Annotated in this window: 50 protein-coding genes (2 of these 50 cut by a window edge); 21 read left to right on the forward strand and 29 right to left on the reverse strand. The window is 58.4% G+C overall.

What is annotated here, in order from left to right; translation table 11 throughout:
* Positions 1 to 1006, reverse strand: the beginning of a protein-coding gene (gene leuS, locus HMPREF1487_RS12955; RefSeq protein ID WP_010797107.1) for a leucine--tRNA ligase. The gene continues 1601 nt to the left of window position 1, outside the view; the window shows 1006 of its 2607 coding nt (coding positions 1-1006); its start codon is at positions 1004 to 1006; the stop codon falls past the left edge of the window.
* 193 nt (positions 1007 to 1199) lie between these two features.
* Between leuS and HMPREF1487_RS26320 the strand changes: the two genes are divergently transcribed.
* Positions 1200 to 1550: a hypothetical protein gene (locus HMPREF1487_RS26320; RefSeq protein ID WP_010797108.1), complete on the forward strand. Its 351-nt coding sequence runs from the start codon at positions 1200 to 1202 to the stop codon at positions 1548 to 1550.
* A complete protein-coding gene (locus HMPREF1487_RS12965; RefSeq protein WP_010797109.1) occupies positions 1544 to 2305 on the forward strand; it encodes a YdcF family protein in 762 nt (253 codons plus the stop codon). Before HMPREF1487_RS26320 ends, HMPREF1487_RS12965 begins: the two co-directional genes overlap by 7 nt.
* 40 nt (positions 2306 to 2345) lie before the next feature.
* On the opposite strand, the gene lnt is transcribed toward HMPREF1487_RS12965, so the two are convergent.
* The 5 genes from lnt to miaB form a co-directional block, all read right to left on the reverse strand.
* Positions 2346 to 3875, reverse strand: coding sequence for an apolipoprotein N-acyltransferase (gene lnt / locus HMPREF1487_RS12970; protein ID WP_010797110.1), 1530 nt, complete (start codon positions 3873 to 3875; stop codon positions 2346 to 2348).
* A gap of 129 nt (positions 3876 to 4004) precedes the next feature.
* Positions 4005 to 4844, reverse strand: a complete 840-nt coding sequence (locus HMPREF1487_RS12975) for an HlyC/CorC family transporter (protein WP_019364055.1) — start codon at positions 4842 to 4844, stop codon at positions 4005 to 4007.
* Between the two features lies 1 nt (position 4845).
* On the reverse strand, positions 4846 to 5310 hold the full coding sequence (gene ybeY / locus HMPREF1487_RS12980) for an rRNA maturation RNase YbeY (protein ID WP_010797112.1): 465 nt from the start codon (positions 5308 to 5310) through the stop codon (positions 4846 to 4848).
* Positions 5300 to 6307: a PhoH family protein gene (locus HMPREF1487_RS12985; RefSeq protein WP_010797113.1), complete on the reverse strand. Its 1008-nt coding sequence runs from the start codon at positions 6305 to 6307 to the stop codon at positions 5300 to 5302. Before HMPREF1487_RS12985 ends, ybeY begins: the two co-directional genes overlap by 11 nt.
* Before the next feature lie 88 nt (positions 6308 to 6395).
* Entirely contained in the window at positions 6396 to 7769 is a 1374-nt protein-coding gene (gene miaB / locus HMPREF1487_RS12990; protein ID WP_010797114.1) for a tRNA (N6-isopentenyl adenosine(37)-C2)-methylthiotransferase MiaB, read from the reverse strand.
* Between the two features lie 125 nt (positions 7770 to 7894).
* Between miaB and HMPREF1487_RS12995 the strand changes: the two genes are divergently transcribed.
* Positions 7895 to 8215: a DUF1820 family protein gene (locus HMPREF1487_RS12995; RefSeq protein WP_010797115.1), complete on the forward strand. Its 321-nt coding sequence runs from the start codon at positions 7895 to 7897 to the stop codon at positions 8213 to 8215.
* A gap of 48 nt (positions 8216 to 8263) precedes the next feature.
* On the opposite strand, the gene HMPREF1487_RS13000 is transcribed toward HMPREF1487_RS12995, so the two are convergent.
* The 4 genes from HMPREF1487_RS13000 to HMPREF1487_RS13015 form a co-directional block, all read right to left on the reverse strand.
* A complete protein-coding gene (locus tag HMPREF1487_RS13000) occupies positions 8264 to 8806 on the reverse strand; it encodes a tetratricopeptide repeat protein (RefSeq protein WP_010797116.1) in 543 nt (180 codons plus the stop codon).
* A 224-nt stretch (positions 8807 to 9030) separates the two neighbouring features.
* Complete coding sequence (gene hemL / locus HMPREF1487_RS13005) at positions 9031 to 10317, reverse strand: glutamate-1-semialdehyde 2,1-aminomutase (RefSeq protein ID WP_010797117.1); 1287 nt, start codon at positions 10315 to 10317, stop codon at positions 9031 to 9033.
* A gap of 10 nt (positions 10318 to 10327) precedes the next feature.
* Positions 10328 to 10963 carry a thiamine phosphate synthase gene (thiE, locus tag HMPREF1487_RS13010; protein WP_010797118.1) on the reverse strand — a complete coding sequence of 212 codons (636 nt, stop codon included), beginning with the start codon at positions 10961 to 10963 and terminating at the stop codon, positions 10328 to 10330.
* Positions 10960 to 11757 (reverse strand): hydroxymethylpyrimidine/phosphomethylpyrimidine kinase, encoded by a 798-nt coding sequence (locus tag HMPREF1487_RS13015; protein WP_026003714.1) that lies wholly within the window; start codon positions 11755 to 11757, stop codon positions 10960 to 10962. The genes thiE and HMPREF1487_RS13015 overlap by 4 nt, the downstream gene beginning before the upstream one ends.
* 173 nt (positions 11758 to 11930) lie before the next feature.
* Here HMPREF1487_RS13015 and HMPREF1487_RS13020 point away from each other — a divergent pair, with 173 nt between their 5' ends.
* From HMPREF1487_RS13020 to amn, 4 genes are all read left to right on the forward strand, one after another.
* Positions 11931 to 14330, forward strand: a complete 2400-nt coding sequence (locus tag HMPREF1487_RS13020; RefSeq protein WP_037030756.1) for a hybrid sensor histidine kinase/response regulator — start codon at positions 11931 to 11933, stop codon at positions 14328 to 14330.
* 43 nt (positions 14331 to 14373) lie between these two features.
* Positions 14374 to 16107 (forward strand): ABC transporter ATP-binding protein, encoded by a 1734-nt coding sequence (locus HMPREF1487_RS13025; protein ID WP_010797121.1) that lies wholly within the window; start codon positions 14374 to 14376, stop codon positions 16105 to 16107.
* Positions 16100 to 17878, forward strand: coding sequence for an ABC transporter ATP-binding protein (locus HMPREF1487_RS13030; RefSeq protein WP_010797122.1), 1779 nt, complete (start codon positions 16100 to 16102; stop codon positions 17876 to 17878). Before HMPREF1487_RS13025 ends, HMPREF1487_RS13030 begins: the two co-directional genes overlap by 8 nt.
* Positions 17879 to 17964: 86 nt before the next feature.
* A complete protein-coding gene (gene amn / locus HMPREF1487_RS13035; protein ID WP_010797123.1) occupies positions 17965 to 19440 on the forward strand; it encodes an AMP nucleosidase in 1476 nt (491 codons plus the stop codon).
* A gap of 42 nt (positions 19441 to 19482) precedes the next feature.
* On the opposite strand, the gene nhaD is transcribed toward amn, so the two are convergent.
* From nhaD to HMPREF1487_RS13055, 4 genes are all read right to left on the reverse strand, one after another.
* The gene (gene nhaD / locus HMPREF1487_RS13040; RefSeq protein ID WP_010797124.1) at positions 19483 to 20850 is read right to left on the reverse strand and encodes a sodium:proton antiporter NhaD; all 1368 of its coding nucleotides are present in this window, start codon (positions 20848 to 20850) and stop codon (positions 19483 to 19485) included.
* 136 nt (positions 20851 to 20986) lie between these two features.
* A complete protein-coding gene (locus tag HMPREF1487_RS13045; protein WP_051370185.1) occupies positions 20987 to 22825 on the reverse strand; it encodes an ABC transporter ATP-binding protein in 1839 nt (612 codons plus the stop codon).
* Between the two features lie 79 nt (positions 22826 to 22904).
* Complete coding sequence (locus tag HMPREF1487_RS13050; RefSeq protein WP_010797126.1) at positions 22905 to 23999, reverse strand: glycerol dehydrogenase; 1095 nt, start codon at positions 23997 to 23999, stop codon at positions 22905 to 22907.
* A gap of 140 nt (positions 24000 to 24139) precedes the next feature.
* Positions 24140 to 25189, reverse strand: a complete 1050-nt coding sequence (locus HMPREF1487_RS13055) for an MBL fold metallo-hydrolase (RefSeq protein WP_010797127.1) — start codon at positions 25187 to 25189, stop codon at positions 24140 to 24142.
* 120 nt (positions 25190 to 25309) lie between these two features.
* Here HMPREF1487_RS13055 and HMPREF1487_RS13060 point away from each other — a divergent pair, with 120 nt between their 5' ends.
* Positions 25310 to 25921, forward strand: a complete 612-nt coding sequence (locus HMPREF1487_RS13060) for a pseudouridine synthase (protein WP_010797128.1) — start codon at positions 25310 to 25312, stop codon at positions 25919 to 25921.
* Positions 25922 to 25947: 26 nt separating this feature from the next.
* Here HMPREF1487_RS13060 and HMPREF1487_RS13065 read toward each other — a convergent pair whose 3' ends face one another.
* From HMPREF1487_RS13065 to HMPREF1487_RS13085, 5 genes are all read right to left on the reverse strand, one after another.
* Positions 25948 to 26340: a globin gene (locus HMPREF1487_RS13065; protein WP_010797129.1), complete on the reverse strand. Its 393-nt coding sequence runs from the start codon at positions 26338 to 26340 to the stop codon at positions 25948 to 25950.
* Positions 26341 to 26508: 168 nt separating this feature from the next.
* A complete protein-coding gene (locus tag HMPREF1487_RS13070) occupies positions 26509 to 27771 on the reverse strand; it encodes a cytochrome c (RefSeq protein WP_010797130.1) in 1263 nt (420 codons plus the stop codon).
* Positions 27772 to 27780: 9 nt separating this feature from the next.
* Entirely contained in the window at positions 27781 to 29982 is a 2202-nt protein-coding gene (locus tag HMPREF1487_RS13075) for a xanthine dehydrogenase family protein molybdopterin-binding subunit (protein ID WP_010797131.1), read from the reverse strand.
* A 14-nt stretch (positions 29983 to 29996) separates the two neighbouring features.
* Positions 29997 to 30452: a (2Fe-2S)-binding protein gene (locus HMPREF1487_RS13080; RefSeq protein WP_010797132.1), complete on the reverse strand. Its 456-nt coding sequence runs from the start codon at positions 30450 to 30452 to the stop codon at positions 29997 to 29999.
* 257 nt (positions 30453 to 30709) lie between these two features.
* The gene (locus tag HMPREF1487_RS13085; RefSeq protein WP_010797133.1) at positions 30710 to 31189 is read right to left on the reverse strand and encodes an Lrp/AsnC family transcriptional regulator; all 480 of its coding nucleotides are present in this window, start codon (positions 31187 to 31189) and stop codon (positions 30710 to 30712) included.
* Positions 31190 to 31637: 448 nt separating this feature from the next.
* Here HMPREF1487_RS13085 and HMPREF1487_RS26325 point away from each other — a divergent pair, with 448 nt between their 5' ends.
* Positions 31638 to 32741: a DUF6515 family protein gene (locus HMPREF1487_RS26325; protein WP_010797134.1), complete on the forward strand. Its 1104-nt coding sequence runs from the start codon at positions 31638 to 31640 to the stop codon at positions 32739 to 32741.
* A gap of 48 nt (positions 32742 to 32789) precedes the next feature.
* On the opposite strand, the gene HMPREF1487_RS13095 is transcribed toward HMPREF1487_RS26325, so the two are convergent.
* Together HMPREF1487_RS13095 and HMPREF1487_RS13100 are read right to left on the reverse strand one after the other, a co-directional pair.
* Positions 32790 to 33701, reverse strand: a complete 912-nt coding sequence (locus HMPREF1487_RS13095; protein ID WP_010797135.1) for a cation diffusion facilitator family transporter — start codon at positions 33699 to 33701, stop codon at positions 32790 to 32792.
* Between the two features lie 6 nt (positions 33702 to 33707).
* Entirely contained in the window at positions 33708 to 34127 is a 420-nt protein-coding gene (locus tag HMPREF1487_RS13100) for a hypothetical protein (protein ID WP_010797136.1), read from the reverse strand.
* A 115-nt stretch (positions 34128 to 34242) separates the two neighbouring features.
* On the opposite strand from HMPREF1487_RS13100, the gene hrpB reads away from it, so the two are divergent.
* Positions 34243 to 36753, forward strand: a complete 2511-nt coding sequence (hrpB, locus tag HMPREF1487_RS13105) for an ATP-dependent helicase HrpB (protein ID WP_010797137.1) — start codon at positions 34243 to 34245, stop codon at positions 36751 to 36753.
* 17 nt (positions 36754 to 36770) lie between these two features.
* Here the strand turns inward: hrpB and HMPREF1487_RS13110 are convergent, their stop codons facing one another.
* From HMPREF1487_RS13110 to HMPREF1487_RS13130, 5 genes are all read right to left on the reverse strand, one after another.
* Entirely contained in the window at positions 36771 to 37850 is a 1080-nt protein-coding gene (locus HMPREF1487_RS13110) for an AbrB family transcriptional regulator (RefSeq protein ID WP_010797138.1), read from the reverse strand.
* A gap of 352 nt (positions 37851 to 38202) precedes the next feature.
* The gene (gene betT / locus HMPREF1487_RS13115) at positions 38203 to 40200 is read right to left on the reverse strand and encodes a choline BCCT transporter BetT (RefSeq protein WP_010797139.1); all 1998 of its coding nucleotides are present in this window, start codon (positions 40198 to 40200) and stop codon (positions 38203 to 38205) included.
* A gap of 285 nt (positions 40201 to 40485) precedes the next feature.
* Entirely contained in the window at positions 40486 to 42306 is a 1821-nt protein-coding gene (locus HMPREF1487_RS13120; protein WP_010797140.1) for a glycoside hydrolase family 15 protein, read from the reverse strand.
* Positions 42299 to 43102 carry an SDR family oxidoreductase gene (locus HMPREF1487_RS13125; protein WP_010797141.1) on the reverse strand — a complete coding sequence of 268 codons (804 nt, stop codon included), beginning with the start codon at positions 43100 to 43102 and terminating at the stop codon, positions 42299 to 42301. The genes HMPREF1487_RS13120 and HMPREF1487_RS13125 overlap by 8 nt, the downstream gene beginning before the upstream one ends.
* A 114-nt stretch (positions 43103 to 43216) precedes the next feature.
* Positions 43217 to 44443, reverse strand: coding sequence for an MFS transporter (locus HMPREF1487_RS13130; protein ID WP_037030006.1), 1227 nt, complete (start codon positions 44441 to 44443; stop codon positions 43217 to 43219).
* Positions 44444 to 44786: 343 nt separating this feature from the next.
* On the opposite strand from HMPREF1487_RS13130, the gene HMPREF1487_RS13135 reads away from it, so the two are divergent.
* From HMPREF1487_RS13135 to glsB, 5 genes are all read left to right on the forward strand, one after another.
* Positions 44787 to 46226, forward strand: coding sequence for a cytochrome ubiquinol oxidase subunit I (locus tag HMPREF1487_RS13135; RefSeq protein WP_010797143.1), 1440 nt, complete (start codon positions 44787 to 44789; stop codon positions 46224 to 46226).
* Positions 46227 to 46228: 2 nt separating this feature from the next.
* Positions 46229 to 47254 (forward strand): cytochrome d ubiquinol oxidase subunit II, encoded by a 1026-nt coding sequence (gene cydB / locus HMPREF1487_RS13140; protein ID WP_010797144.1) that lies wholly within the window; start codon positions 46229 to 46231, stop codon positions 47252 to 47254.
* Positions 47255 to 47256: 2 nt separating this feature from the next.
* Positions 47257 to 47415 (forward strand): DUF2474 domain-containing protein, encoded by a 159-nt coding sequence (locus HMPREF1487_RS26785; protein ID WP_010797145.1) that lies wholly within the window; start codon positions 47257 to 47259, stop codon positions 47413 to 47415.
* Between the two features lie 118 nt (positions 47416 to 47533).
* Positions 47534 to 48001 (forward strand): nuclear transport factor 2 family protein, encoded by a 468-nt coding sequence (locus HMPREF1487_RS13145; protein ID WP_010797146.1) that lies wholly within the window; start codon positions 47534 to 47536, stop codon positions 47999 to 48001.
* Between the two features lie 97 nt (positions 48002 to 48098).
* Positions 48099 to 49013: a glutaminase B gene (glsB, locus tag HMPREF1487_RS13150; RefSeq protein ID WP_371106380.1), complete on the forward strand. Its 915-nt coding sequence runs from the start codon at positions 48099 to 48101 to the stop codon at positions 49011 to 49013.
* Here glsB and cls read toward each other — a convergent pair.
* Both cls and HMPREF1487_RS13160 read right to left on the reverse strand, forming a co-directional pair.
* A complete protein-coding gene (cls, locus tag HMPREF1487_RS13155) occupies positions 49010 to 50449 on the reverse strand; it encodes a cardiolipin synthase (RefSeq protein ID WP_037030761.1) in 1440 nt (479 codons plus the stop codon). The genes glsB and cls overlap by 4 nt on opposite strands.
* A 184-nt stretch (positions 50450 to 50633) precedes the next feature.
* Positions 50634 to 51761 carry a methyltransferase gene (locus HMPREF1487_RS13160; protein WP_010797149.1) on the reverse strand — a complete coding sequence of 376 codons (1128 nt, stop codon included), beginning with the start codon at positions 51759 to 51761 and terminating at the stop codon, positions 50634 to 50636.
* A gap of 173 nt (positions 51762 to 51934) precedes the next feature.
* Between HMPREF1487_RS13160 and kduD the strand changes: the two genes are divergently transcribed.
* Together kduD and HMPREF1487_RS13170 are read left to right on the forward strand one after the other, a co-directional pair.
* A complete protein-coding gene (gene kduD, locus HMPREF1487_RS13165; RefSeq protein WP_010797150.1) occupies positions 51935 to 52696 on the forward strand; it encodes a 2-dehydro-3-deoxy-D-gluconate 5-dehydrogenase KduD in 762 nt (253 codons plus the stop codon).
* Positions 52697 to 52793: 97 nt separating this feature from the next.
* On the forward strand, positions 52794 to 53570 hold the full coding sequence (locus HMPREF1487_RS13170) for a ferredoxin--NADP reductase (RefSeq protein ID WP_010797151.1): 777 nt from the start codon (positions 52794 to 52796) through the stop codon (positions 53568 to 53570).
* A 44-nt stretch (positions 53571 to 53614) separates the two neighbouring features.
* Here the strand turns inward: HMPREF1487_RS13170 and mscL are convergent, their stop codons facing one another.
* Positions 53615 to 54061: a large-conductance mechanosensitive channel protein MscL gene (gene mscL, locus HMPREF1487_RS13175; protein ID WP_010797152.1), complete on the reverse strand. Its 447-nt coding sequence runs from the start codon at positions 54059 to 54061 to the stop codon at positions 53615 to 53617.
* Positions 54062 to 54264: 203 nt separating this feature from the next.
* On the opposite strand from mscL, the gene HMPREF1487_RS13180 reads away from it, so the two are divergent.
* The 4 genes from HMPREF1487_RS13180 to radA form a co-directional block, all read left to right on the forward strand.
* Complete coding sequence (locus HMPREF1487_RS13180; RefSeq protein WP_010797153.1) at positions 54265 to 54501, forward strand: HP1242/YdcH family protein; 237 nt, start codon at positions 54265 to 54267, stop codon at positions 54499 to 54501.
* Between the two features lie 169 nt (positions 54502 to 54670).
* On the forward strand, positions 54671 to 56212 hold the full coding sequence (locus HMPREF1487_RS13185; RefSeq protein ID WP_010797154.1) for a catalase: 1542 nt from the start codon (positions 54671 to 54673) through the stop codon (positions 56210 to 56212).
* Positions 56213 to 56420: 208 nt separating this feature from the next.
* On the forward strand, positions 56421 to 56996 hold the full coding sequence (locus tag HMPREF1487_RS13190) for an ankyrin repeat domain-containing protein (protein WP_208859636.1): 576 nt from the start codon (positions 56421 to 56423) through the stop codon (positions 56994 to 56996).
* Between the two features lie 99 nt (positions 56997 to 57095).
* Positions 57096 to 57671, forward strand: the start of a protein-coding gene (radA, locus tag HMPREF1487_RS13195; RefSeq protein WP_010797156.1) for a DNA repair protein RadA. The gene runs 786 nt beyond the window's last position; 576 of the gene's 1362 nt are visible here — the first part of the coding sequence; its start codon is at positions 57096 to 57098; the stop codon falls past the right edge of the window.

Raw genomic sequence — 57671 nt, forward strand, 5'->3', positions numbered from 1 at the left:
CGCCGTAATGCATCAGGACGTAGTTGGCGACCCATACCGGCAATTTTTCACCCGTTAACGGATGCTCGACGAACAAGGGCGTCGGCATGCCTTTCTTTTCCTGGGTGGCGATGTCGGCTTCTGCCACGCCGCCGCGCTTGCATTCGTCAATAAACGCCTGCAGCTCGGGATTGTTCTGCGCTGCCTGGGTAGCCAGCGGATGCTCGGCCGCGACAGCGACATAAGTGGCACCCATCAGGGTGTCGGCGCGCGTTGTGAAGACCTTGAGTGCGCCGGCATGACCAATGGAAGTCTGGTCATAGGGAAACTGAACTTCCATGCCGCGGGATTTACCAATCCAGTTGCGCTGCATGGTCTTGACCTGCTCGGGCCAGCCGGGCAGATCATCCAGAGACGCCAACAGTTCTTCCGCATAATCGGTGATGCGGAAGTAGTACATCGGAATCTCACGCTTTTCGATCAGCGCGCCGGAGCGCCAGCCGCGGCCGTCGATGACCTGCTCGTTGGCCAGTACGGTCTGATCGACCGGATCCCAGTTCACGGTGCCGTTCTTGCGGTAGATGATGCCTTTCTCGAACAGGCGGGTGAACAGCCACTGCTCCCAGCGATAGTAGTCGGGCTTGCACGTCGTGACTTCGCGCGACCAGTCGATGGCAAGGCCCAGGCTCTTGAGCTGGTTCTTCATGTATTCGATGTTTTCGTACGTCCACTTGGCAGGGGCGACGTTATTTTTCATCGCGGCGTTTTCCGCCGGCATACCGAAGGCATCCCAACCCATGGGTTGCAGGACATTCTTGCCCTGCATGCGGTGATAGCGGGCAATCACATCACCGATGGTGTAGTTGCGGACGTGCCCCATGTGCAGCTTGCCGCTTGGGTAGGGGAACATGGACAAGCAGTAGTACTTCTCCTTTCCCGGCTGCTCCGTCACAGAGAAGGCATTGTTCTGTTCCCACCAGGATTGGGCGGCGGCTTCTATCTCACGGGGTTGGTAATGTTCGTGCATGGCGTGATCTGCGGCTACGAAAAGCAATTAGATAAGCCGGTAAGCATACATGAACCGTCTCCACGCAAGGAACCTTTAGCCAGAAAGCGTTTTATTTCATAAAAGTGAAATTCGTCATTTTATCGGCTCGCGGTTTCGCCAATCGCGCACTACGCTTGGGTAACAGCAGGATAGGACTTTCCGGAGGCTATCTATGAGTCATGACACAGCGCAGCGCCTGGCGAGACTTCCGCTGGAGCGTTTGCAACGGCGTCTGGAGCGTGCTCTGGACGAGGCTGCCACGGCGGAGCGTTTGCACCGCAGGGCGCAGCAGGAAATAGAAATTTCCGGCCTTCATCAGGAGGATCTGGACATCATCAGGGAGTGGCTGGTCAGAAATGATCAATGGGTTCATGCCTGTCAGGAACTGATTTATCCGAGGCCTTCCCGTCTGGGAAAGTCGTCAGTGGCAGTGCGCTGCCTGCGTTGCGGGCTGCAAGTTAACGCTGGACAACAAATCGAGCGGTGCCCCCTGTGCCTGACGTCATGGATGTCTCGATGTTGATTCGCTACGTTTGCAAGCAGCTATTGATGCCGCCAGGCCTGTTTTTGCTGCTGTTATGGGCCGGTATTGTGCTTCGCAAGCGTTGGCCCCGAATTTCGGTTGCCTGCCTGATCATGGGCGCGGGTGGTTTCTGGCTGATCAGTCTGCCGATTGCGGTTGAATGGGAGGCGCGCCTGATCGAGCGTGATCCGCCTCTGGCTCAGGCTGATTGGTCGTCTCTGGCTCAGCAGGCAGATGCCATTGTTATCCTGGGTGCTTCCCGGGAGCGTAACGATCCGGCGTGGGAAGGCGATGTCTCCAGCGCGATGGGCATTGAGCGTGTTCGCTATGCGGCACGTATCGCCAAGGTCTCTCAGCTGCCGATTCTTATTTCTGGAGGCTCACCTTTGTCTTCGCCTCCCAGCGAAGCGGAATTGATGACCGAGGTCATGGAAAAAGACCTGGGCGTATCGGTGCGGTGGCAGGAGAAAGACAGCCGTACCACGTGGGAAAATGCGACGCTCAGCGCGGCTATTCTCAAACCAGCAGGTGTTAAGCGAATCGTGCTGGTTACCCAGGCGTTTCATATGGCGCGTGCCCGGTGGTGCTTCGAGCGCCAGGGGTTCGAGGTAATCGCTGCGCCAATGGGATTCATGAGCACGCCTAACGGCAAGCCGCTGGGAGGATGGATGCCCGAGGCCAAGGCAATTGCCCAAAGCATGATTCTGTTGAACGAAGCGATAGGGCTCATAGCCTATCCGCTGGCCTACCGTTGAAGTAGGGCAGGCCAGGCAGCTGGCCTGCCACTGTCTGTCCTTAGACAATAGGGCGGGAGCGCTCAAGGCCTCTACGAGCCAGCGCCCAAAGCACCAGCAAGCCACACAGAATGGCCAGCGGCCAGAGGCGCCAGGTCAGGTAAGGTGTGGCTCCCTTCATCGGCACGACCGACCCATGCAGTGTAGCCAGCTCAAATGACGGAATCTGGGTGGTGATGCGGCCAAAGGGATCAATCAGGGCCGTGACACCATTGTTGGTGCCCCGGATCATCCAGCGACCACTTTCCAATGCACGCATCCGGGCCATTTGCAGATGCTGCTGAGGACCGAATGATTTACCGAACCATGTGTCGTTACTTACCGTCAGCAGAAGATCGCTACGGGTGGCCATGTCTGCCACGAATTCCGGATAGACCACTTCATAGCAGATGAACGGGGCGATCTGGTATCCCTTGGCTGTTAATAACGGCTGCCCTTCTGGGCCCGGGACGAAATCGGACATCGGTAGGTTGAAGAAGGTGATCAGTCCGCGCAGCTGCTCCTGCAAGGGAACATACTCGCCAAACGGCACCAGCTTCTGTTTGTAATACGTGTTTGTATTGTCGCCATTGACCGTTAGCGCGTTATAAAAACGATCCTGGCCCTTGTCGTCACGCTCACGTACCGGAATGCCCGTGATAAGCGTTGCGCCGCGCTGGTTGGCGATAGCCGTAACGTCTTGTAAATAGCTGTCAGCATATTCCTTGAGCACTGGAATGGCATTTTCCGGCCAGACAATTAGGTCGGTCTTGCCTTCCCGAATAGTCATCTGGCGATACAGGGCCAGCGTATCCTGCACATGGCCCGGATCCCACTTGAGTTCCTGGGCAATATTGCCTTGCATGGCGGCTACCTTGAGCGGCTCGCCGGCTGGCTGAGTCCAGACTTGTCCTTTGAAGGCAATGGCGCCGAACCAGGGTGCAATCAGCAGGACGATACCTGCAACCAGGCTGACGGGTCTGCGAATCAGCCAGGGAATATTGACGAGCAGAGCGGCGATCAACGCCACGCTGAATGACAGAAGCCAGACACCTCCTACTGGAGCAAGGCTGGCCAGCGGGCCATCCATCTGGCTATAGCCTGCAAACAGCCAGGGAAAACCGGTCAGGAACCAGCTGCGGAACAGTTCCAGGCCAAACCAAAGCGCTGCAAAGGCCAGGGCGTCACTGGCTGGCGCATGATTGCGGCGCAAACAAAGCACCCATAACCAGGCTGGCAGCGCGAAAAACAGGGCAATACCGGCGCAGAACCCAAACGTGAGGCCCGCCGCCAATGGCATGGATGCCGCACCGTAGTCGTGGATGCTGACATATACCCAGCTCGTACCCGCCAGAAAGGCCCCCAGGCCATAGCACCAGCCTCGCAGAAAGGCCCATCCGGCGCGCAATTCGCGCAGCGAAAGATAGAAGAGGGCAATCGATACTATTTCCAGCGGCCAGAAGTTGAACGGCGCCAGTGCGAGGGGCGTTAGTGCGCCAGCAACCAGTGCCAGCAAATTGCCTTTCCAGCCGGGAGTAATCATCCAGCGCATCGGAAATCCTTGGTCTATGCAGCGGTGCGCAAGCTTAATGGATGCCAGGTGCTGCTAGCTACTAAGAGAGGTATATACGGGGCTATTCAGCGGCTTGCCTGCTCAGGCGAGCAGACAGGCCGCTGCAGTTTATCGCTCGGTGAGCGGAGTCATACGCAGCAGATGGATGCGACGACCGTCTGCGTTGAGTACACGAAAGCGGAAGTCGTCGATGACCACTTCCTCGTTTCGGCGAGGAAGATGACCGAAGGCGCTCATGACAAGGCCGCCCACCGTATCCACATCCTGATCGGGGTATTCCGTGTCGAAGAAATCATTGATGGCCTGGACAGGTGTCAGAGCCTTGACGATGAAGTCCCCGCTGGGTAGCGGTTTGATAAAGCTTTCTTCCTCAACATCGTGTTCATCTTCGATGTCACCTACAATCTGCTCAAGCACATCTTCAATGGTGACAAGACCTGCCACACCACCATACTCATCCACCACAATGGCCATATGGTTGTGCGTGGTACGAAACTCACGCAGAAGCACATTAAGCCGCTTGGATTCTGGAACAAAGGTGGCCGGGCGCAGAATAGTCTTAAGATCGAAGGCCTGGTCCCCGTGAATGATCAGGGGCAGCAGATCCTTGGCGAGCAGGACGCCGAGGATATCGTCAGGCGTCTCGCCAATGACCGGATAGCGGGAGTGAGCGGCCTCAATGACAGCAGGCAGGAACTCCTGCGGCGTCTGGTGGGCCTTGACGCTAATGATCTGTGAGCGCGGCACCATGATGTCGCGTACTTGCAGGTCGGCAACAGAGATAGCGCCCTCGACAATGGATAAGGCTTCACTGTCGAGCACCTTGTTTTCGTGAGCTTCACGGAGCAACTCCAGAAGTTCCTGGCGGCTCTTGGGCTCGTGGGCAAAAGCCTGGACAATCCGTTCCAGCCAGGACCTGTGCCCGTTACTCGATCGATCTTCGTTCATGTCAGTTTTGTTCGTCGCCATAGGGGTCGGGATGACCTAGTTCTGCCAGCAATTTTCGTTCCAGGCTTTCCATTTCTTCCGCTTCTTCGTCTTCGATATGGTCATAGCCAAGCAGGTGCAGGCAGCCATGAATAACCATATGAGCCCAATGGGCCTTGAGAAGCTTACCCTGCTCGGCAGCCTCACGCGCGATGACTGGTGCGCAGATGATGACGTCACCCAGCAGCGGAATATCCAGCAGCTCGTCGGGTACATCGGCCGGGAAGGTAAGTACGTTGGTGGCATAGTCCTTGTGCCGGTAGGTGCGATTGAGTTCGCGACCTTCCGGCTCATCCACCAGGCGGATGGTCAGTTCTGAATCAGCGGTGCGCTGGCGGAGGGCGACCTCACACCAGCGACGTAACTCAGGTTCCTCAGGTAGATCGGGCGCTTCGCTGGCGATTTGTACATCAAGCTCAATCGTCATTCGTGTTTTCCCGCGACTGACGTTTGTCAGTCTGCTGTTGTTCAAAGCGATCATAAGCTTCGACAATGCGCTGTACCAGAGGATGACGTACCACGTCCTTTGCCAGGAAGTGCGTAAATCCAATGCCCGGCACGTCTTTCAGGACGTTGATGACATGAGCCAGGCCTGAGCGCGTGCCGCGGGGCAGGTCGACCTGGGTGATATCGCCGGTGATGACGGCTGTAGAGCCGAAGCCGATACGTGTCAGGAACATTTTCATCTGCTCAACGGTAGTGTTCTGGCTCTCGTCAAGAATGATGAAGCTGTTGTTGAGTGTTCGACCCCGCATGTAAGCCAGTGGCGCCACTTCGATAACCTGCCGTTCGATCAGTTTGGCTACGGTCTCAAAGCCAAGCATCTCGTACAGGGCGTCATACAAAGGACGCAGATACGGGTCGATCTTCTGAGCCAGATCACCCGGTAGGAAGCCGAGCTTCTCGCCCGCTTCAACCGCGGGGCGAACCAGCAGGATACGGCGGATCTGCTCTCGTTCGAGAGCATCGACGGCACAGGCTACGGCGAGGTAGGTCTTGCCGGTGCCCGCCGGGCCAATGCCGAAGTTGATGTCATGATCGAGGATCGACTTGACATACCGCTGCTGATTGGCGCCGCGAGGACGAATCATGCCTTTACGGGTGCGCAGAGAAATATTCAGATCGCTCTGAGGCTCGGAAAGCCCTTCAAGACCGGATTCCTGCAGAAACAGGTGAACCATGTCAGGCGTCAGGTCATCTTCGGTCTTGGTCTCGCGATACAAACGTCGCAGCAGATTTTCAGCCGACTGGATACGCTCCGGCGGGCCGACCAGTTCGAACTGGTTGCCGCGGTTGCGGATTTCGATATCGAGCCGTTTTTCGATCTGCCGAAGGTTTTCGTCGAGCTGGCCGCAAAGCTTGGCAAAGCGTTGAGCATCAAACGGTTCGAGAGTAAAGCGCCGAGGTTCTTGAGGTGTATTCAAGGAAGGAGTAATCGCCCTATAGCTGATGATGTTTACTTGAAGAGTAATCGGTTGTGCGCACTTGGCAAAGTGCGCACTCTACCAATAGTCAGACAGTGACTATGGCACCGGAAGTTGCATGCGGCTGTGCAATTTCTGCCAGAAGGGTGCCTCGCAGGGAGTGGGGCAGTGCGTCATCAATATGAACCTGGACGAACTGGCCAATCAGCAGGGCATTGCTGGAGCGGAAATTGACGATGCGGTTGTTTTCCGTACGACCCTGGAGCATGCCTGGGTCCTTCTTGGAAAAGTCGCTGACCAGGATGGTCTGGACCGTGCCAATCATGCGACGACTGATCTCGAAGCCCTGCTGGTTGATGCGGGCTTGCAGGATCTGCAGACGCTGTTTCTTGACCTCTTCCGGGGTATCGTCCACCAGATCCGCTGCCGGTGTGCCGGGGCGTGCGCTGTAGACGAAGGAGTAGGAGAAGTCGAAGCCGACGTCCTCGATCAGCTTCATGGTCTGCTCGAAGTCTTTCTCGGTTTCGCCCGGAAAGCCAACAATGAAGTCAGAGCTGATGCAGATATCAGGAACCGCCGCCTTGAGTTTGCGAATACGTGATTTGTACTCGATGGCCATGTGGTTGCGCTTCATGGCTGCCAGGATTCGGTCAGAACCCGACTGCACCGGCAGATGCACGAATTTGGCCAGCTCCGGGATCTCGGCGTGTGCCTGGATCAGGGCGTCGGAAAACTCCAGCGGATGCGAGGTGGTGTAGCGAATCCGGTCGATACCATCAACGGCCGCCACCACGCGCAGCAGCTCGGCAAAGTCGGCGATCCGGCCATCATGGGTCAGGCCGCGATAGCCATTGACGTTCTGTCCGAGCAGAGTGACTTCGCGAACGCCGTTCTCGGCCAGGTGAATCACTTCGGCCAGGACGTCATCAAAGGGTCGACTGACCTCTTCACCACGGGTATAAGGCACAACGCAGAACGTGCAGTACTTGCTGCAGCCTTCCATGATCGAGACGAATGCGCTGGGACCATCGACACGAGGTTCGGGCAGGCGATCGAATTTCTCGATTTCCGGGAATGAAATGTCGACCTGTGGCGCGCGAGTAGCCCGGGCCGCGTCGATCATTTCAGGCAGGCGATGCAGTGTCTGAGGGCCGAACACCACGTCGACGTAGGGCGCACGATCACGAATCGCGGCGCCTTCCTGGCTGGCCACGCAGCCGCCCACGCCGATCACCAGCTCGGGGTTCTGTAACTTCAGTTCGCGCCAGCGGCCCAGTTGTGAAAAGACCTTTTCCTGAGCCTTTTCACGAATGGAGCAGGTATTGAGCAGGATCACATCGGCTTCGGCCGGATTTGCGGTCAGCTCCAGCGCCTGAAGCTCACCGAGGAGGTCGACCATGCGGGACGAGTCATACTCGTTCATCTGGCAGCCGTGAGTTTCGATGAAAAGCTTCTTGGTCATGCGCGCTTCGTCGGGGAAAAAATTGATGACCGCATATTATAAGGATGAGAGTCCTTGCTTCCTAGCACTGATCGTCTCCTCACTGCTATTATCCGTCCCCGTTTTCATTCCTGTTACCCATCATCATGAGCAAACCAGCGATCTATAAGGTGATTTTTCATAACCAGGGACAGGTTTACGAGATGTATGCCAAGCAGATCTATCAAAGTGATCTGTGGGGCTTTCTCGAAGTCGAAGAATTCGTCTTTGGCGAGCGTACGCAAGTCGTCGTAGACCCCAGTGAAGAAAAACTGAAGTCCCAGTTCGAAGGCGTTATCCGCAGCTTCGTTCCCTTGCACTCGGTCATCCGGATCGACGAAGTGGAGCGTCTTGGCCAGGCCAAGATCAGCGAAGCCAAGGGCGGAACGAACGTCATGCCATTTCCGGTACCAATGCCGGAGAAATAATGCCGCAAAACGCAGCCGTCATACCATGCGGCTGCGTCTACCGGTTTGTCAGGGAAGTGGCGCGAAAGGATTTCCGGTGCCTGCCGTCTGCAAATCCTGCAGGTAGTCTCTGAAAATCTGACCCAGCACCTGGGTTGCAATTTCCAGCTCATCCCTTCTCATCTGCTCAGCTACCAGATCCGCGGTGTCCATGGCGTCTTCCGAGCCGTTGATGGCGGCCATCTTGAGTACGATATAGGCCTGCACGGTATTGGCCTGAACACCTTCGCCACGGAAAAACATGGTGCCCAATCGGTACTGCGCATCAGCATGGCCCTTCAGCGAAGCCTGCTCGAACCAGATACGAGCCTGATTCAAATCCTTTGGGGTCTGTTTGCCATCGTAGTAAAAGCTGCCTAGCTCATATTGCGCCTGCGCATCACCGGCGCGGGCAGTCTGCTGGCACTTGGAGAGAGCTTGCGGAAGCTCTTCCGGGGCTGCATTGAGGTTGCAGCGGCTGGTGCTGGGAATGAGCAGGGAATTACCGCCCGCAAAGGCGAGCAGCGGGAACAGGAGCAAGCTGGTAATGATGAAACGGCCGGCGCGGTGCATGGAACGCCTCCAGGATCGAGGCAGGTTTTTCTGGAAACCCGACCGGCGAAACGCGCCGGCTCGCACATTATGAGTGAAGCCGATACCACCTTACAAAAAATTTACGCAGTTACGATGAACTTTTTTTGTAATTGCCTGATATCGGCTGTTTCAAACTGAGAGGCTCATTGCAAACGATGGTTCCGCTCCGTTTGCCTACAAGCGAAACCATCGATAGGCGGTACTCAGTTTTTCAGCGCGGCAAAAGCACGTTCGGCTGCCTTGAACGTGATGTCGAGTTCCGCTTCGCCATGTGCAATGGAGGTGAAGCCGGCTTCGAAAGCGCTGGGTGCGAGATAGACGCCACCTTCCAGCATCAGGTGGAAGAAGCGCTTGAAGCGCTCGACATCGCTGGCCATGACGTCATCGAAGGTCACGATGTCGTCTGCCGTGCTGAAATAAAGGCCGAACATGCCGCCTGCCTGGGTGGTAACGAACGGAACGCCTGCTGCCTGGGCACGTTCGCGCAACCCGATCAGCAGACGGGTTGTCAGGGCGGTCAGCTCGTCGTGGAAGCCGGGACGGCTGATGAGCTTAAGCGTCGTCAGGCCAGCTGCCATGGCGAGTGGGTTACCGGACAGCGTGCCGGCCTGATAGACCGGGCCAAGCGGTGCAATCTTTTCCATGATGGCGCGCTTACCGCCAAAGCACCCGACAGGCATGCCTCCACCCACGATCTTGCCAAACGTGGTGAGGTCCGGTGTGATTTCGTAATGAGCCTGGGCACCACCCAAGGCAACGCGGAAGCCAGTCATGACCTCGTCAAAAATCAGCACCACGCCATGTTCATCGCACAGGGTACGCAAGCCCTGCAGGAAGCCGGGGGCAGGCGGTACGCAGTTCATGTTGCCGGCCACGGGCTCGACAATGATACAGGCGATATCCGCACCTACTTTCTGCAGGGTTTCCTTGACGGCGTCCAGGTCGTTGTAGGGTAGGGTAAGGGTGTGCTGGGCAAACGCAGCGGGTACGCCAGGAGAGCTGGGAACGCCCAAGGTGAGGGCACCAGAGCCCGCTTTTACCAGAAGACTGTCCGAATGGCCGTGATAGCACCCTTCAAACTTGATGATGGTGTCGCGACCGGTATATCCACGTGCCAGGCGAATGGCACTCATGGTGGCTTCGGTGCCTGAGCTGACCATGCGCACCATTTCCATGGAGGGCACCAGCTGGCAGATCAGATTGGCCATTTCGGTTTCCATGGCAGTTGGTGCGCCATAGGACAAACCATGTTCAAGCTGGCGGCGCACAGCATCCAGTACGTCGGGATGACTATGCCCCAGAATCATCGGGCCCCAGGAGCCTACATAGTCAACGTAACGCTTGTCGTCTTCGTCGATGACATAGGCGCCTGCGGCATGCTTGAAGAAAAGGGGCGTGCCGCCCACGCTTTTGAAGGCGCGAACCGGGGAATTGACGCCACCTGGAATATGCTTCTGGGCATCGGCGAACAGTGTTTCGGAGCGTGACATGGCGAATTCTCTACGAAATGGGGTTGAACAGTGCACTGAATGCCCGGGCGCGGCGCTCTACCTCTTCGGCAGAGGGCGCGGAAAACAATGCATGAATGACGGCAATCAGACTGGCTCCACGCTCGATCAGTGAGGGGGCATTGTCGAGGGTAACGCCTCCAATGGCGCACACCGGCACGGTGAAGCGGCGTTGCGCCTCGATCAGCAGTTCAGGCGTGGCCGCCGGTGCGCCGGGTTTTGTGTTTGAGTTGAAGAAGCGACCAAAGGCGATGTAGCTGGCGCCTTCCAGGACAGCGCGTTCCGCCAGGGCCAGCTGGGCATGGCAAGTACCTCCCAGAATTGCCGCCTGACCTAACTGTTGGCGTGCTTCGGCGAGGGATCCATCTTCCTGCCCCAGATGCAGGCCCACACCCAATTGGAGTGCAAGCTCAAGGTCGTCATTGATGATGAGGTCTGCGCCGTGGCGTCTACACAGCTCGGACAGTGCCTGAGCTTCGTCCCGACGGCGGACCTGGTCGCTGGATTTGTCCCGATATTGAATCAAGCGGGCACCGCCCTTCAATGCGGCTTCCACATAGGGGAGAAGCTTGTCGTCGGCCAGGAGCTGGCTGTCAGTAATGGCGTACAGACCACGCAGTGGAGTCATGAGCAGAAGTCCAGTGGCAGGCGACGGGGAATATACTGGCCGCGGCCGGGACGCTCGGCATCACGCAGGGTGCGCCAGGTGTAGTCCAGGGCTGAGCGAACTGCGCTGGGCAGGGCTTCTCCCAAAGCCAGCCGCCCGGCCAGTGCGCTGGCCAGCGTGCAGCCCGAACCGTGATAGCTACCGGGAAGACGCTGGCAGATAAAGGTTTCCTGATGCCCGTCACGGGTGTACAGGCGATTGTGCACTTCCTGCTCGTCACCATGACCGCCTGTGATGAGCAAATGCTCGCAGTAGGGGAGAAGTTTGTCGGCACACGCGTCTGCCGTCCCTTCCGGCAGCTCGGCCAGGATGCGGGCCTCGGGGAGGTTAGGCGTGACAATCGTTGCGCGCGGCAACAGCCGCTCGCGGATGGCATAACCCACCTCATCCTTGCCAAGGGCTCCACCACCACCGGCGCGTAGCACCGGGTCGCACACCAGTGGCAACTGTGGATGATCCGCGAGGATATCCAGTACTGTTTCAACCATTTCGATAGAACCAAGCATGCCCAGCTTGACGGCTGCGACAGGAAGATCCGTCAGCACGGCGTTGGCCTGGGCCATCACCCAGGCACGGTCCAGTACACGAAAGTCGGACACGTTGATCGTATCCTGAACGGTCAGCGCGGTGACGGCGGGTGCCGCATGGCAGCCCTGGGCGATCAGGGCTTCGATGTCTGCCTGCAGACCAGCGCCGCCGCTGGGGTCATGACCGGAAAGGCAAAGGACGACGGGACGAGCGTTGTGTGTATTCATGGCAAAAAGCTTATCACTAAACAGGCTGAACAAAGGCTCCGGTCGGCAGTGTAGCTGCTGGGCCGGCCTGTGATAGAGTGCCGCACCTAACTCAATGCTTGAAGGGATGCGTCGCACGAGAGGGCAGTTTGTGCATGATGCTGCCTGCGGGCTTTTCTGGCGAAGCCTTTTATATGCGCAACTGGTTCTTTTTCATTCTGCTCGCATGGCCCTGGTGGGTACAGGCCGTTGAGTTTGATGAGTCGATCGAACGATTGTCCCTCGGGCAGTCGCTTGAGGTATTCGAGGATGTTCGTGGCACATCGACTATCGAAGACATCACATCACCGGCATTAAGTGGCAGCTTTATCCGGCATGGCGAAGATGTTTTTGGGGCCGGCTATTCACGCTCGGCCTACTGGATTCGCCTGGATCTTGCGTATCGACCCAAGACCGGCATTGGGCCCAAGAGCTGGCTGCTCGAACTCTCCTACCCACCACTCGACCGCTATGATATCTACACACCCGATGCGCAAGGTGTGTACCGATTGGCCCAGCGCATGGGGGATACACTGCCGTTCAGCAGCCGTCTGATTCGGCACAGCAGCTATCTGTATCCGCTGTCGTTTGCACCGGGAGAGACGAAGCGGCTGTATCTGCGGGTTGAAAGTCAGGGGTCCGTTCAGGCCCCGCTGGTGCTCTGGACCACCAGGGCGTTTATCGAGGCCGAGCCGGCACGTGTTTATCTGCTAGGTATCATCTACGGTGTTCTGCTGGTGATGATGCTCTATAACCTGCTTATTTTCCTCAGCGTTCGCGATCCCAGTTACCTGTATCACATCTTTTATGTCGGCTCGTTCGGCTGCTATCTGCTGTCGATCAACGGGACCGGCTCCGAGTACCTGTGGCCGGACAGTCCTCGCTGGGCCAACATCGCAACGCCATTCTTTGTCGGCATGGCAGGTATCTTTGGTAGCCAGTTCACCCGACATTTCCTGCAGACCCGCCAGTACAGTCGTCGAATCGACCTCTGCATGAAGGGCCTGATCCTGCTGGCCTGCCTGTGCGTCCTGACGTCACTGACCTGTGACTACGCGACGGCGATGCGGTTGGCCACGCTCCTGGCACTGATCTTTATCTTTGTCGTGTTCACGGCCGGTATCCGGGCCTGGTTCGACGGTATGCGTACCGCGCGTTACTTCATCATCGCATGGTCGATTTTCCTGCTTGGCGGGCTGGCCAATATTCTGATGGTAGCCGGTCTGTTGCCTTATAACTTCCTCACGGTCTATGCGAGCCAGATTGGCTCGGCGCTTGAGGTAGCCTTGCTTTCGTTGGCTCTGGCTGACCGGATCAATGCCATGCGCGAGGAACGGGCGCGGATTCTCGAAGAGTCTCGCCGTGCACTGGAGCGGTTGAATGAGGAGCTGGCCAACAGTAATCGCTTGAAGGATGAGTTTCTGGCTACCGTGACCCATGAGTTGCGAACGCCCATGAACGGCGTTATCGGCTCGCTGGAACTGATCCAGACGCAGCCCATGACGGTGGAGCTGGAGCAGTACCACCAGTCCGCCAGCGAGTCCGCGCGAGCAATGATGCGCATGGTGGATGACATCCTGACCCTCACCGAGCTGCGTGCCGGCAAGCAGGTAGCTCGGCGGGTGCCGTTCAGTCTGCATGGACTCTTTGACAGTTTACGCACGCGCTATACCTCGAGTGCCGAGGCCAAGCGTCTGGCGTTCCAGGTGGAAATCGACCCAGCATTGCCCGATACCCTGGAAGGTGACGCACCAAAGCTGGCCAGAGCCTTGGGGCATCTGATCGAAAACGCCATTAAGTTCACGCATGAAGGATCGGTAACGGTGCGCGTACAGGCGCATCCGGATGCGCAGGCAGATGCTTATCGCCAGCCGCTGTTGATTGAGGTGGTCGATACGGGGATTGGGTTTACGCCGGAGCAGAGCGAGCAGCTCTATCAGCGCTTCCATCAGCTCGATGGTTCCCTGACGCGCCGCTATGGCGGATTGGGAATTGGCCTGGCCCTGTGTCGCAAGCTGATCCATCTCCTGGGGGGAACGCTCAGCCATTCCTCGCAGGTGGGGACTGGAAGTCGCTTCCGCATGGCTATTACCTTGCCGCTACCGGGGCGTGTGGCGCTGCCGGCACCTGCGCGCCGCGCCTGTGTGCTGACGACACGGCAGCCCGCCAATTGCACGGTTCTGATCGTGGAGAGCAATGCTCATGACGAGATGATCCTGCGTGGCATGCTGCTCCGGCTGGGCTATCAGGTGCGGACTGCCGATTCCGGCTCTCAGGCACTTGAACTCCTGGATCAGGTAACGGTAGATGCCGTCCTGCTCGATTGCCAGATGCCGGTCATGGATGGGTTTGCCATCTGTCGGGCCATTCGGGCATTGCCCGATTGCAAGGAGTTGCCGGTGCTGGCGTTATCATCCCATCCACACCATGGTGATCGGGAGCGTTGCCTGGCGGCCGGGATGAGCGATTACCTGGCCAAGCCGGTCAGGCTGGGTGAACTGCAAACTCTTCTACAGGATTGGCTGCTCTGTCAGGCTCCGGTTCAGACGTCATAGAGGGCTATACTGGGCAGCTACTTATGTTCAGGTATTTCTTTACATGGCGCTTTGGACGTTACTGCGCGATTTTCTCTTTCGCCATCGACTGGCCTATTGCGGGGCAATCACCTGCCTGTTGGGCGTAGGCCTCTTGAATCTGACGCTGCCCTGGTGGGTAGGCAAAACCATTGATGCACTACGGGCCGGTGAGCTCGAGCGAACGGAGCTGCTAGGGCGTGTCGCCCTGCTGGCGGTGGTTGGTCTTGGGCTCTATGTGCTTCGTTATCACTGGCGGGTACGGTTGTTCGGAACCGCGTACAAGGTAGGCGTGGAGCTGCGCGATGCGTTTTACGCCAAGCTTACCCGACTAGATCCCGGCTTTTTTCAGGCGAGTCGTACGGGCGATCTACTGGCACGGGCTACCCAGGATATCGATGCAGTAGAGATGGCTGCCGGTGAGGGCGTGCTGTCCAGTTTTGACGGGGCCATGACCCTGGTGCTTGTACTGGCAGTCATGCTGGTCGGTATCGATGCGCCGTTGGCGCTCATGGCCCTGCTGCCGTTTCCGTTCATGGCCTGGGGGTTCTACCACGTGGCGAAGCGGGTTCAGCAACGCTTCGGGCAGACCTTGCAGCGCTTCTCAGACCTCAATGATCGCACTCAGGAGGCTTTGAGCGGGCTGCGTATGCTGCGACAGAACGCGCTGATCGAAGCGGAGCTGGATGATTTTGACGAGCGCGCCCGTGCGGCGGCCAAGGCTGACTACGCTGTTCAGCGAACCGAAGCCAAGTACGAGCCCATCATCTTCGTAGCGCTAAGCTGCGCCACGCTGCTGACATTGATCGTGGGCACCGGACGCTACATGCAGGGCGCCATTACGCTAGGACAGCTGACCAGCTTCAGCCTTTACCTTGTACAACTGATCTGGCCAATGTTTGCCATTGGCTGGTGCCTCAATATCCTCCAGCGCGGAGAGGCGGGAGGGCGTCGCCTGCGGGAGTTTTTTGCCTCTGTAGAAAGCATCCGAGACGAGGGGACACTGACGCCCGAGCCCGGATCGACGTTGAGCGTGAATATTCCTTCCTTTGTCTATCCTCAAGGCCAGACGCCTGCGTTGCAGGATATTCACTTCGAGCTTCCGGCAGGAAGTACGCTGGGCATTGTGGGCGCCACAGGCAGCGGGAAGAGCACCTTGCTGCGGCTGCTGCTCCGTCAGTACCCTTTGACGGACGGCGAGATTCGCCTGGGCGATCATCCTCTTGAGGCGTATTCACTGGAAGCGTTAAGGGCTCAGTTTGCATACGTTCCCCAGGATCCTTTCCTGTTTGCCCGCAGTCTGGCTGAAAACGTTGCACTTGGACGACCTGAGGCTACACCCGAGCAGATCCGGGGCGCTCTGACCGACGCGGCCTTTGCCACAGACCTCAAGCAGCTTCCCGAAGGGCTTGAAACGCCGGTGGGTGAGCGCGGTGTAACATTGTCTGGAGGTCAGCGACAGCGGGTAGCCCTGGCGCGTGCACTGTTATCCGATGCGCCTATCCTGCTGCTGGATGACACGCTGTCGGCCGTTGATACCGCGACCGAAACACGTCTGCTCGAGACGCTGGCTCGCCTGGGCAATCGGACGCGCATCATTGTGAGCCATCGTCTGTCTGCCGTACGGGAGGCTGATCAGTTGATTGTGTTGGAGGAGGGCCGTATCGCCGAGCGAGGCTCGCATGAACAGTTGCTGGCGCAGGGTGGTGTCTACGCCCGACTCTGGCAGCTGCAACAGGCAGGAGGCGAACATGCCTAAGCATCGTGTTATCAAATTGCTGCTGGGGCCGGTGCTGGCCAATCCGCGCCGGCTGATGGCGGCTGTGGCTATCCTGATTGGGGCAACTGTCATGGACGTGATGGGCCCCTGGCTAACTAAACATTATCTGGATACCTACCTGGTGCCTGGCGATCTGCGGGCTGAGCCCCTGATCGTACTGTTCCTGATCTATGTAGTAACTCAGGCGCTCGCCGCACTCGGGCGTTACCTGCAAAGCCTGCGGTTTGCTGGCATCGCCATGGATACGGTACTGCTGTTGCGTCGGCGGCTGTTCCGCCATGTTCTGCACTTGCCGCAGAGCTTTCATGACCGTACGGCAACCGGGGAGCTGGTCGCGCGGGTAACCAATGACACAGATGCCCTGCGTGAACTCTATGTCGCGTTTTTGGGCACTATTGTTGGCAATATTGTGCTACTGATCGGCATTCTGGTGGCCATGGCACTGATGAATGTCCATCTCATGATGATCGCCATGCTGCTTATCCCGGCGGCCGCCTTTATCGTCTGGCTGTATCAGCGCTTGAGCGGGCCGGCTGCCATGCGGGTGAGGGCGCTGCGCTCCGAGCAGAGCGCGCGTCTCAATGAGGCGATTGGCGGAATGGCTATTATCCAGGCCTTCAACCAGACCGCGCCGTTCCGCAAGCACTTCCATGATCTCAACCAGCAACAGTACGAGGCACGAATCAGTACGGTACGTTTCTCGGGCCTGCTCTTGCGTTCGGCGCTCGATCTGGTGAGCGTGATTGTACTGGCGGTATTGCTCCTGACCTATGGTCTGAATCACCTGGGTGGAGGAGCCGAGATCGGGGTGATGTACGCCTTTGTGACTTACCTGGGGCGAGTGACGGAGCCACTGATGGAAATCACTCAGCGGTTCAATCTCTATCAGCAGGCGAGCGTTGCCGGTACGCGACTGCTTAATCTGCTCGATCAGGCCCAGGCACTACAGGGTACCGATAGCCGGTCGGTGGACAAGGCCTGCTTTGAGCTCAAACAGGTTCGCTTCCGCCATGAAGGTGCGGATCACGACACGTTGAGCGATATCAATCTGGAGATTGCCCCTGGCACGTTCCTGGCGATCGTCGGGCCGACCGGCAGCGGGAAATCGACCCTGCTTGACCTTCTGGCCGGCTTGCAGCCGGTAACGGGTGGCCAACTCCTACTGGATGGCCGTGAGCTATCAAAACTGACGCCTGAGGCATTGGGAGCCGCCATTGCTACCGTACCGCAGGAGCCATTCATTCGTTCCAGCACCCTGCGCGATAACCTGCTGCTGGGCAGTGAGGCAGAGCCGTGGCGTCTTCAGGAGGCGCTTGATGATGCTCACCTGTCTCCCCTGATTGCACGGTTGCCCGAGGGGCTGGAAACCCGGCTGGGTGAACGTGGCTTTACGCTTTCCACGGGTGAGCGGCAATTGCTGGCGCTGGCGCGAGCCCTGCTGCGCCAGCCCAAGGTGTTGCTGCTGGATGAGGCGACGGCCAGTATCGACAGTGAAACCGAAACGCTCTTGCAGGAAGCGCTGCATGACTTGCGCGGCAAGGTGACGATGATTGTAGTGGCGCACCGGCTGTCGACGATCCGTGATGCCGATCGCATCATTGTGCTGCGGCAAGGACGGCTGGTGGAGGAGGGGAATCACGCACAACTCTTGGCCAACCCCGAAGGGCATTATCATCACCTGTGGAATCAGCGCAGGGATTCTGAGCAATTGTCAGATAACCGTGATCCAACTCAGCTACTCTCTGACTAAATGCTGGCAAAGGGGCTGTCTGGCCTGCTGATGAGTCGACGCAGGAGCCAGATTGCCTCGTTCATTCTTGAGTAAGGAAATCGTGCATGCCTCAGACGTTCGAAGATGGTTTTGTTGCAGCCCATTCGGCTAGCGAGGCGGTGGATCGGCTGGCTGCGCTGCATCAGCAGGCAACCCAGGCCTTGAGCAGTGCGCTCAAGCGCTACCTCAAGGATCGTATCGAGCCGACTGAGGCCGAGCGACAGCTGTTCCGGTATCCCGAGATCCGTCTGTGCTACCGCTCCTCCCAGGCGGTGCCGACTACCACGCGGGCCTATGCCAAGGTGCAGCTTCCGGGTACTTACCGGGCCACCGTTACGCACCCGGCTGCCTTTCGCAAATACCTGCTTGAACAGCTCGAACCGCTCATGGCGGAATACGACATTCTGGTCGAGGTGGGGCCGAGCGAGCAGGATATCCCCTATCCCTATGTGGTGGAGCAGGGGGATGAACTGGCCGGGTCGGGCGTGACGGCCGCCGAGCTGGCGCGCGTCTTTCCCAGTACCGACCTGTCCGCCGCCCACGACGATATCGCCGATGGCCTGTATGACTGGGCGCAGGAGACCATTCTTCCCCTATCGCTGTTCGATGCCGCCCGGACGGACTTTTCCCTGCGTCGTATCGTGCACTATACCGGCAGTGACTGGCGCCATGTGCAGCCCTGGATTCTCCTGACCAATTACCACCGCTATGTCGATCAATTCATTCGTCATGGCTTACAGCAGCTGCGGGACGATCCTCGGTTCGTGCGTATGGTGCTGCCGGGTAATGTCACCATCGAGCGCGGCCTGGATGATGGCGAGGCCCAGTCCATCATTGGCGGTATCGCCTGGCATCGCTTTCAGATGCCGGCCTATCACCTGATCGCCGCGGATGGTCATGGCGTTACCCTCGTAAACATCGGGGTGGGGCCATCCAATGCCAAGAACATTACGGATCATCTGGCCGTCTTACGCCCGCACTGCTGGCTGATGATCGGCCACTGTGGCGGGCTGCGGCAGTCACAGAACATCGGCGATTACGTACTCGCGCATGCCTATATGCGTCGTGACGGCATTCTGGACCGTGTATTGCCGCCTCACATACCAATCCCGGCCCTGGCCGAAGTGCAGGTGGCCCTGGCAGAAGCGGCAGCTCAGGTGACGGGCGACCGTGGCGAGGCGCTCAAGCGCCGGCTGCGAACCGGCACAGTGCTGACCTATGACGACCGTAACTGGGAGCTGAGATGGGCGCAGGAGCGGCCTGTCATCAATCTGGCCCGCGCCATTGCGGTGGATATGGAGAGCGGCACTATTGCGGCTCAAGGGTATCGACTGCGCGTCCCGTACGGCACTTTGCTGTGTGTGTCAGACAAACCCCTGCACAGCGAGATCAAGCTGCCGGGCTCGGCCAATGCGTTCTACGAGCGAGCCGTCAGTCAGCACCTGGCAATCGGTATCGCGGCATTGGACCTGCTCCGGGCGCAGCTGGATTCGCTGCACTCGCGCAAGCTGCGCAGCTTTGACGAACCGCCTTTCCGTTGATACCTGAAAACAAAAAGGCCAGCGTAAAGCTGGCCTTTTTTCTTATGCGCCTAGACTGGCCAGGCCGATGTAAGTGGCGGCACCACCCAGGTAACCCAATAGCGCCAGCAGGCTGATGCGTTTCAGGTACCACATGAAGTCGATCTTCTCCATGCCCATTGCTGCTACGCCAGCTGCCGAACCGATGATCAGACAGCTGCCGCCTGTACCGGCGCAATAGGCCAGCATTTCCCAGAATCGCCCATCGGCCAGGAAATGGGTGAGCCAGCCGGCGTCAGCTGAGCTGGCCGCCGTCAGCGCTTCAGGGGAGACCAGCGGATACATTTTCATGGCGCCTGCTACGAGCGGTACATTATCGACCACCGATGACAGGAGACCGATCGCGATATTGATGGCATAGACATCGCCTAAGCCGTCTTTCAGCCAAGTGGCGACCTGCACAAGATGGCCTGCCGTCGCCAGGCTGGAGACTGCCAGCAGAATGCCCAGGAAAAACAATACGCTTGGCATATCGATCCGGCGCAGTACGCCAATCACGGACAGCGGGTGCTTGTCTTCATCGTTCTTGCCGCGATGAATGATTTCAGTCACGACCCACAGTACGCCAAGGCCCAGCAGAACACCCATGTAGGGCGGCAGGTGTGTCACGGTCTTGAAGATCGGCACAAAGAGCAGGGCGCCAATGCCCAGCGCAAAGACAAGGTTGCGCTCGAACGGAGTGGTTGGATTCGCATTATTCTCATGCTCATCCATTGCCGGTCGCTCGGCTTCGCCCTTGAGCCTAAAGCTGAGCAGCACCAGGGGAACAAGCAGGCAGACCAGGCTGGGCAGGAACAGACTCATGACGATACCGCTGGCCGAGATCTGGTTTCCAATCCACAGCATGGTAGTCGTTACATCGCCAATAGGTGACCAGGCGCCACCCGCATTCGCGGCAATGACCACAATCCCGGCGTAGAACCAGCGCTCCTTGGCATCGGCAATGAGTTTGCGCAGCAGGGAAACCATGACGATGGTAGTCGTCAGGTTGTCTAGCGCGGCAGACAGGAAGAACGTGATCAGGCCTACCAGCCATAGCAGGCTGACGCGCTTGTTGGTACGAATACGGTCGGTAATGACCGTGAAGCCTTCGTGGGCATCGATCAGTTCGACGATGGTCATGGCGCCCATCAGGAAAAACAGGATCTCCGAGACCTCGCCCAGGTGGTGGCGCAGCTCCTCGACCACGAAATGAGTGTTGTCGCTGCCGGGCTGCAGATGCGGCAGGATTTGATCTGCGCCCAGCACCAGCAGCGTCCAACTGACAACGGCTGTTAGCAGCGCCGAGGCGGCTTTATCGATTTTCAGGGTGTGCTCGCAGGCGATACAGAGGTATCCGAGCACGAAGGTTAAGGCCATGAAGACATACATGAGCGGCTTTCCAGGGCAGGGAGTCAGGTCGAAACCTTTTCCAATCATTACATGGAGGGCGCCGAGGATGCCTTATATGTTTCAAAAAATGAAGAAAAAGGCACAAAAAGGATTGCTTCTCGGGTCGTCAAACGGCCTATCGATACCCCTGGGCCTGCAGCTGGAATAGATGAGCGTACCGGCCATCCTGGGCGACCAGCGCGTCGTGGCGTCCCTGTTCGATGATACGGCCATGCTCCAGGACCACAATCTGATCAGCCGAGCGAACCGTAGAGAATCGGTGAGAGATCAGGATCGTCATCTTGCCTTGGGCATGCTGACGAAACTGCTCGAAAACCTCTGCCTCGGCGGCAGCATCCATGGCAGCCGTAGGTTCGTCGAGTACGAGAATGTCGGCCTGGGTACGCATGTAAGAGCGTGACAGTGCGATTTTTTGCCATTGTCCGCCTGACAGTTCTTGCCCGCCTTTGAACCAGCGACCCAGTTGTGTCTGATAGCCTTGGTCGAGCCGCTCGATGAAGTCGCTGGAGCGTCCACGTTCGGCTGCTTCCTGCCAGCGCTGCTCGTCGTCAAAGGCTTCGACATCGCCCACGCCCAGGTTTTCGCCAGCGCTGAACTGATAGCGAATGAAATCTTGGAAAATGACGCCAATGCGTTGCCTTAGGGCATCGGTATTCCACTCTTGAAGATCGCTGCCATCGAGCAGAATGCGGCCCTCGCTGGGCGTATAGAGTCGAGTAAGCAGCTTGATCAGCGTGGTCTTGCCTGAGCCGTTCTCGCCCACCAGGGCCAGGCTTTCACCGGGTCGCAAATGTAGATTGATACCCTCCAATGCTGCGCGCGAGACACCGGGGTAATGAAAGCCGACCTGTTCGAAGCGGATGCCGTCTCCAGGTGTTTTACCCTGTCTCAAATCGCCTTGCTCAGCAGCCACAGGCTGTTCGAGGTATTCATACAGGTTGGAAAGATAAAGGTTGTCTTCATACATGCCGCTAATGGCGGTAAGGCTGCTACTGACTGCCGTCTGGCCTTGCCTGAAAAGCAGCAGATACATGGTCATTTCACCCAAGCTGATACGCCCATGTACGGTATCCACTACGATCCAGACATAGGCGGCATAGAAGGCCAGGGTCCCGAGCAGGCCAAGCAGAAACCCCCAAGTGTCGCGCCGAATCGTCAGGGCGCGATCTTCTGCATAAAGCTGGGTGAAGATATCGCGGTAACGCTGGAGTAGACGTGGCGCAAGGCCAAAGAGTTTGACCTCCTTGATATGATCTTCCCGCGCCAGGACCGCTTCAAGATAACCCTGCATGCGGGCCTCAGGGGAGCGCCGCCGAAACAGGCGAAAGGCATCACCCGAAAACTTGGCTTCGGCAAAAAAGACAGGCAATGCCCCGACCACCAGGATAAGCAGCGCCCAGGGTGAAAAATGAATCAGCAGGATGGCAAAGCTGATCAGTGAAAGACCGTTCTGCATCAGGCTGAACAGCTTGTTGACCAGGGAGAGCGGGCGGATCGAGGCCTCGCGGCGGGCGCGGGTGAGCTTGTCGTAAAATTCCGAGTCTTCAAATTGGACCAGTGACAGTTGCTGGGCTTTTTCCAGGATCATCAGGTTGACCTTTTGCCCCAGCAGGACGCGGAGCAAGGACTGCTGGACGGAGAGGCCCCGCTGCGCCGCTGCGATCAAGGCGACCACGCCGGCTTCCATGGCCAACAGCCAGAGCACGGGCGACAGCAGAACGTTCCCCTGTGTCTGATGCAACTGCATGGCCGCCACGACCGAATCCACGATCTGCTTGCCGAGCCAGGCGGCCAGCGCTGGCAACACACCTGCTACCACGGTAGCCAGGGCAAGTCCCAGGGTCAGGGCAGGAGAGGTCGACCACACGAGGCCCAATGCCCGTGAGCTGTACTGAAAAAGGCTGAGCGCCCGGTGTCGCCAAGGCTGGCGCGGCGCAGGGGGTATGGCTGTCATGGGGTATTGGAGTGCATTCCTGGCGGGGAAATCCGTCAGGAATGCTGCCATGATCGTTATGGCGTCTGCCAGTTAATCATCAGGCCTGCTTGCGAAAACGTCCCTGGGCGTCGGCTGTCTTCATGGCGGCAACTACCGAAAGCGGATCGACCCTGAAGGGCTCGTTGTGAATGGTTTCCCCTTCCGCGCAGGCCAGTTCCGCAGCCTTGAGCAGGTCTGCATCAGACGCATTGGCCAGACCGATATCTGCCAGAGTAAGCGGCAAGCCGATTCGCTGACTGAACGTGAAGGCTTCATCAATGATGGCAGGCTTGCGGCCACTCAGGATCAACATGGTCAATACGCCAAACGCAACCTTCTCGCCGTGCCAGTAGCTGTGGGTCTGGGACAGGGCGGTGAAGCCATTGTGAATCGCGTGAGCAGCTGCCAGGCCGCCGCTTTCGAAGCCTAGTCCGGAAAGAAGGGTATTGGCTTCGACGATATGCTCCAAGGCTGGCGTGACGACCTGTTGCTGACAGGCATGCAGTGCGAGTGGGCCATATTCCAGAAGCGTGTCATAGCACAGGCGTGCCAGGGCATAGGCGGTGAGAGGGCCGGGTCTTCCTGTCATGTTGCCAGCGCCGCGGATACGGCAGTCTTCTGCCTCGAACCAGGTCGCCATGGCGTCGCCCATTCCTGATACCAGAAAGCGCGCAGGGGCCTGGGCAATGATACCGGTGTCTACCAGTACAAGATCCGGGTTTCGCGGCAGAAACAGGTAGCGCTTGAAAGCACCTTCTGCGGTATAGATTACTGAAAGCGCACTGCATGGAGCATCGGTAGAGGCCAGGGTAGGCACAACGGCCACAGGTATGTTCAGTTCGTGGGCCAGCGCCTTGGCGGTGTCGAGTGATTTGCCACCACCGATCCCGACGATGGAGTCAGGCAGGTGCTGACGCGCCACCCCAGCCAGCCGTGCGACTTCCTCGTCGCTGCACTCGCCGTTGAAGCGGATACGCTGGCATTCGAGCTGATGCTGACAGGCCTTGTTGAGCGCTGCCCCCAGATGGTCGTCGGCAAAGGGGTCAAGAAGGATCAGGGTACGTTTACCGAAGCGTGCAAGCTCCTCACCCAGGTGGTTAAAGGCTCCGTTACCTTGAACATAGCGGGAAGGAAATATCGCCGTCGTGAGCATGGGGCAGGCTCCTCTGAAGTGGATTAGCCTGACTATGGAGCGTTTGGGAGGGCGCGCTATTGTCCTGAATCAACGCTGTTGGCATCAGCGTCTATCGCTGGATGAAAGGCGCGGAGGAGTTACCGCCGCGCCCTGGATTATCAGTGTCCAGCCGTGATGACGGGCACTGCCCAGCTCTCGCCAGGCAGCGGTGCGCGGAAGACCTCTTCCGGCAGTCCTTGGGCTTCGCGCTCCTTGGCAAGGTCCTGGGGAGGCGCAAACTGGGCTTCGTCACTGAGCGGGAAGGTACCGAAGTGAATGCCCATGCTGGTGCTGGAGTGAAGAATCTTGTGTGCGGCTACTGCCTCCTGTGGATTCATGTGGCTCGACACCATGAACCAGCGTGGCTCATAGGCCCCGATAGACAAAGCCGAAAAGCGCATGGGACCGAAACGGTCGTGAATCCGTTGGAAGTGCCCGCCCCATGCGGTATCGCCGGGGAAGTAGACAGGACCGCTGGCGGACTCAAGTACAAAGCCGCCCCATAACGTACGGTTGGTATCGAAGCGGGTGCGGGCCGACCAGTGCTGTGAAGGCACTATATGCAAGGTTACCTGCTGGTTCAGGGGCTGACTCTGCCACCAGTCCATCTCCGTTACAGTGCCAAAGCCGGCCTCCTTGCGGATGAGTTCGGCGTTTCCCAGCAGCGTGACGACGGGCGTGAGCGGGTTGATCTCGGCGAGACGGCGAAGCGTCGCCAAGTCCATATGATCGTAATGGCTGTGGCTGACGAAGATCAGGTCAAGAGGTGGAAGCTTTTCCAATGCTACGCCTGGGTCATGGTAGCGCTTGGGACCTATGAAGCTGAACGGGCTAACTCGCTCGGACCAAACCGGGTCGGTCAGAATATTCAAGCCATGGTACTGAATGAGCAAGGTGGCATGGTTGATATAGGTGACGCGCAGGTCATCGCCTGTCACGCGCTCGGGCAGCTCCTCCTGGCGCGGCGGAAGCGCCTGCCAGACCCACTCGGGACGCTCGCGGGTCAGCTGCCATTTGATCAGAGTCCAGAAACTCTTTTTGGTAAAGGGCTCCTGGTTGTAAAACTGCTGCCCGTCGAAGTGATCCGAAGGCGGGCCTTTGTATTCCGGGCCGCCACAGCCTGCAAGAGCGAGAAGGTTGACCAGCCAGAGGGAGCGAAAGATTCTCATGAAGGACTCACGTTGCCGGTAAGTGAAAATCGAGTGCCGGTTTTTCGGTACACTCGCGGGTATCTTTTATCGTTGCACCGCGTTTTTAACGTGCCCGTGCCTCAAGTGCCAGTCTTCATCATGCCTCGTTCCTACCGCTCCCCTCAAACCCCGCGTCCTCGTCGTGTTGCCAAGGCCCCGCCGGCCGAGCCGCGGCTGATCTTGTTGAACAAGCCATTCGATGTGCTGACCCAGTTTTCCGATGGGGACGGGCGGGCTACGCTCAAGGACTTCGTTCCGATTCCAGGCATTTATCCGGCAGGACGGCTGGACCGCGACAGCGAAGGGCTGCTCCTCCTGACCAATGATGGGCGCTTGCAGTCGCGCATTGCCGACCCTAAGCACAAACTGCCCAAGACCTATTGGGTTCAGGTGGAAGGCACCCCTACGGATGAGCAGATACAAACGCTGCGAACAGGCGTCGAGCTGAATGACGGACCGACGCTTCCTGCAGAGGTGCGTCTGTTGGAGGAGCCGGAACTGTGGGAGAGAAACCCTCCCGTGCGCTTTCGCAAGAGTGTTCCAACGGCCTGGCTGGAGCTGGTGATTCGTGAAGGCCGCAACCGGCAGGTACGTCGCATGACGGCAGCCGTCGGCCTGCCTACATTGCGCCTGGTGCGAGTACGCATCGGCCCTTGGGCGTTGGAGGGTATGGCGCCGGGTGAATGGCGCGAGGTGCCGGCGCGGCTGTAACCGCGCCAGCGGATCAGCTGTAGCGATCAGTAATGTGACGTAATAACCGCGATGCCTTCGTTCAACACGTCCCGCCAGGCTTTGAGCGTCTCGTCCGTGCACTGCGGGTCGTGGCTTGAAATGGTGGCGAGCAAGGTATCGACCCAGATGCTGTAGAGTTCCGGGCGAATATCCATCTGATGGCGGCAATGGGTTTCGCCCAGCGCGCGCAACTTGGTATCCGGCATTCCGCGCGCCACCATGACCAGGTTCATGATGCCCTGTCGCAAGAGCTGCTTTTGGGCCTGCATGTTGGTATTGACGAACTTCTCGCGGATCAGCGGCGAGCTGGCAAGAAAGCGGGTATAGAAGTCATCGAAAAAGTCAGCGCTGGCGCAGCAGCGGCCGTAGCTCTGCATCACCTGGTCGGCGGGTTTCATGGCAAGTCCTTGCGAGTGTTTCGTCCACGTTTGTGGGTACAGCGGATGGGGAGCGAAGTGTAAACGGGTGGCAAGCCTATCAGGTTAAGACAATAGTCTTAAAGGCCTTTTGATATGGAGGGTTATTGGCCGTGCCCCTGTATGAGGCACGGCCGGCAGGTGAATGGCTTATTCGGGGTGACGACGCTTCTCGATCTCGTCAGCCGTCATCTCGCCCTGGGCATGGCCGAAATGCTCCAAGACAAAATTGGTGACCGCCGCCAGCTCCTGGTTGGAGTATCCGCGGGCAAAGCCCGGCATGAAATGATCGCCGTGGGGATTCTCCAGCTTGTCTCCTCCCAGCAGGACCTGCACCAGATTGGTTGCCTCTGGATCGTTCACCGTGCGCAGGCCACTAAGCGCGGCAAAGGTGCTCTGCCGGCCCGAACCATCCCACAGGTGACAGCTGACGCAGGCGTCGGCAAACACCTTCTGGCCCAGCGGGTTGTTTCCTTTGGCCGGTGCGTCAGATGACAGCGCCTTGGGCTCCGGTCGCATCAATCCATACGGCTGACTGGGGACCGACTTCAAGTACACCACCATAGCGCGGATATCCTCAGGCGTCAGGAAGCGCAGGCTGTGATTGACGGCTTCGGCCATGGGGCCAGCCGCAACGCCATACCCTTCGGCATGACCTGTAGACAGGTAAGAGGCCAGGGCCTCGTCCGGCCAGGCACCGATGCCGGTCTTCTGGTCACCGCTAATGTTGTAGGCCTTCCAGCCCTGAATCACCGCGCCACCCAGGTTTCGCGAGCTGTCACGCGCCTGAAAGATATTACGGGGGGTATGACATTCGCCACAGTGCCCCGCACCTTCCACCAGATACGCACCGCGGTTCCATTCAGCCGACTGGCTCGGGTCCGGCTCGAAGCGCTCGTTCGGGTTGAACATCATGTTCCAGAACATCATTCCCCAGCGTTGGTTGAAGGGGAAGCTGATGTCATTTTCCTTGTTCGGCTGCCTGATGGGCTCCAGGCTGAACAGATACGCCTTGATCGCCAGAATATCTTCCCGCGACATCAGCGTGTAAGACGTATAGGGAAAGGCTGGATAGTAGTGCTTGCCGTCCTTGCCGACGCCTTCCTGCATGGCGCTGACAAAGTCGTCATCGCTCCAGGTGCCGATCCCGGTTTCCTTGTCCGGCGTGATGTTGGGGGAATACAGCATACCGAACGGCAGCTTGAAACCACGACCGCCAGCGAACGGTTTACCGCCGTTCTCGTCAAGGTGACAGGCTACGCAGTCAGCTGCGCGGGCCAGGTATTCGCCGCGCTGGACCGTGGCCTCGTCAGCGGCCTGGGCAGACAGCGTTGTGAGGGCCAGCGCCACAGGCGCCACGCCGCTCAACACCGTACGCGTCATGGTGCCCCAGATAGAAGTGAAACGATTCATAGGAGCTCCTTAAGCCACGTGGTAACCGGCGCGAACCACCGGCAGACGACGAAGGCGCTTGCCGGTTGCCGCATACAGAGCATTGACCAGAGCCGGTGCAATCATGGCGGTACCGGCCTCTCCAATCCCGCCAGGTATTTCATGGCTTGGAATGATGTGCGTCTCGACCGGTGGGGCATCGCTCATGCGCAGCTGCCGGTAGTCGTGGAAGTTGCTCTGTTCCACATGTCCATTCTTGACGGTAATCTCATTGTAGAGCGCAGCAGACAGGCCAAACAGCGTGCCGCCCTCCAGCTGAGAGTGAACAGAGGTCGGATTGGTTACCTCGCCGCAATCTGCAATACAGATCAGGCGGGTGATGTGGATGCCGTTCTGCGCATCGACCTGCATTTCCACTACGGTAGCGAGGTAGCTGCCAAAGACTTCCTGTACGGCAATTCCCCGACCATGGCCCGCTGGCAGTTTCTGGCTCCAGTTGGCTTTTTCGGCGGCAAGCTTGAGTACCGCCTGCGCACGGGGATGCTCGCCGAGCAGCTTCATCCGGTAATCGACCGGGTCCTGCTTGGCTGCGTAGGCCAGCTCATCGATAAAGCTTTCCATCACATAGGCGCCATGCAGCGGGCCTACCCCACGCCACCAGGAATTGAGAATGGCCTTGGGCGCTTCAGGGACGTAACGGACCCTGAGGTTTGGAAGCGAGTAGACGGGTTTGTTGGAAACCTCTACTGCGTCGGCATCCAGCCCATTGGGTGGTACGGCGGCTGGCGCAAACCGCGCCATGACCGAGGCCCCGACAATGGTATGCGACCAGCCCACTGGCATGCCGTTGGCATCCAGGCCTGCGCTGAAGCGGTCGATATAATGAGGACGGTACAGGTCATGGGCGGTGTCTTCTTCACGCGTCCAGACCAGCTTGATGGGGTAGTCGACCTGCTTGGCTATGGCTGCGGCCTGACCGATGAAGTCCGCTTCCAGGCGACGGCCAAAGCCTCCACCGATGAGCTGGTTGTTGACGATGATCTTTTCCGGCGGCAGGCCGGTTGCCTTGGCAGCCGCCTGTTGGGCCATAACCGGCACCTGGGTGCCGACCCATAGTTCACAGGCATCCTCGCGGACCTGGGCCACACAGGTCATGGGCTCCAGCGTGGCGTGAGCCAGGAAGGGCATCTCGTATTCCGCCTCGATCTTGCTGGACGCACCGGCAATGGCCTTGTTGATGTCGCCAACCTCGGCGGCAATGGCGCCTTCGCGATCAAAGGCTGCATGCAGGGCGCGTTCGATCTGGGCGGAGTCGATACCGGCGTTCGGGCCTAGACCCCATTGGATCTCCAGCGCCTTCAAGCCTTTAAGGGCTGCCCACATGTGATCGCCGATCACGGCAACGGCATTTTCCAGCTTGACCACATCCCTGACACCGGGAACCGCACGAGCGTGACGGTCATCCACTGAGGCAAGCGTGCCACCCACGACCGGACAGGCGCTGACAGTAGCGATCTTCATGCCTGGCACGTGCAGGTCGATGGTGAACTTGGCGGAGCCGTCTACTTTGCCAGGCGTATCAAGGCGGCGCAGCGGCTGGCCGATGACCTTGTAGTCTTCCGGCTTTTTGAGCGGGACGTTTTCCGGAACGGGCAGTTTGGCAGCTGCATCCACCAGCGCGCCGTAGGCCAGTTCGCGATTGCCAGGGCCGATGATCTTGCCATTTTCGGCGCGGCATTCATCCGGCGACACCTTCCATTGGTTGGCCGCGGCCTGGATCAGCATTACGCGTGCCGCCGCAGCGGCTTCCCGCAGGGGTTGCCAGTTGCTGCGAGTCGATGAGGAACCGCCGGTGGCCTGAAAGCCCAGAAGCTTGTCCCCATACAGTTTTTCGTCTGGCGGTGCTTCCTGCACCCTGACCTGATCCAGAGTAACGTTCAACTCTTCGGCTACCATCATGGCAAAACCGGTCTGTACACCCTGGCCCATTTCGATCTTGGGCGAAATCAGCGTGATCTGCCCATCGTGGCCTATCCGAAGAAACGCTCCCAAGGCCGTAGGGGTGTCCAGCGGTGCGTCTTCTGGCCCTTTGTTGACATACTGTTCGGCATAGCTGCGGCGGGAAAAAGGCAGTGCGGTTGCCAACAGCAAACCACCTGCGGCGATACCACTGGCCTGAAGCAGCTTGCGGCGCGACAGGCTTATGGCCTGCGCCGATACATTCTTGGTCATGGAGTCTGCTCCGCTCAAGCCTGGGAAACGCTTTTGATCGCGCCGCGGATACGGGTATAGGTACAGCAGCGGCAGATATTGCCGGACATGCCCGCATCGATTTCAGCATCGCCTGCGTTCGGGTGCTGGGACAGCAGCGCCACGGCCGACATGATCTGGCCGGACTGGCAATAGCCGCACTGCACGACTTCATGCTCAAGCCAGGCATCCTGCACTTTCTTGCCCAGGTCGGACTCGCCCACGGCTTCGATGGTCACGATCTTCTGGCCTTGTGCAATGTTGCTCACAGGCAAGACGCAGGCGCGAACAGCCGTACCGTCCAGATGCACCGTGCAAGCGCCACACTGTGCGATCCCGCAGCCGTACTTGGTGCCGGTCATTCCCAGCACGTCACGTAGAACCCAAAGCAGGGGCATGTCGTCGGGGACGTCGACCTGATGGTCGGCCCCGTTGATGTTGAGCGTAAGCATTGCAACCTCATGAGCACGGTAGGACAGTCGACTCGTCATGCCGGAACGCCGTCAGGCAAGGTCATGCCGACGGGAAGGGCTGCGAGTCGATCGTTGGTTTATTCAGGACAGAATGAACGGTGCTTCATTCCGTGTCCTTGGAAAAATTTAGATAAATAAATCTGATTTATCCATCTTCTGGCAAGAAACACCAGTGTCGGCATCGAATTCGTGCAAATCCGCGGCCTCAGACAGGTCCATGTAAATCGCGACGATACTCAGCCACGCAGGTGCTCAAGCGGCAGCTCGGTACTGGAGATGACCTGGTTGAGAACGAAGCTTGAGCGCACGCTCGAAACGCCTTCTATACGGGTCAGGGTGCCCAGCAGTAGTTTCTGGTAGTGGTCCATATCCGGAACGACCACCTTGAGCTGATAGTCCGCATCCATGCCGGTCACCAGGCTGCATTCCAGCACCTCAGGGCACTGCCGAATGATCGACTGGAAATGCTCGAAGCGTTCAGGGGTATGCCGGTCCATGCCGATCAGTACGAAAACTGTCAGGCTAAGGCCCAGTTTCTTGCGGTCGAGCAGGGCAACCTGACGATTAATGTAACCATCATCTTCCAGCTGCTTGACCCGTCGTGAGCAAGGCGAAGGAGACAGGCCGATGCGTTCTGCCAGTTCCTGGTTCGAGATGCGTGCATCACGCTGAAGTTCGGCAAGAATACGTAGGTCGTAGCGGTCTAGTTTGTCCATTTTGAAACCAATCCTTTGGAAAATTGCGTTTAAAAGGTTTTTTTAGTGTTCTGTTGCTTAAACGGTAGAGGATATAGCAAAAAACGCAAACTTTGGTCGGTGCAACAGGGCTAAGCTGAACTCATTACTTCGATGGCCCGGACGAACAGTCCAACGGTGAGCTCCAGGAGGGCAAGCCGATAATGCCGCCGACCTATCAGGTCGTGCCGCTCCCGGGCCACTCACCGCCCAAAAGGCTGTGTGATCGCAGCAGTCGCCAAAAGCGACTCAGAGGACAGAATTCCGGAAGGGGGCGAAAGCCTCCTTTTTTGTGCGCCTGATAAAAGTGTACGCCTGTGCTCCGCCTATCCGTCAATGCTCGCCTCGCGCATACTCCTGGCTTAGATTGAGGATTCGACCGCCGCCTCGCCATTTTCGGAGCGACCGGCGGTAAGCAGGAGATAGGGTCATGAAGCGCCGCGGGCGTTTGACAGGTATCGGTCTGATAGTCGCATTGAGCGCAGGCCACGTGCTGGCAGGGCCTTTTGAGGCCGGACAGACGCAGTTCGGCAATCCGTCCGGCGGCGCTGCGCCTCAGCCTCAGGCGGGGCAGGGTCGCGTTGGAGATCACCCGGACTACTCGCCCTCTCGAGGAATGGATCCTAATGCCGGGCCTCGTCCGGGAGCGGGTCGCCCTATCGGGCAGGATGGCTCGCGCTGGCAGACCGGCAGTGGTCAGGATCTTCCCCATCAACGCTATGATTTTCCCCGGCGGCCTGTCGAGCGGGTCGATGAAAACGGTGTACGGTTTATTACCGCGCCTCCGCGAGAGGTCACAGGGCAGGCGAACCACTCTCGGGAAGACGGCTGGAATCGACCCGATGCCGTTCGGCGTGGCGATGAGCGTGCTCGCTGGGAGCAATCCGGGCCGAATGATCTGAATCGAGGCTGGGAAAATCAGCCCCGTGTCATTGATCATCCTGATTATGGGCCGTACGGCAACTGGAATCGCCCGCACAGGCACAACGACTTCGATCGTCGTGGCTGGGGACCAAATCCTGATTGGCGTCCCGGCTATGTGCTGCGGCGCCCGCCGCCTCGGTACACCCGTATCTGGCATCAACGCTATGAGTATTACTATTCCGACGGGTACTGGTACCGCCCACAAGGGTCGAGCTATGTCATCGTGACCCCGCCGCGCGGCGTGTATGTCAGTAATTTGCCCAACTATGCGCAGACGTTGGTGATCGGCGGGCTGACCTACTACTTTGCCGCTGGTACCTATTACCAGCCGCAACCGGAATACAACCGTTACATTGTCGTGGAGCCGCCTGTGCAAAACGGTGGCTATGCCATTAGCAGCAATGCCTTTGATGTCGCCATAACCCCTGCCTATGGTCAGACACAGGCCCAGATGGAGCAGGATCGTTATGACTGCCAGCGTTGGGCGGTCAGCGAGTCAGGTTTTGATCCATCCCGAGCAACCACTGCGCCACCGGCTGATGTGGCGGATCGTTATCGACGTTCGCTGGGCGCCTGCCTAAGTGGCAGGGGATATAACGTGACCTATTGAGGGGGGCCGTCTGCCTGTAATCTGATGAAGTCAGACGCCCTTGAGCCCTCAGCTCGGAGGCAGAGGATGCCGATGGGGGACATCGGGTGCATCCAGCGGGTCGGCATGTACCAGCACTTCGGCCTGCGGATACTCCGCCATGATCGCCGCTTCGGCCTCGTCGCACAGGCGATGGGCTTCGGACAGGGTCATTTCTCCCGGTAGCTCCAGATGCAGTTGGACGAACCAGTGGCTTCCCGAAATACGCGTGCGCAAATCATGAGCCCCCAAGACTTGGGGCACGCTGCACGCCAGCGTCAACATGTGCTCGCTGACTTCATAGGGCAATTCCTGATCCATCAGCACACTTAGCGAGTCGCGTGCGATTCCAATGGCACTCCAAAGGATATACAACGCAATACCCAGGCCAAAGATGGCATCCAACTGATCCCAGCCGTAGCTGGCAGCAATCAGGGCAATCAGGATGCTGGTGTTGAGCAGAAGATCAGAGCGGTAATGCAGAGAATCGGCGCGAATCACTGCGGACCCTGTAATCTGAATGACGTGCCGCTGTAGCATCAGCAGGCCCGCAGTCACAATCAATGAAAAGATCATGACTGCAATGCCCAGCAGAGGCGTTCCCAGGGGTTCAGGTTCTTTCAGGCGTCCGATGGCCTGCATGCCGATCAGGATTCCGCTAGCGCCAATGAACAGGGCCTGGGTAATACCCGCCAACGACTCCGCTTTGCCATGGCCGTAACGGTGGTCGTCGTCGGCGGGCTTTAGGGAATAGCGCACCGCCAGCAGGTTGAACAGGGAGGCCGCGCCATCAAGCACGGAATCGGTCAGCCCAGCGAGCAGACTGACCGATCCGCTGAACCACCAGGCGATGGCCTTCACGGTAATGAGCAGGCCAGCCACTGCGAGTGAAGCAGTGGTGGCCAGGCGCAACAGCCTGGCGTGTTCGGTACGGCTCTTCATCAGGTGTTATGCCGTAGGGCGCAACCCGAAGGCGGCCAATTGCTCAGGGCTGCCGCTGTGCTGAATCAGGCGTGGATCGGTCAGCGGCAGGGAGCGGCCGGTTTCCTGTTCGATAATGGCCTTGAGGCGCGCCTTGTCCACCTTGCCATCCGCGTCGATAGCATCTTTTAGCTTTTCCGGGTCGACCGAGGCGTGCTGGTCGTTGGGCAGGTAGATGGCTCCGGACGTAAAATCAACACCGAACGCAATCAGGCCGGGAATGATGTAGAACAGCAGGCCTACCGCATCCAGGATGGCAATGCCCGGGTCGATCTGGCCAGTAATTTGGCCGCGACGCTCAGGATAAAACAGCGTACCGCAGGCCGAAATCTGGGTCAGCACTGCTGCAGCAAGGGCGCCACAGATCAGGCGAGTGCGCATTGGCATAAACACCTCCATAGGTCAGGAAACCGCACTATAACCGGCGTTGCGAGAGGCCGGAAGCGGGCCGCTGGAGTCGTTATAATCAGCAGCCACCGTATATGACCACGTGCACAGCAGAATGACGCCATTACCCATCGATACCGTATTGCCTACCCTGCGCGCCGCCCTGGTCGAGCGCGACGAAGTTGTGCTGGAGGCACCTCCAGGTGCAGGCAAGACCACACGTGTACCGCTGGCGCTGCTGGATGAGCCCTGGCTAGCGGGTCAGCGGATTCTCATGCTGGAACCACGGCGCTTGGCCGCTCGGGCAGCGGCGGAGCGGCTGGCAGCCGAGTATGGCGAACCCGTGGGCGAGACGGTGGGGTACCGCATTCGCCTGGAGAGCAAGGTAGGGCCCAGGACACGGATCGAGGTCGTTACGGAAGGTATCCTTGCGCGTCGCCTGCAGGATGATCCTGCCCTCGAAGGCGTTGGCTTGGTCATTTTCGACGAATTTCACGAGCGAAGCCTGGATGCCGATTTGGCGCTGGCACTCACTCTGAATGGGCGTGAGCTCTTGCGTGACACTCCGCTCAAGGTCCTGGTCATGTCCGCAACCCTTGAGGGTGAGCGGCTTTCGGCCTTGCTGCAAGGGGCTCCGGTGGTGCGCAGCGAGGGGCGCATGTTTCCGGTGGAGATCAAATGGGGGCGGCCCACTTCGACGGACGAGCGCCTGGAGCCCAGGGTTGTTCAAACCATCCAGCAGGCACTGGATGAGCAGGACGGAAGCCTGCTCGTCTTTTTGCCGGGGCAGGCTGAAATCCGGCGGGTTCATGAGTTGCTGGATGATGCGCTGGCTGGCAGGGTGGATATCCGGATCGCGCCGCTCTACGGTGAGCTTGATCTGGCTGCCCAGAGAGCAGCGATTGAGCCGGCACCGGCCGGTATTCGCAAGATTGTGCTGGCGACCAATATCGCCGAAACCAGTCTTACCATCGAAGGCGTTCGGGTGGTGATAGATGCCGGACTTGCCCGGGAGCCCGCCTTTGATCCCGGCAGTGGCATGACGCGGCTAGCGACGCGACGCATCTCTCGCGCCTCGGCCACCCAGCGAGCGGGACGGGCGGGGCGCCTGGAGCCAGGGGTGTGCTATCGCTTGTGGTCGGAGACGCAGCATGACCAGCTACCCGCCTATGATTCACCGGAAATTCTGCAGGCTGATCTGGCAGGGCTTGCGCTTCAGCTGGCGCGCTGGGGCGCTGTTGCAGATGAGCTGGTCTGGTTGGATAAACCTCCTGCTGCGGCCCAAGCACAGGCTCAGAATCTGCTTGTGCGTCTGGGTGCGCTCAAGGCTGATCGAACGGCCCTGACAGCCCATGGACAGGCCATGAGCACCCTGCCGGCTCATCCGCGACTGGCTCATCTTCTGCTTCGGGGACAGGCCCTGGGGTTGGCGCCATTGGCGTGTGATCTGGCGGCTATTTTGTCCGAACGGGATATCGTGCGTGGCGAGGGTGCGGATATACAAACTCGCCTTGCGCTGCTGGCAGGCGAAGGGAAAGGGCCGCGAGGCGGTATTGCGCGCATTCGCCAGCTGGCAAGACAATTCAAGGGCTTGCTGCGTGGCGCTTCCGAAATGCCTGTGAGCGATCCGGATCATCCACGCTGGGTAGGGTGTCTGCTGGCTTTTGCTTATCCGGAGCGGATCGCACACCAGCGCCGATCCGGCGGTGCAGAATATCGGCTGGCCAATGGCCGTGCGGCACTGTTTGCCGATGTCGATTCGCTGATGAAATCACCGTGGTTGGTGATTGCCGATCTTGGGAGCCGACAAGGGCAGCGTGAAGAGCGTATCTATCTGGCTGCCGAGCTTGATCCTGCCTTGTTTGAAGGGCCCCTGGCCGAGCAGGTATCGACCCATGAGGAGGTGGACTGGGACGAGCGGGAGGGCGTACTGCGCGCCGAACGGCAGGTCCGAGCCGGTGAGCTGATCCTTGCTCGTGAGCCATTGAGTTCGCTAAGTGATGACGCGCGCAGCCGGGCATTACTGGGGCTAGTCAGGCGTAAAGGGCTTGAACTCCTGCCCTGGACACCGGAGCTGCGCCAGTGGCAGGCACGGGTCATGCTTCTGCGGCGGCTGGACCTGGAGCAGGGCGGTCTCAGCGAGTGGCCTGACGTGACCGACACGGCACTACTGGCAACGCTGGAGAACTGGCTGCTACTGTATCTGGGGCGGGTGACTCGCCTGTCCCATTTCGCTCAGCTCGATCTGGGCGCCATCCTGCAGGGCTTGTTACCCTGGCCGCTACCAAGCCGCCTGGACGAGTTGGCGCCCCGCTCGATAGAGGTACCTTCAGGTTCCCGTATCCGCCTGGACTACACCGAGGAGCCGCCCGTGCTGGCCGTCAGGTTGCAGGAGATGTTCGGCCTGGCCGACACCCCTCGGATCGCCGGCGGACGGCTTGCTGTAAAGCTGCACCTGCTGTCCCCTGCGCAGCGCCCGGTGCAGGTTACCCAGGATCTGGCTAACTTCTGGCGCAGCACCTATGCCGAGGTAAAGAAGGATCTGAAAGGCCGCTATCCAAAGCACTATTGGCCGGATGACCCGCTCGTTGCGGAGGCGACTGCACGGGCCAAGCCTCGGCGTTAGTGTCGAGGCTTTACAGATCAGACTCGCGCCACGCGGGCGATCTGTTTGGCCAGGAACGGCCCGGATGCGATCACGCCAATCAAGCGCAAGGCCTGCATGGCCAGTACCAGCCCGACGTCCGCATGGCTGTCCACGGCGATGATCGCCATCGAGTCTAGGCCGCCAGGACTGGTTGCAAGGTAGGCGGACAAAAAGTCCTTGTTCATTAGATGAGCCAGGAAGAGGGCCGAAAGAGCGCACATGGCGATCAACATCAGCGAGGCCATGATCATCTTGGGCAAGGCTCGGGTGACATAGCGCACCGTGGTTTTATCGAACCGCAAGCCTACATAGCAGCCCATCGAGCCAAACGCGATGGCCAGCAACCAATGGGGAAGGGTAATGGTTACCCAACCGTTGAGCTGCAATATGGTGCCCAATGCAATAGGCACCATCAAAGCGCCAGCCGGCAGGCGCTTGCCTAACCAGACACCTACCACCACGACGGCCAGCGTAATTCCAAATGACTGCAGGGTGTTCCAGTCAAAGGTGATCGCGGCCGAGTGAGAGGCTGCTCCTGTACCTTCAGCCCCTAAAAAGCGGCCAACCAGGGCACTGATCACGACCACACAAACAACACGTACATACTGCATGGTTGCCACGATGCGAGAGTCCGCCCCGTATTCTTCCGCCATGGCAACCATGGCGGAGGCCGCGCCGGGCGTAGTACCCCAGGCGGCGGTGGAGCCGGGTAAACCGCCGAAGCGAACCAGGATGACACCCACCAGTACGCTGAGCAGAACGGTAATGGCAGTGGCCAGCAGCATGACCGGCCAGTGCGTAGCGACCATAAGCAGAACGGCCGCTGTCATGGAGTGGGCGATCAGACAGCCCACCACGCCCTGGCTTAGCTGGAACAGTGGTTTGGGTAGACGGATCGTGGCCCCTTTGACGCCAAAGCAGATGGCGACCAGCATGGGCCCTAGGAACATGGCCGCAGGGATACCGGCACGATCAAGGCAAAAGGAAGCCAGACTGGATACAACAATCAGGGCAGCCCACTGCAGGGCAGGATGTCGTGATGGCGGTGCTGCAGATGAAACAGGGGCGTGAGGCAATGACGTCCTCCTCAAGAGGTGGCAGCCACAGACGGCGTAGCCGCGCTATAGCCTTATTATACGCGCCTTCCATCTAAAGTTTGATAGTAAGATAACTAACGAAACGATCACGAATCGTAATGGCAGTCCTGAAGCAATCGCAGGCATTGCCGGATGTATTTGGGTTATTCCTTGTGGGGAGGGCGTTACGACCACGAAACAAGGCATTCTCCCGGATCTTTATGCCTCGGCTGTTCGAGCCGTTCTTGCTAACAGCATTCGGGGCAAGAAGCATCATTCACCACTGCCATGCCCAGAAGGGCAACCCCGGTATTCACCCAGGCCGCCAAGTGACGGCCCGGGTAAGTTGAGGTCAGCGGACCAGGTGCAGGAACTGCAGGTGTCGCTCGTACTGGTCGAGCATGTCGTTGATGATTTGCTCCTTGGTGTAGCCCACCAGGTCATAATCCTGGCTGCCCTCAGCCAGATAGACCTCTGCACGGTAGTAGCGGCGGTTTTTCAGGTGCAGCCCGCCCATACCAGCTCGGGCAAAGCTCGGTGTGAAATACCCCTGCATGATGACCCGATAGATAAAGGGATGCTGTTCGCCATGACCAACCTCAAGGCTCAGGTTGGCATTGGTAGGATCAAGCTCGGTCTGTACGGCCAGTCCTTTTTCCCGGAATACCTCGGCCACTTCCTCAATCGCCGGGCGAACAATGGTGTCCATTACCCGATAGACCTCATCGCGCGACGGGAAGTGAACAGCCTTGGCAAGGCGCTGACGCCAGCCACCGCTGCGGCGTGGGTTGGCCTGGGATACCGGGGCCAGAGAATGTGATCGTGCCCGTTGCCGCTGCGATTCGGTGTAGAACGCCTTGTGCAGACCCCACATCATTAGCAGGGTTACTAGCGAGAAGGGCAGGGAGGTCAGGACCACCGCAGACTTTAGTGCATCCATGCTACCGGCGACCAGCAGACCACCGGTGACAAGGGCAGTAGCCGTTCCCCAGAAGACGCGCAGCCACTTGGGACCGTCTTCGTCCGCTTCGCCGCCTGTCGAGGACAGGGTCGACAGCACCACAGTGCCCGAATCCGCCGATGTCACGAAGAACACAAAGCTTACGAATACCGCCACCGCAATGACAATACGGCTGGCAGGATACGTTTCCAGGAGGTGATAGAGCGCCATGGACGGCTCGCGAATAGCCGTTTCGGCCAGGCTGGTCAGGTTGTGGTTTAGCACCTGATCCAGCGCGCTATTACCAAAGATGGACAACCACGCGAGGGTAAAGCCAAGCGGAATGAACAGTACGCCAAAGACGAATTCACGAATGGTACGACCACGGGAAATTCGCGCAATGAACAGGCCTACAAAGGGTGCCCATGCGATCCACCAGGCCCAATAGAATACGGTCCAGCCGCCCAGCCAGTCGGACGGTTTGTCATAGGCATAAAGGTCAAAGCTCTTGGTGGGAACAGCGCCCAGATAATCGCCGATGTTCTGGATCAGCGTATTGAGCAGGTGCTGGGTCGGCCCGGCAAACAGGACAAACAACAGCAGACCGACCGCCAGGAGCATGTTGATATCGGACATGACACGCACACCCTTGTCCACACCTGATACGGCAACAAGAATGGCGGCTCCCATCATCACGGCAATCAGCAGGGCTTGTACCCATTGGGTATGGGGTACACCGAACAGATAGTCCAGGCCCGAGTTGAGCTGAAGCACACCAAAGCCCATATCGGCGCCCAGGCCGAAAACGGTGGCAATGATACCAAAGCAATCTACCGCATGGCCAATAGGGCCGTTGATGCGCTTGCCGATCAGCGGGTATAGCGCTGAACGTAAGGCCAAGGGCAGGTTATGGCGATAGGCGAAATAGGCCAATGCCATGGCAACGAGTGCAAAGACCCCCCAACCATGCAGTCCCCAGTGCAGAAAGAGCAGTTGCATGGCCTGACGTGCAGCAGCCTGCGTGCCGCCTTCGCCTTGAGGGGGATGCATGAAATGCGTCAGGGGTTCTGACACGCAGAAAAAGAACAGGGTAATACTGATACCGGCTGCGAATAGCATGCCGGCCCATGAAAGGTAACTGAACTCAGGCTGATCGTGATCGGCGCCAAGCTTGATCTTGCCGTACCCTGAAAGGGCCGTGACGATGACAAAGACCAGATAAAGCGTCATGGCCAGTAGGTAGTACCAGCCTACCGTCTGTGAGGCCCATGTCTGAGCTTCCAGCAGCCAGGCTCCGGCGCGCTCGGGAAAGGCGATTACCACCAGAGCAAAGACCAGGATTGCTGTGGCCGCGCTGTAAAAGGCGGGCGGATTGAGTCGTACGTTACCGGATGGGGTCGTGCTGCTCATGGAGCATGTTCTCCTATAGGGCAGGTGCCAAAGAGTCCGTACAGTCGAGTCGCGGGTTTCCGGTCACTCGCGATGCTGTCGGGCTAGTAGCTCAAGGTGATTCGAAAAGGGGACATTCCTTGCCCGTCGTTTGTAGTCATTTTTTATTAATTGATCGTTCAATATAAAAAGATAACACGAAAAGACGTTCAAGCGGAGCTTGAATCGCCTCCATATGTCATTTTGCTATAGTCGGTCGAGGAGGGGCGAAACCGAAGGGCCTGAGTCAGAGCGGAAGCAGGCCTGCTACGGTTGCCATTGGGTATCACTGCCGGAGAGTTTGCGGTTCAGGAAGTAGGCGGCGCTGATCAGGGCCAGATGGGTCAGGGCCTGAGGAGTATTGCCCAGGTGACGTCCACGGGCGTCAAGCTCCTCGGCAAAGAGTCCCACAGGGCTTGCGTATTTCATGAGTTTTTCAAACTCCATATGCGCCTCGTCTATCCTGCCGGCCCGCGCCAGGCACTCCACATACCAGAATGAGCAGGCCGTAAAGGAGCCCTCTTCACCCGAGAGTCCATCGGACATTTCAGACTGATCGTAGCGCTTGACCATACCATCGCAGACCAGACGTTCCTTGATGGCATCTAGAGTTGCCAGCCACGCCGGGTCTGTTGCGCTGACAAAGCGCAGCAAGGGCATCAGGAGAAGAGATGCGTCCAACGTATCCTGGCCCAGAATGGCTGTGAAATGACCTTTTTTCTTGTTCCAGAAGTGGGTCCAGATATCTTCCTGAATATCGCCCCGTGCCTTGAGCCATCGTTCATAGGGCATGGCAAGGGAACGCTTCTGTGCCAGGCGAATGGCTCGGTCAATGGCAACCCAGCACATCAAGCGCGAGTGTAGGAAGTGCTTGGGCTCATCACGAATTTCCCAGATGCCGGCATCCTTGGTCTGCCAATGATTGCAGACATAATCGATGATACTGACAACATGTTTCCAACCGCGGTGTGATATGGCCTGGCCGTACTTGTTTGACAGGTAGACGGCATCCATCAGCTCGCCATAGATGTCGAGCTGAACCTGTCCGAATGCATCGTTGCCGATACGCACAGGCTTTGCCCCGCCGTGGCCGCTCAGGTGGTCCAGTTCCTGTTCGGGCAGTTCCCGTCCACCATCGAGGCGATACATGATCTGAAGCTTTTGCGGCAGATCGCTGCTGCGCTCGATACAGTCGCCCACCCAGCTCATGAAGTGGTTGGCTTCGTCGGTGTATCCCAGGCGCATGAAAGCATAGACGGTAAACGAGGCGTCCCGTATCCAGGTAGCCCGGTAATCCCAATTTCGCTCGCCACCTGGTGTTTCCGGCAGGCTGAAGGTTGCCGCAGCAGCAATGGAACCGTGCTGCTGCGAGACCAGAAGCTTGAGCACCAGAGCCGAGCGCGAGACCATTTCCCGCCAGCGGCCGGTATAGTTGCTTTGACGAGCCCATCGCTGCCAGAACCTGAGTGTATGCTTCAGGCAGAGATCAAGATCTTCTTCCATGACCTGTCGATCTTCGGCGCAGCCAAAGACGAATGTCGCGCTTTCTCCTTCCTTGAGGGTGAAGTCCGCTACGGCCGTATTCCCGTCGAGCGTAAGCGTCTCGGAACCGGCCAAGCGCATACTGCGCTGGCCCTCGGCCTGAAACACAATGCTGCCATGCTCTACCGTAGCCCTGGTTTCAGCCCGGGCGTAATCAAGCCGCGGTGAACACTTCAGACAAATGCGCGAGTCGCCTTTGACGGCATAAACCCTCCGCACCAGACGGGGCATGGTGTTCTCTTCCGTCAGGATGGGCATCCAGTCGGTCAACTCGACGGCGCCGTCGTCATCAAGCCAGCGGGTCTGCAAGACGTTACTGTCGGGGAGGTAGATCTGTTGCCGCCTGGCATTAGGGCGGTCGGGTGCAATCGTGAACAGTCCGGCCTCGTCACCATTGAGCAAGGCGGTAAAAACCGAGGGGCTATCTAGGTCAGGCCAGCAGAAATAGTCGATGCTGCCGTCATCGGCGACCAGCGCGCAGGTACGCATGTCGCCGATGACTCCATGGGCATCGATGGACCGGATTCCGGCGTTGTGATCAACCATTGTCCTGGAATCCTGGATACAGACACATGCCGCCATCGACAAAGAGGGTGGTACCTACCACGTAGTCAGACAGGTCGGATGCCAGCCAGACGACGGCATTACCAATGTCCTCCACATCCCCGACACGCTTGTAGGGGATCAGCTTGAGCAACTCGCGGCGACCTTCCTCGTTGCCAGTCACGTCTTCATTGATGGCCGTAGCGATAGCACCCGGCGCAATACTGTTGATGCGGATGCGCTTTTCGGCCACTTCCTGAGCCAGGGTTTTCATCATCAGGCTGACCCCACCCTTGGAGGCCGCGTAATTGACATGACCTGCCCACGGAATGACCTCATGTACCGAGCTCATGTGAATGATTTTGCCCGCCGCGCGTGACAGTTCGGCATTAACGCCTTGCTTCAGAAATTGCTGGATGGCGGCACGTGCGCAAAGGAATTGGCCGGTCAGGTTGGTCTGGATGACCATGTTCCAATCCTTGAGGGTCATCTCATGGGAGGGTGCATCGCGCTGAAGTCCGGAGTTGGCCACCAGGATGTCCAGACGGCCAAAGGCTTCGATCGTCTTGGCAAAGAGCTGTTCGACGGCCTGCTCATCACCGACATCAGCACCCACGGCAATGGCCCGACCGCCGGCCGCCTTGATTTCATCCGCAAGCTGTTCAGCCGGCTCGGCATTGGAGTGGTAATTGATGACAACGGCTGCGCCTACCTGAGCCAAGGCCTTGGCTGATGCGGCGCCGATCCCTGAACTGCCGCCGGTGACCAGTGCAACCTGGCCATCGAGTGAAATTTTCATGGCAAACCCTCAAGCAATTCGGTGAAAAGTCCTTGTCACCTGACCGTTGGCGGCATGCGAGAGTTCAGAGGGGTAAAGGGCTGCCTGCCGACCCGCAAGCAGCCCTCCAGCAGATCAGCTGTGTTTCAGGGTATGCAAGTGGTCGCGTTTGGCGAGGGTAGGGAAGAGCTTGATCCAAAGGCCTGTCACGATCAGCGTTCCTGCGCCGCCCAGCACGACCGCTTGCACTGTGCCCAGCCAGGCTGCCGTTACACCGGACTCGAACTCGCCTAGTTGGTTTGAGGCACCGATGAACAGGCCGTTGACGGCACTGACGCGGCCGCGCATTTCATCCGGCGTCTCCAGTTGCACAAAGGCGCCGCGAATGACCATGCTGATCATGTCAGCCGCACCCAGAACCGCCAGCACGGCCAGGCTGAACCAGAACGAGGTGGAAAGACCAAAGGCGATGGTTGCCACGCCAAACACACCTACCGAGATAAACATGATGCGTCCGACGTTTCGCTCGATGGGAAAGCGCGCGAGCCAAAACGACATCAGCAGGGCGCCCACGGCGGGTGCTGAGCGCAACAGGCCCAGCCCCCAGGGACCGGTCATCAGAATATCCCGGGCAAACACGGGTAACAGTGCCGTTGCGCCGCCCAGCAGAACGGCAAAAAGATCCAGGGAAATGGCGCCGAAAATATCGCGGCGGCTGCGAATGAAGCGAATCCCGGCCAGTAGCGAATCCAGACTGGCCTTTTCCTTACGCGGTTGCTGTTCACGCGCAGGCAGGCTCAGCACGAGGAGAATTGCCACACCATACAGGGCCGTTGCCGGTGCATAGACCCAGAAGGCACCCAAGGCGTACAGAAAACCACCCAACGCTGGCGCCACGATTGTCGCACCCTGCATGGCGGAGGCTGAGGCCGCAACGGCCCGGGGAAATAGCGAGGCGGGGACGATGTTGGGCAAAAGCGCCTGGGTCGCTGGCATTTCGAAGGCCCGGCAGGTGCCCAGCATGAAGGCCAGGATAAAGATCAGCTCACGAGTCACATTGTCGGTCAGGCTGCCATAGACCAGCACCAGTGCGGTAAGGGCCTGACCTGTCTGGCAGAGTGCGGCTACCTTACGTCGGTCGTAGCGGTCCGCCACATGCCCTGTATACAACATGAAGAACAGACGCGGCAGGAATTCCACCAGGCCGACCAGGCCCAGGTCGAGCACATTATGCGTCAGTGAATAGATGTGCCAGCCAATGGCTACGGTGAGCATCTGAAAGCTGCTGGCGGTACAGACGCGGGCAAACCAGAACGCCAGAAAGGGTCGATGATGACGCAAATATAAAGGGGCTGAGGTCATGATGGGGCTCTTCGAGAGGTCTCTCATCATAGTCTCGGCAAGCGGTTTTTGTGCACTGATCAGAGATATATTCTGAAACACTTGGTGGGTAACAAGTTGTGTGCGCCACCTTGACGCGCGACATCTGACCACGGACCCCACTGCGTTTTAGAGGTCTAGAATGAATCCAGACGTTGACCTACGTCAGAGCCTTGCGGCTTAAAATGCGATAGTCGGACCACCTTTCAAGCGTTCCGTTAGAACGAATTGAGCACGCAAGCGCTCGAAACATTGCCTTGTGATTTGCTTAACGTTATTGACCGCCTGCGTGATAAACGCACCGGCTGCCTGAAGAGGACCGCCTATGTTCGGCTTGGAGGCTCTGGATCTTGCGAGGATCCAGTTTGCATTCACCGTCTCGTTCCACATTATCTTCCCTGCCTTGTCTATCGGAATGGCGAGCTTTCTAGCCGTTCTCGAAGGACTGTGGCTCAAAACCAACGACTCTACCTATAAGGACCTGTACCACTTCTGGTTGAAGATCTTCGCGGTCTTCTTTGGAATGGGTGTAGTGTCCGGACTGGTCATGGCGTATGAGTTCGGTACCAACTGGAGCGGCTTTGTCGACTTCGCCGGTGCCGTAACGGGTCCGCTCTTGACCTACGAGGTGCTGACCGCCTTCTTTATCGAAGCGGGTTTTCTCGGGGTCATGCTGTTTGGCTGGAACCGCGTAGGACGTGGGTTGCACTTTTTGTCCACTATCATGGTGGCGATTGGCACCCTGATGTCCACGTTCTGGATTTTGTCCTCGAACAGCTGGATGCATACCCCGGCTGGGTACGAGATTGTCGATGGCCGCGTAGTGCCAGTCCATTGGCTGGAAGTAATCTTCAACCCGTCGTTCCCCTTCCGCTGGGCGCACATGACCATCGCGGCCTACCTGTCGGTGGCCTTCCTGGTCGGCGCATCGGCGGCCTGGCACCTGTTGCGTGGGAACAATAACCCGGCCATTCGCAAGATGTTCTCCATGGCCATGTGGATGGCCCTGTTCGTGGCGCCGATCCAGGCGTTCGTAGGGGATGCCCACGGTTTGAACACACTGGAGCACCAGCCAGCCAAGATCGCGGCGATCGAAGGCCACTGGGAGAATCCGCCCGGTGAGGCAACGCCGCTGATTCTGTTCGGTCTGCCGGATATGGAGCGTGAGGAAACCCGCTTCAAGGTCGAGATTCCTGTGCTGGGCAGCTTGATCCTCACGCACAGCTTTACCGAGCAGATTCCCGCACTCAAGGACTTCCCGAAAGAGGATCGTCCACCGGCGTATGTGGTGTTCTGGTCATTCCGCATCATGGTGGCTCTGGGGCTGCTCATGATTGCTGCCGGTGTGTGGAGCCTGTTCCTGCGCTGGAGACACAAGCTGTATGAAACCAAGGCCTTCCTGCGCCTGATCATGTGCATGGGGCCGGCTGGTCTGATTGCTCTGCTGGCAGGCTGGTTTACCACCGAAGTGGGTCGTCAGCCCTGGATCGTATATGGCCTCTTGCGTACCAAGGATGGTGTAGCCAATCACAGCGTGACGCAACTGAGCATCACCTTGGTCAGCTTCGTAATTGTGTATTTCGCGGTCTTTGGTATTGGTACGGTCTATGCGCTGCGCATGATTGGCAAGGGACCACATACCGGTGAAGGCGACCTTCCTACCCAGGGTGGACCGGGACACGATCGTCATCCGAAGCGCCCCCTTTCGGCTACTGATGAAGGTACCGAAAAGGCTCATTCCCATGATCAACTGACGGGGCACTGAACATGGCTTCTGGAATTGTTGGTATTGACCTCGCGCTGATCTGGGCGGTGGTCATCATTTTCAGCCTGATGATGTACGTAGTCATGGACGGCTTCGATCTGGGGATTGGCATTCTCTTCCCCTTCGTGAAGGGCAAGGAAGAGCGCGATGTCATGATGAACACCGTGGCTCCGATCTGGGACGGCAACGAAACCTGGCTGGTGTTGGGAGGGGCCGGGTTGTACGGCGCCTTCCCGCTCGCATATGGCGTCATTCTGCCGGCCCTCTACCTGCCGCTGATCTTCATGTTGATCGGCCTGATCTTCCGTGGCGTAGCCTTTGAGTTCCGCTTCAAGGTGCAGGAAGGCAAAGAAGGGCTCTGGGACAAGTCCTTTATCTTCGGCTCGCTCTTGGCAACCTTCTGTCAGGGGGTCGCGCTGGGTGCCTTCATCGACGGTTTCCATGTGGAGAATCGTCAGTATGCCGGTGGCTCGCTGGACTGGCTGACGCCTTTTTCGGTGTTCTGTGGTTTTGGCCTGATCGCTGCCTACGCACTGCTGGGCAGTACTTGGCTGATCATGAAAACCGAAGGCCCGCTACAGGCTTCCATGCGTCGCATGACCAAGCCGCTGGTGCTGTTGTTGCTGCTGTTCATAGTAGCCGTCAGCCTGTGGACGCCGCTGTCCCATGACGCCATCTCCCAGCGCTGGTTCACCATGCCGAACCTGTTCTGGTTCCTGCCTGTGCCAATTCTCGTGCTGGTAACAGTCGTGTTCCTGCTGCGCGCGATCCTGAAGGAAGAGGCTCATGTATCTCCCTTCGTACTAACGCTGATCCTAATCTTCCTGGGCTATAGCGGCCTGGGCATCAGCCTGTGGCCGAACATCATCCCGCCGGCGATTTCGATCTGGGAAGCCTCGTCGCCACCGCAGAGCCAGCTGTTCCTGCTCATCGGTACGCTGTTCATCATCCCGATCACATTGATGTACACGGCGTGGGGCTACTACGTGTTCCGCGGTAAGGTTCGTACAGGCGAGGGGTATCATTGATCATGGCCGGCAAAGAGCGTGAACCCAATCCAGCTGACAACCAACCGCTGATCAAGCGTCTCGGCTGGATGGTCCTGATTTGGGCCTGCAGTATCGTGGCCCTGGGCATTGTGTCCTACGGGCTGCGGCTGGTCATGACTGCCGCCGGCCTTAAATCCTGATACACCAGACCCCGGCACTCGCCGGGGTCTTATTTTGTCCGTTTCTCCAGGCAGATTGTCCGCTTGCACGGTAGGCTTTCATCTACGCTATCTGTCTTACCGTTTTGGAGACACGTCCATGGAAAGCAGACCCCCATTGCCACCCTTTACGCAGGAAACTGCACGCCAAAAGGTCCGCGCAGCGGAAGATGGCTGGAATGGCCGCGATCCCCACAAGGTTGCACAGGCCTATAGCAACGACAGTGTCTGGCGTAACCGGGCCGAGTTCATCAAGGGACGCGAAGCCATCGTGGATTTTCTCACGCGCAAGTGGCAGCGCGAGCTTGATTACCGGCTGATCAAGGAGCTATGGGCCCATGAGGGCAACCGGATCGCCGTACGCTTCGCCTATGAATGGCATGACGATTCCGGCAACTGGTTTCGCGCCTATGGCAATGAGAACTGGGCGTTCAATGAGCAAGGGCTCATGGTGGAGCGGCATGCCAGCATCAACGATCTGCCGATCACCGAGGCCGAGCGCCTGTTCCGCTGGCCGCAGGGACGTCGACCGGATGATCATCCAGGACTGAGTGATTTGGGACTTTAACGACAGATCACTAGGCGTTGCGGCTGCGCTTTCTTACACTGGCACTCCTTTGTAAGCAGCGAAGCCGCCCATGCCCGAGACATGCTCCCCTGAAGTCCTGCAAACCCTGCTTGATCGTGTTGCCCAGGAGGCACGGCAAGACATGGGAGAAGGCAAGGTTGCTGACTATATCCCGGCACTGGCCCAGGTAGAACCCGATCAATTCGGGATTGCCCTATGCGATGTAGAGGGTCGAGTCTTCCAGGCGGGGGCAGGGGATACACCGTTTTCCATCCAGTCCATTTCCAAGGTGCTCAACCTGGTCATTGCCATGCAGCGGCTGCCGGAAGAGGACATCTGGACGCGTGTAGGCCGGGAGCCCTCCGGTCAGGCGTTCAACTCCATCGTACAGCTGGAAGTGGAGCGGGGCGTCCCGCGCAATCCCTTCATCAATGCCGGTGCGTTGCTGGTAACCGATATCCTGGTGTCGCGCATCATGTCCATCCAATACCTGATGCGCGAACAGGCGCGGCGGTTAAGTGCCAATCCGACCATCAACTTCGATACGCGGGTGGCGCGTTCAGAGATGGATCACAAGGCGCGTAACGCTGCACTGGCCTACCTCATGAAGGCTTATGGAAACCTGCATGGCGAAGTAGATGAGGTGCTGGAAACCTATTTCCATGGCTGTGCGCTGTCCATGAGCTGTGTGGATGTAGCCCGCGCGTTCGCCTTTCTGGCTCACCGGGGCATCAATCCCCACGATGGGAGCGAGGTATTGTCGCCTCAGCAGACGCGGCAGCTCAACGCATTACTGTTGACGTGCGGCCTGTATGACGCCGCGGGGGATTTTGCCTGGCGCGTCGGGCTGCCCGGCAAGAGCGGCGTGGGTGGCGGTATTGTGGCCATCGTTCCCGGCCGCATGAGCATTTGCGTCTGGTCGCCCCGCCTGGACAGCTACGGCAATTCCGTTGCCGGTCTGCGTGCCCTGGAGCGACTCGTGGATGGCCTGGGTGTCGCTCCACTGGGCTAAAGGACCGGCGAGAACAGTCGGGCTACCCGCATGGCTGCCTTGTGCAGGCGCCGAACATTGGCATTGTCCTTGGGCGTTAGCTCGACCGACTTGGAGAAGTCGACTTCCAACATCGAGCGCACTTCCCAGGCGAAGTCAGTATCCACGGTCATGACCATGATCTCGAAATTCAGCCGGAACGAGCGATTATCCAGATTGGCGCTACCGATGGCGGAAACCTCTTCATCGATCAGCACCACCTTCTGATGTAGAAAGCCTGGTTGATAACTGAAGACTCGAATGCCCGCATCCACCGCCTTGAAGGCATATAGGTAGGATGCGGCGTACACGACCTTGTGATCCGGGCGTGACGGCAGAAGGATGCGCACATCGACGCCGCGTAGAGCGGCCAAGTGCAGTGCGGCTGAGACGGCCTCATCAGGGATGAAGTAGGGCGTTGTGATCCAGATTCGCCGCTGCGCCGAGTGAATCGCCTCGACAAAAAACAGCGAGCAGGTCTCCTGATCGTCCGCCGGACCGCTGGCAACCACCTGGCACAGCATGCCGCCATCCTCATAACGTTCAGGCAGCACCAGGGTTGGAAGCTTTTTGGTCACCCAGAACCAGTCCTGGGCAAAGGTTTCCTGCAGGGTCGCCAGAGCGGGCCCACGAATTTCGATATGGGTGTCACGCCAGGGAGCCAACGGTGGCTTGTGCCCCAGGTATTCCTCACCCACGTTGTGTCCGCCGACAAATCCTACTTCACCATCCACCACAACGATCTTGCGGTGATTGCGGAAGTTGACCTGAAAGCGGTTGATCAGTCCTCGGCGGTTGCTGAATGCCTTGACCTGCACGCCTGCCTCACGAAGCTTTGACACGTAGCTCCGCGGCAGGGCATGGCTGCCAATGGCATCGTAAAGGAGAAACACCTCGACACCCTCCCTGGCCCGCTCGATCAGCGTGTTTTGCAGTGCCCGGCCAAGAGCGTCGTCATGAATGATGAAGAACTGCACCAGCACGACCTGCCGGGCTTCCCGAATAGCGCCCAGAATGGCGCTGAAGGTTTCCGATCCGTTGACCAGAAGACGCACCTTGTTGCTGGCTACACAGGGGGTGCGGGTCAGCGCCGTCATGGCTTTGAGCTTGCGGTTTGCCGCGCTGCATTGCTGGGCAGCCAGGGCCTCAGCGATCCACGGGCGCCAGTTCAGCTCGGCAGCAACGCGGGCCATCTCTTCATCGGCCTGTCGGCGCGCCTTTACATAACCATCGAAACGACGCCGACCAAAAACCAGATAAGGCAACAGGCTCAGAAACGGCATGAAGACCAATGCAATGGCCCAAGCCATGGCGCCCTGAGCCGTACGAACGGTGATGACGGCATGGATAGCCGCCAGAACGCCGCAGATCTCTATCAAAATGGCAAAGATGTGAAGATCGAAAGGTAACCCTGGCACGTAAGATCCCATCCGGTGCGTATATTCGTCCTGTCAGTAGGCAAAAGGCATCACCTGGCGCCTATCTTAAAACGGTGGCGACCCAGCCTAGGCGGAATCATCCAGTCTGGATACTGCTCTGAGGCACGTTACCCGCTATGCCAGCCTGCTTGAATAAGGTCTGGCATAGGGCATAGCATCACGCTCAGTTAGCTTCGACCGCACGCAGCACCACGAATTTCGGGGTGGCAGCAACCTGTTCTACGCGCTTGAAGAGCCGCTTGAGCTTGAGGTGATAACCGAGGTGGCGATTGCCGACGATCCAGAGTTCACCCTGGTGGTCGAGAGCAGCACGCGCCTGTTGAAACATCCGCCAGGCCAGAAAGTCCCCCACCACCTGTTGCTGGTGAAACGGTGGGTTGCATAGGACTACATCCAACGAGCGAGCCGGTTGGCTGGCCAGCCCATCATCGGCGCGCAACGTGACGGGACGATCACCCAGGGCGGCACGCCAGTTTTCATGTGCCGACTGGATCGCCATATAGGACTCATCTACCAGCGTGTACTGCGCTTGGGGATTGGTCAGTGCACTGGTGATGGCCAATACGCCATTGCCGCAGCCCAGGTCGGCCACGCGTGCATTGCCCAAGTCAGTAGGCAGATGTGGAAGAAAGGCGCGTGTCCCGATATCGAGCCCTTCTCGGCAGAACACGTTGGCGTGATTGATCAGTGTCAGCGCTGGGTCGTCCAGTCGGTAGCGGGTCGGGTAGGGTGAGGCTATCCGCTCCCTGGGTTCGGGGGTGGCAAACAGCAGGCGCGCCTTCTTGACTGCCAGCGATGCCTGGACACTGCCGATATGACGCTCCAGCAGATCTCCTGCCGCACGCGGCAGATGCTTGATCATGGCTGCTGCGATGACTCGCGCACCCGGTGCCAGCTGATCATGCAGGCGAATCAGCTGCTCCTCCAGCAAGGCCAGGGTTTTTGGAATACGGATCAGCACCAGGTCAAAGGGGCCTTTAACCGGCTCGCTGGATGGCACGAATAGCACCCGACCATCACGTCCGTTGCGCTGCAGGTTATCGTTAAGCGCGAGGGCTGCAAGGTGGGAATCTCCACTGGAAACAACGTGACCCTGATCAGCCAGGCTTGCTGCCAGGGCGCCGAAGCTATCGTTTAACACCAGAATTCGGGCGTTGTCTGGCAGGCCCTGTTCGGCCAGATGATTAAGCAGGTATTCATCCGCCGCATCGAAAGCCTGTAACGGATCGTCCCGGCGGGGTGGCTGGCGGTGCAGGTCAAGCTGGGCAAAGGGTGTGGACAGTAGAACCATGGCAGAAGATCGGAGCTGACGACAAAGGCGTCAGTGTAGGGGAGCGGCATTGCTTATGCTGCTCTTTTCTCTGGATGCCGGCTGAACGCGCCGGGCGTCTGGCGGGTCGAACAGACGTTTTGCGGGCTCAGGATGACAGGTCAGCCCGCGTTTACCACCCCTCAGGAGGCATCATGGTGGCTAACCCATTCGATTTGTCAGGCAAGGTCGCGATCATCACCGGGTGTGATGCCGGATTGGGAAGGAGCATGTGTGTAGCTCTGGCCAGTGCCGGTTGCGATATTGTTGGGATCAGCCGGCGCGAACCCCATGAGACGCAAAGTGAAGTAGAGGCCAAGGGCCGGCGATTCGTGAGCATCCGGGCAGATCTCAGCGCCACGGATGCGGTGCCCTTTATTGTGGATGAGGCGCTACAGGCTTTTGGTCGTATCGATATCCTGGTCAACAATGCCGGAACGATCCGGCGTGAGGATGCACTGAATTTCACCGAAAAAGATTGGGATGATGTCATGGGCGTCAACCTCAAGACGGTGTTCTTTCTTTCTCAAGCCGTGGCGCGTCAATTCATAGCGCAGCAGGGCGGCGGCAAAATCATCAATATCGCTTCGATGCTGTCTTTCCAGGGCGGCATCCGTGTCCCATCCTACACAGCCTCCAAGAGTGGCTTAATGGGGCTGACCAAGGCGCTGGCCAACGAGTGGGCCAAGCACGGTATCAACGTCAATGGCATTGCGCCCGGCTATATGGTAACGAACAACACGGCAGCCTTGCGTGCCGATGAGCAGCGCAACGCAGAAATCCTGGGGCGCATTCCGGCAGGTCGCTGGGGCGAGCCAATCGACCTGGCAGGGCCTGTGGTGTTTCTGGCGTCGTCTGCCTCGGATTATGTCCACGGTCATACTCTGGCCGTGGACGGTGGTTGGCTGGCGCGTTAGTCCGGCCGGTTACACCTACAGTTTGTCCGTTGAAAACCAGTGCCGGGCTTGTTTTCATGACGGCCTGATATCGGCCCGGAAAACGAGGTAGCCCAGCATGACCGCCAGTGACGAGAAATACACCCGCCAGACCATCACGGAGGTGTGGCCCTGGGCCGATAGCCTGTTCAGCTTGCGTACGACGCGTGATCCGCGCTTTCGCTTCAGTGCCGGCCAGTTTGCCCGCCTGGGTGTCGAAAAGGCAGACGGCGAAATCGTCTGGCGTGCCTATTCAATGGTCTCCGCGCCTCATGACGAATTTCTGGAATTCTTTTCCATTGTCGTGCCTGGCGGAGCCTTTACCAGCGAGCTGAGTCGCCTCAAGCCCGGTGATACGTTGCTGGTGGAAAAGCAGCCCTATGGGTATCTCACCCTGGAGCGCTTTACCGGCGGACGCGATTTATGGCTGTTATCCACCGGTACGGGATTGGCACCGTTTCTGTCCATGCTTCAGGAGCCGGATGTCTGGCAGCGGTATGAGCGTATCGTGCTGGTGTATAGCGTCCGGGAAGCAAAGGACCTGGCCTACCAGGAAATGATTAAGGGGCTGGCGGAGCTGGAGTACCTGGAAGGGGTTGCACAGAAGCTGATCTATATTCCTGTTGTAACCCGTGAGGATCATCCCGGCGCGCTGAGGGGGCGAATCACGACCCTGATCGAAAACGGTAAGCTGGAGAAGGCCGCAGGGCTTGAGCTTTCAACAGAGCACTCCCGCATCCTGATCTGTGGTAATCCTGAAATGGTGGATGACACGCGAGCCGTGCTCAAGGCACGTGATTTCCAGCTGGCCCTGACGCGCCGGCCTGGACAGATCGCGGTAGAAAATTACTGGTAAAAGATGCGGATGGGGCCCGCAAGGGCCCTATTTGTAGCGAACAGTCACGAAGAGGTCGGAGGGTCATTACGTGTGACGGTGGCCTCAGGCTTCTGGCTTTGTTCCTTGAGCAGGTCGCGAATTTCAGTCAGCAGTACTTGATCCTTGGTAGGGCCGGCCGCTGCCTTCTTTTCCTCATGCAGGCGCAGTCGATTCAGAACCTTGATGGCGCTGAAAATGGCGAATGCAATGATGATGAAGTCGAAGATCGATTGCAGGAACTTGCCGTAAGATAGCAGCACTGCCGGTTTATCGCCTTGGGCAGCCTGCAGCGTAATGGCGAGGTGCGAAAAGTCCACGCCACCCAAAAGAATCCCGAGAGGCGGGGTGATCACATCGGCAACGAATGACGACACGATCTTGCCGAAAGCGCCGCCAATGATGATACCAACAGCCAGATCGACGACGTTGCCCCTCATGGCGAACGATTTGAATTCGCTGAAAAAGCTCATAAGCACTCCTTTTGCGGTGGAATGGTAGTGACGCCATCGCTAACGTCTCGGGCACTTTGAACCGCAAAAGCGTCTGGTTGTTTCGAAGTGCTTCCTGAAAAAGTGTGCTGCCTCTCGTTGCTGCACTTTGCCGAACGGCTGCGGTCCACCATATGGATGGGCTGAAAGGCTCAAGATATTCAACCTGCCTCAGGAGGTCACACATGGTTGCCGAGCACAACTTGCACAAGGATTTTCCAGACAAGGTTCAGAAGTTTGAAGAGCTGCGTCAAAACAATCCGGAATTTGCCAAGCTGATCGAGCAATACGATGCGCTGGATCAGGAGATCCTGGAAATCGAGGGGATGGTCGAGAACAGTGGCGATGAGGAGTTGAATCGATGCCGACGAGAACGCGTCGTGATCAAGGACAAGATCGCACGCGAGCTGCAAGGTAGCTGATCAGCTCTAGGCCGCTGCCCCTGCGTAGCGGCCATAACTTAAAACGCTTGGCTTGGGTATTGATTCTGCTAATAGCGGAACAAAAGGTATTCAATTTAGCGAAGCGGTCCGGGTTCCTTACTCTTTACGTGCTTGGAACAGAGCACTTAAAAAAGAGAGGAACCCAACAATGTCCATTCGGACCTTTTCCGGATATGCCCTGAATCTGCTTGCAGCGGGCATCCTGTCTGCCACAGTCGCTTCGGCGGCCTATGCAGGTACCCTGACGCGTGACAACGGTGCGCCAGTCGGAGACAACCAGAACTCCCAGACCGCTGGAGCCACAGGCCCGACGCTCCTGCAGGACGTGCAACTGGTACAAAAGCTTCAGCGCTTTGACCGTGAGCGTATTCCAGAGCGTGTCGTTCACGCGCGTGGCGCGGGTGCCCACGGAGAGTTCGTCGCCTCGGCCGACGTTTCTGACCTGACCAAGGCCAAGGTTTTCCGCCCAGGCGAGAAAACACCGGTCTTCGTACGTTTCTCTGCGGTGATCCATGGTAATCACTCACCGGAAACCCTGCGCGACCCGCGCGGCTTTGCCACCAAGTTCTACACTGCTGACGGCAACTGGGATCTGGTAGGCAACAACTTCCCAACATTCTTCATCCGTGACGCCATCAAGTTCCCGGACATGGTTCATGCGTTCAAGCCTGACCCACGTACCAACCTGGATGACCCGCGTCGTACGTTCGACTTCTTCTCTCACATTCCGGAAGCGACCCGTACCCTGACCGAGCTGTACTCCAATGAAGGTACACCGGCCAGCTACCGCACCATGGATGGCAATGGCGTACATGCCTACAAGTTCGTCAATGCCAAGGGTGAAGTTCACTATGTGAAGTTCCACTGGAAGAGCTTGCAGTCCGGCAAGAAGAACCTGGATCCGAAGGAAGTGGCCGAAGTTCAGAGCAAGGACTACAGCCATCTGACCCGCGATCTGGCCAACGCCATCGACAAGGGCGACTACCCGAAGTGGGACCTGTACGTTCAGGTGCTCAACCCGGAAGATCTGCCCAAGTTCGACTTTGACCCGCTGGATGCCACCAAGATCTGGCCGGGCGTGCCCGAGCGCAAGATTGGTCAGATGGTCCTGAACAAGAACCCGGACAACTTCTTCCAGGAAACCGAGCAGGTTGCCATGGCGCCTGCCAACGTTGTGCCTGGCATTGAGCCCTCCGAGGATCGTCTGCTTCAGGGGCGTGTGTTCTCCTACGCCGATACGCAGCTCTATCGCGTTGGCACCAATGGTCTGCAGTTGCCGATCAACAAGCCTCACGTAGAGGTGAACAACGGCAACCAGGACGGAGCGATGAACATCGGCCACACGGCGACCTCCGTGAACTACCAGCCGAGCCGCCTGCAGCCGCGTGAGGAAGACACTTCCGCACGTTACAGCCAGCTGCCGCTGTCCGGTACGACCCAGCAGGCCAAGATCCAGCGCGAGCAGAACTTCAAGCAGGCGGGTGATCTGTATCGCTCCTACAGCAAGAAGGAGCGTCAGGACCTGATCGAAAGCCTGGGCGGTGATCTGCGTGTTGTGGATGACGAAAGCAAAAACATGATGCTGGCGTACTTCTACAAGGCTGACGCGGAATATGGCGAAGGCTTGACCAAGGTGGCCAAAGGCGACCTCAAGCGCGTCAAGGAAGTGGCCGCGACCCTCAAGGACTGATGTCCTCCGGGCAGGCTAATCCTGCCCGTGCTCCCTTGTCGGCTTGCCTGCCTGGATAGGCAAGCCTGACAAATTGCCTGGCGAGTGTCCACGCCAGCCGGGTAACCATAGACAGTGCACAAGCCAGATCATGCCCAATGCCGCTCGCGCACGGGCAGCCCTGACCGCGAGAGAACACGCTATGCGCTTATTTTTTCTTGGCATTACGATGCTTTCCCTCACCAGCACATTGGTATTGGCTGATCCGCCACCTGAGGCGTCGGTAGCCGAGCCGGCTGCAGTCGAGGCGAAAACACCTGATCAGCCCTCACCCGACGCGGTAAAGGCACAGCTCAAAAGCTATTTCTTCGATGCGGCCCGTGATGGCCGTCAGGAGATGCTGGAAGAGTTCATCAAGGCTCATTATGACCTCAATACCCAGGATGAAAAAGGCTACACTGCCTTGATTCTGGCGGCCTACCATGGCCACAAGGAAGCCGTCGAGCAGCTGCTGGCTGCAGGCGCAGACCCTTGCATACAGGACAACCGAGGCAATACCGCATTGATGGGCGCCATCTTCAAAGGGGAGATTACCATTGCCCACCGCCTGGTTCAGGCCACGTGCAACCCCGACCAGCGTAACAATGCCGGCCAGACGGCCGCCATGTACGCTGCGCTTTTTCAACGCAAGAGTGTGCTGGACGATCTGGCGGCCAAGGGCGCAGACCTTAATGCCAGGGATGCGATGGGCAACGATGTCGAAAAGCTCAAGCGCGGTGAATTCAGCCAGCCCCCGACCCGTTGACCCTAGCGCTGCAACAGATCTTGGACTGGAAACGCGAATCGAGTTAACTGTAAATTCATACAGTGGTGTATAATCAGGCTTTGTTTTCAGGAGCCTGGAATGGCCAAAGCCAAGCGCATGTACGGCTGCACAGAGTGCGGCGCAACGTTTCCCAAATGGGCAGGGCAGTGTGGCGAGTGCGGCGCCTGGAACACGCTTGTCGAAACGGTTGTCGAGTCGGCAGCCGGTGCCTCCGGCCGTGGCGGCTGGGCGGGCCAGCAGACCGTGCTCAAGACATTGGCCGAGGTCAGCGTTGAGGAAACTCCACGCTTCACTACAGACTCCACAGAGCTGGACCGCGTATTGGGTGGTGGCTTGGTCGATGGGTCGGTTGTGCTGATCGGCGGTGATCCAGGCATTGGTAAATCCACCATTTTGCTACAGACGCTTTGCCGCATTGCCGAGCGTATGCCAGCACTTTATGTGACAGGCGAAGAGTCCCAGCAACAGGTGGCCATGCGGGCCCGGCGCCTTGGGCTGCCGGAAGACAAACTCAAGGTCATGACCGAGACGAGCATCGAGAGCATCATTGCCACGGCACGTCAGGAAAAGCCGCGGGTCATGGTAGTGGACTCCATCCAGACCATTTTTACTGAGCATCTCCAATCCGCACCGGGTGGCGTTGCCCAGGTGCGT

Origin of the sequence: Pseudomonas sp. HPB0071 (genome assembly GCF_000478505.2) — a bacterium.
Lineage (GTDB): Bacteria > Pseudomonadota > Gammaproteobacteria > Pseudomonadales > Pseudomonadaceae > Chryseomonas > Chryseomonas luteola.

Coding starts and splice junctions, on each gene's coding strand:
- HMPREF1487_RS26320 (WP_010797108.1), top strand. CDS start 1,200: ATGAGTCATGACACAGCGCAGCGCCTGGCGAGACTTCCGCTGGAGCGT.
- HMPREF1487_RS12965 (WP_010797109.1), top strand. CDS start 1,544: ATGTTGATTCGCTACGTTTGCAAGCAGCTATTGATGCCGCCAGGCCTG.
- lnt (WP_010797110.1), bottom strand. CDS start 3,875: ATGCGCTGGATGATTACTCCCGGCTGGAAAGGCAATTTGCTGGCACTG.
- HMPREF1487_RS12975 (WP_019364055.1), bottom strand. CDS start 4,844: ATGAACGAAGATCGATCGAGTAACGGGCACAGGTCCTGGCTGGAACGG.
- ybeY (WP_010797112.1), bottom strand. CDS start 5,310: ATGACGATTGAGCTTGATGTACAAATCGCCAGCGAAGCGCCCGATCTA.
- miaB (WP_010797114.1), bottom strand. CDS start 7,769: ATGACCAAGAAGCTTTTCATCGAAACTCACGGCTGCCAGATGAACGAG.
- HMPREF1487_RS12995 (WP_010797115.1), top strand. CDS start 7,895: ATGAGCAAACCAGCGATCTATAAGGTGATTTTTCATAACCAGGGACAG.
- HMPREF1487_RS13000 (WP_010797116.1), bottom strand. CDS start 8,806: ATGCACCGCGCCGGCCGTTTCATCATTACCAGCTTGCTCCTGTTCCCG.
- hemL (WP_010797117.1), bottom strand. CDS start 10,317: ATGTCACGCTCCGAAACACTGTTCGCCGATGCCCAGAAGCATATTCCA.
- thiE (WP_010797118.1), bottom strand. CDS start 10,963: ATGACTCCACTGCGTGGTCTGTACGCCATTACTGACAGCCAGCTCCTG.
- HMPREF1487_RS13015 (WP_026003714.1), bottom strand. CDS start 11,757: ATGAATACACACAACGCTCGTCCCGTCGTCCTTTGCCTTTCCGGTCAT.
- HMPREF1487_RS13020 (WP_037030756.1), top strand. CDS start 11,931: ATGCGCAACTGGTTCTTTTTCATTCTGCTCGCATGGCCCTGGTGGGTA.
- HMPREF1487_RS13025 (WP_010797121.1), top strand. CDS start 14,374: ATGGCGCTTTGGACGTTACTGCGCGATTTTCTCTTTCGCCATCGACTG.
- HMPREF1487_RS13030 (WP_010797122.1), top strand. CDS start 16,100: ATGCCTAAGCATCGTGTTATCAAATTGCTGCTGGGGCCGGTGCTGGCC.
- amn (WP_010797123.1), top strand. CDS start 17,965: ATGCCTCAGACGTTCGAAGATGGTTTTGTTGCAGCCCATTCGGCTAGC.
- nhaD (WP_010797124.1), bottom strand. CDS start 20,850: ATGTATGTCTTCATGGCCTTAACCTTCGTGCTCGGATACCTCTGTATC.
- HMPREF1487_RS13045 (WP_051370185.1), bottom strand. CDS start 22,825: ATGACAGCCATACCCCCTGCGCCGCGCCAGCCTTGGCGACACCGGGCG.
- HMPREF1487_RS13050 (WP_010797126.1), bottom strand. CDS start 23,999: ATGCTCACGACGGCGATATTTCCTTCCCGCTATGTTCAAGGTAACGGA.
- HMPREF1487_RS13055 (WP_010797127.1), bottom strand. CDS start 25,189: ATGAGAATCTTTCGCTCCCTCTGGCTGGTCAACCTTCTCGCTCTTGCA.
- HMPREF1487_RS13060 (WP_010797128.1), top strand. CDS start 25,310: ATGCCTCGTTCCTACCGCTCCCCTCAAACCCCGCGTCCTCGTCGTGTT.
- HMPREF1487_RS13065 (WP_010797129.1), bottom strand. CDS start 26,340: ATGAAACCCGCCGACCAGGTGATGCAGAGCTACGGCCGCTGCTGCGCC.
- HMPREF1487_RS13070 (WP_010797130.1), bottom strand. CDS start 27,771: ATGAATCGTTTCACTTCTATCTGGGGCACCATGACGCGTACGGTGTTG.
- HMPREF1487_RS13075 (WP_010797131.1), bottom strand. CDS start 29,982: ATGACCAAGAATGTATCGGCGCAGGCCATAAGCCTGTCGCGCCGCAAG.
- HMPREF1487_RS13080 (WP_010797132.1), bottom strand. CDS start 30,452: ATGCTTACGCTCAACATCAACGGGGCCGACCATCAGGTCGACGTCCCC.
- HMPREF1487_RS13085 (WP_010797133.1), bottom strand. CDS start 31,189: ATGGACAAACTAGACCGCTACGACCTACGTATTCTTGCCGAACTTCAG.
- HMPREF1487_RS26325 (WP_010797134.1), top strand. CDS start 31,638: ATGAAGCGCCGCGGGCGTTTGACAGGTATCGGTCTGATAGTCGCATTG.
- HMPREF1487_RS13095 (WP_010797135.1), bottom strand. CDS start 33,701: ATGAAGAGCCGTACCGAACACGCCAGGCTGTTGCGCCTGGCCACCACT.
- HMPREF1487_RS13100 (WP_010797136.1), bottom strand. CDS start 34,127: ATGCCAATGCGCACTCGCCTGATCTGTGGCGCCCTTGCTGCAGCAGTG.
- hrpB (WP_010797137.1), top strand. CDS start 34,243: ATGACGCCATTACCCATCGATACCGTATTGCCTACCCTGCGCGCCGCC.
- betT (WP_010797139.1), bottom strand. CDS start 40,200: ATGAGCAGCACGACCCCATCCGGTAACGTACGACTCAATCCGCCCGCC.
- HMPREF1487_RS13120 (WP_010797140.1), bottom strand. CDS start 42,306: ATGGTTGATCACAACGCCGGAATCCGGTCCATCGATGCCCATGGAGTC.
- HMPREF1487_RS13125 (WP_010797141.1), bottom strand. CDS start 43,102: ATGAAAATTTCACTCGATGGCCAGGTTGCACTGGTCACCGGCGGCAGT.
- HMPREF1487_RS13130 (WP_037030006.1), bottom strand. CDS start 44,443: ATGACCTCAGCCCCTTTATATTTGCGTCATCATCGACCCTTTCTGGCG.
- HMPREF1487_RS13135 (WP_010797143.1), top strand. CDS start 44,787: ATGTTCGGCTTGGAGGCTCTGGATCTTGCGAGGATCCAGTTTGCATTC.
- cydB (WP_010797144.1), top strand. CDS start 46,229: ATGGCTTCTGGAATTGTTGGTATTGACCTCGCGCTGATCTGGGCGGTG.
- HMPREF1487_RS26785 (WP_010797145.1), top strand. CDS start 47,257: ATGGCCGGCAAAGAGCGTGAACCCAATCCAGCTGACAACCAACCGCTG.
- HMPREF1487_RS13145 (WP_010797146.1), top strand. CDS start 47,534: ATGGAAAGCAGACCCCCATTGCCACCCTTTACGCAGGAAACTGCACGC.
- HMPREF1487_RS13160 (WP_010797149.1), bottom strand. CDS start 51,761: ATGGTTCTACTGTCCACACCCTTTGCCCAGCTTGACCTGCACCGCCAG.
- kduD (WP_010797150.1), top strand. CDS start 51,935: ATGGTGGCTAACCCATTCGATTTGTCAGGCAAGGTCGCGATCATCACC.
- HMPREF1487_RS13170 (WP_010797151.1), top strand. CDS start 52,794: ATGACCGCCAGTGACGAGAAATACACCCGCCAGACCATCACGGAGGTG.
- mscL (WP_010797152.1), bottom strand. CDS start 54,061: ATGAGCTTTTTCAGCGAATTCAAATCGTTCGCCATGAGGGGCAACGTC.
- HMPREF1487_RS13180 (WP_010797153.1), top strand. CDS start 54,265: ATGGTTGCCGAGCACAACTTGCACAAGGATTTTCCAGACAAGGTTCAG.
- HMPREF1487_RS13185 (WP_010797154.1), top strand. CDS start 54,671: ATGTCCATTCGGACCTTTTCCGGATATGCCCTGAATCTGCTTGCAGCG.
- HMPREF1487_RS13190 (WP_208859636.1), top strand. CDS start 56,421: ATGCTTTCCCTCACCAGCACATTGGTATTGGCTGATCCGCCACCTGAG.